At 72.0% G+C, this 44490-nt stretch carries 46 protein-coding genes and 2 pseudogenes; 37 read left to right on the plus strand and 11 right to left on the minus strand.

What is annotated here, in order from left to right; translation table 11 throughout:
• Positions 1-99: 99 nt before the first annotated feature.
• The 3 genes from BAW75_RS22745 (at position 100) to BAW75_RS22755 (ending at position 3057) form a co-directional block, all read left to right on the plus strand.
• Positions 100-1266 (plus strand): acyl-CoA dehydrogenase family protein, encoded by a 1167-nt coding sequence (locus BAW75_RS22745; RefSeq protein WP_104114850.1) that lies wholly within the window; start codon positions 100-102, stop codon positions 1264-1266.
• Positions 1267-1371: 105 nt separating this feature from the next.
• Positions 1372-2418 (plus strand): type III polyketide synthase, encoded by a 1047-nt coding sequence (locus BAW75_RS22750; protein WP_205798899.1) that lies wholly within the window; start codon positions 1372-1374, stop codon positions 2416-2418.
• Between the two features lie 39 nt (positions 2419-2457).
• Positions 2458-3057, plus strand: coding sequence for a hypothetical protein (locus BAW75_RS22755; protein WP_104114851.1), 600 nt, complete (start codon positions 2458-2460; stop codon positions 3055-3057).
• A gap of 7 nt (positions 3058-3064) precedes the next feature.
• Here the strand turns inward: BAW75_RS22755 and BAW75_RS22760 are convergent, their stop codons facing one another.
• Positions 3065-3760 (minus strand): hypothetical protein, encoded by a 696-nt coding sequence (locus BAW75_RS22760; protein ID WP_043327922.1) that lies wholly within the window; start codon positions 3758-3760, stop codon positions 3065-3067.
• Between the two features lie 328 nt (positions 3761-4088).
• Here BAW75_RS22760 and BAW75_RS22765 point away from each other — a divergent pair, with 328 nt between their 5' ends.
• Positions 4089-4574: a CarD family transcriptional regulator gene (locus tag BAW75_RS22765; RefSeq protein ID WP_007073334.1), complete on the plus strand. Its 486-nt coding sequence runs from the start codon at positions 4089-4091 to the stop codon at positions 4572-4574.
• A gap of 53 nt (positions 4575-4627) precedes the next feature.
• Positions 4628-5323, plus strand: a complete 696-nt coding sequence (ispD, locus tag BAW75_RS22770) for a 2-C-methyl-D-erythritol 4-phosphate cytidylyltransferase (RefSeq protein WP_104114852.1) — start codon at positions 4628-4630, stop codon at positions 5321-5323.
• An 8-nt stretch (positions 5324-5331) separates the two neighbouring features.
• Here the strand turns inward: ispD and BAW75_RS22775 are convergent, their stop codons facing one another.
• Positions 5332-6438 (minus strand): hypothetical protein, encoded by a 1107-nt coding sequence (locus BAW75_RS22775; RefSeq protein WP_208635295.1) that lies wholly within the window; start codon positions 6436-6438, stop codon positions 5332-5334.
• Between the two features lie 163 nt (positions 6439-6601).
• Here BAW75_RS22775 and ispF point away from each other — a divergent pair, with 163 nt between their 5' ends.
• Genes ispF through BAW75_RS22790 form a run of 3 tightly spaced genes read left to right on the plus strand, consistent with a single transcriptional unit; the run spans position 6602 to position 9315 of the window.
• Complete coding sequence (gene ispF, locus BAW75_RS22780; RefSeq protein ID WP_104114853.1) at positions 6602-7084, plus strand: 2-C-methyl-D-erythritol 2,4-cyclodiphosphate synthase; 483 nt, start codon at positions 6602-6604, stop codon at positions 7082-7084.
• A gap of 55 nt (positions 7085-7139) precedes the next feature.
• The gene (locus BAW75_RS22785) at positions 7140-8228 is read left to right on the plus strand and encodes a tetratricopeptide repeat protein (protein ID WP_104114854.1); all 1089 of its coding nucleotides are present in this window, start codon (positions 7140-7142) and stop codon (positions 8226-8228) included.
• Positions 8229-8274: 46 nt separating this feature from the next.
• A complete protein-coding gene (locus BAW75_RS22790; RefSeq protein ID WP_104114855.1) occupies positions 8275-9315 on the plus strand; it encodes an NAD(P)-dependent alcohol dehydrogenase in 1041 nt (346 codons plus the stop codon).
• Positions 9316-9370: 55 nt separating this feature from the next.
• On the opposite strand, the gene BAW75_RS22795 is transcribed toward BAW75_RS22790, so the two are convergent.
• Complete coding sequence (locus BAW75_RS22795) at positions 9371-10537, minus strand: homogentisate 1,2-dioxygenase (RefSeq protein ID WP_043327929.1); 1167 nt, start codon at positions 10535-10537, stop codon at positions 9371-9373.
• Positions 10538-10631: 94 nt separating this feature from the next.
• Between BAW75_RS22795 and BAW75_RS22800 the strand changes: the two genes are divergently transcribed.
• The 5 genes from BAW75_RS22800 to BAW75_RS22820 all read left to right on the plus strand — a co-directional run bounded on the left by BAW75_RS22800 (position 10632) and on the right by BAW75_RS22820 (position 15085).
• Positions 10632-11498, plus strand: coding sequence for a hypothetical protein (locus BAW75_RS22800; protein ID WP_069089189.1), 867 nt, complete (start codon positions 10632-10634; stop codon positions 11496-11498).
• Positions 11499-11586: 88 nt separating this feature from the next.
• Positions 11587-12786, plus strand: a complete 1200-nt coding sequence (fahA, locus tag BAW75_RS22805; protein WP_104114856.1) for a fumarylacetoacetase — start codon at positions 11587-11589, stop codon at positions 12784-12786.
• Positions 12787-12960: 174 nt separating this feature from the next.
• Positions 12961-13170, plus strand: coding sequence for a DUF397 domain-containing protein (locus BAW75_RS22810; RefSeq protein WP_104114857.1), 210 nt, complete (start codon positions 12961-12963; stop codon positions 13168-13170).
• Between the two features lie 114 nt (positions 13171-13284).
• Complete coding sequence (locus tag BAW75_RS22815) at positions 13285-13767, plus strand: SRPBCC family protein (protein ID WP_104114858.1); 483 nt, start codon at positions 13285-13287, stop codon at positions 13765-13767.
• A 67-nt stretch (positions 13768-13834) separates the two neighbouring features.
• A complete protein-coding gene (locus tag BAW75_RS22820; protein ID WP_104114859.1) occupies positions 13835-15085 on the plus strand; it encodes an outer membrane protein assembly factor BamB family protein in 1251 nt (416 codons plus the stop codon).
• Positions 15086-15191: 106 nt separating this feature from the next.
• Here the strand turns inward: BAW75_RS22820 and hisC are convergent, their stop codons facing one another.
• From hisC to hppD, 4 genes are read right to left on the minus strand one after another with little or no spacing between them, the layout of a single operon-like run.
• Positions 15192-16295, minus strand: a complete 1104-nt coding sequence (gene hisC, locus BAW75_RS22825; RefSeq protein WP_043327934.1) for a histidinol-phosphate transaminase — start codon at positions 16293-16295, stop codon at positions 15192-15194.
• Complete coding sequence (locus BAW75_RS22830; RefSeq protein WP_104114860.1) at positions 16292-17332, minus strand: RDD family protein; 1041 nt, start codon at positions 17330-17332, stop codon at positions 16292-16294. Before BAW75_RS22830 ends, hisC begins: the two co-directional genes overlap by 4 nt.
• A 55-nt stretch (positions 17333-17387) precedes the next feature.
• Positions 17388-18092 carry an RDD family protein gene (locus BAW75_RS22835; RefSeq protein ID WP_104114861.1) on the minus strand — a complete coding sequence of 235 codons (705 nt, stop codon included), beginning with the start codon at positions 18090-18092 and terminating at the stop codon, positions 17388-17390.
• Positions 18093-18102: 10 nt separating this feature from the next.
• Positions 18103-19308, minus strand: a complete 1206-nt coding sequence (gene hppD / locus BAW75_RS22840) for a 4-hydroxyphenylpyruvate dioxygenase (RefSeq protein ID WP_043327937.1) — start codon at positions 19306-19308, stop codon at positions 18103-18105.
• Positions 19309-19448: 140 nt separating this feature from the next.
• On the opposite strand from hppD, the gene BAW75_RS22845 reads away from it, so the two are divergent.
• From BAW75_RS22845 to BAW75_RS22880, 8 genes and pseudogenes are all read left to right on the plus strand, one after another.
• The gene (locus BAW75_RS22845; protein ID WP_013288920.1) at positions 19449-19937 is read left to right on the plus strand and encodes an Lrp/AsnC family transcriptional regulator; all 489 of its coding nucleotides are present in this window, start codon (positions 19449-19451) and stop codon (positions 19935-19937) included.
• A 156-nt stretch (positions 19938-20093) separates the two neighbouring features.
• Complete coding sequence (locus BAW75_RS22850) at positions 20094-21494, plus strand: outer membrane protein assembly factor BamB family protein (RefSeq protein ID WP_420915044.1); 1401 nt, start codon at positions 20094-20096, stop codon at positions 21492-21494.
• A gap of 76 nt (positions 21495-21570) precedes the next feature.
• Entirely contained in the window at positions 21571-23238 is a 1668-nt protein-coding gene (locus tag BAW75_RS22855) for a fumarate hydratase (RefSeq protein WP_030502831.1), read from the plus strand.
• Between the two features lie 196 nt (positions 23239-23434).
• A pseudogene (locus BAW75_RS22860) lies at positions 23435-24331 on the plus strand (AfsR/SARP family transcriptional regulator); the annotation flags it as partial.
• Positions 24332-24736: 405 nt separating this feature from the next.
• A complete protein-coding gene (locus BAW75_RS22865) occupies positions 24737-25117 on the plus strand; it encodes a hypothetical protein (protein WP_244206228.1) in 381 nt (126 codons plus the stop codon).
• Complete coding sequence (locus BAW75_RS22870; protein ID WP_104114862.1) at positions 25114-26013, plus strand: DUF2637 domain-containing protein; 900 nt, start codon at positions 25114-25116, stop codon at positions 26011-26013. Before BAW75_RS22865 ends, BAW75_RS22870 begins: the two co-directional genes overlap by 4 nt.
• Positions 26014-26198: 185 nt before the next feature.
• Positions 26199-26882, plus strand: coding sequence for an HAD family hydrolase (locus BAW75_RS22875; protein WP_104114863.1), 684 nt, complete (start codon positions 26199-26201; stop codon positions 26880-26882).
• Positions 26883-26915: 33 nt separating this feature from the next.
• Complete coding sequence (locus BAW75_RS22880; protein ID WP_104114864.1) at positions 26916-28472, plus strand: NAD(P)H-hydrate dehydratase; 1557 nt, start codon at positions 26916-26918, stop codon at positions 28470-28472.
• On the opposite strand, the gene BAW75_RS22885 is transcribed toward BAW75_RS22880, so the two are convergent.
• Entirely contained in the window at positions 28456-29685 is a 1230-nt protein-coding gene (locus BAW75_RS22885; RefSeq protein WP_146074887.1) for a helix-turn-helix domain-containing protein, read from the minus strand. The two genes, BAW75_RS22880 and BAW75_RS22885, sit on opposite strands and share 17 nt — an antisense overlap.
• Before the next feature lie 420 nt (positions 29686-30105).
• Between BAW75_RS22885 and BAW75_RS22890 the strand changes: the two genes are divergently transcribed.
• The 15 genes from BAW75_RS22890 (at position 30106) to BAW75_RS22955 (ending at position 40512) form a co-directional block, all read left to right on the plus strand.
• Positions 30106-30306: a hypothetical protein gene (locus tag BAW75_RS22890; RefSeq protein ID WP_104114866.1), complete on the plus strand. Its 201-nt coding sequence runs from the start codon at positions 30106-30108 to the stop codon at positions 30304-30306.
• 5 nt (positions 30307-30311) lie between these two features.
• Entirely contained in the window at positions 30312-30608 is a 297-nt protein-coding gene (locus BAW75_RS22895) for a hypothetical protein (protein ID WP_146074888.1), read from the plus strand.
• Positions 30608-30910 carry a hypothetical protein gene (locus tag BAW75_RS22900; RefSeq protein WP_104114879.1) on the plus strand — a complete coding sequence of 101 codons (303 nt, stop codon included), beginning with the start codon at positions 30608-30610 and terminating at the stop codon, positions 30908-30910. The genes BAW75_RS22895 and BAW75_RS22900 overlap by 1 nt, the downstream gene beginning before the upstream one ends.
• Before the next feature lie 134 nt (positions 30911-31044).
• Entirely contained in the window at positions 31045-31290 is a 246-nt protein-coding gene (locus BAW75_RS22905; protein ID WP_244206224.1) for a hypothetical protein, read from the plus strand.
• A gap of 18 nt (positions 31291-31308) precedes the next feature.
• Positions 31309-32286 carry an ATP-grasp ribosomal peptide maturase gene (gene tgmB / locus BAW75_RS22910; protein ID WP_244206225.1) on the plus strand — a complete coding sequence of 326 codons (978 nt, stop codon included), beginning with the start codon at positions 31309-31311 and terminating at the stop codon, positions 32284-32286.
• The gene (locus BAW75_RS22915; RefSeq protein ID WP_104114869.1) at positions 32283-33419 is read left to right on the plus strand and encodes a methyltransferase domain-containing protein; all 1137 of its coding nucleotides are present in this window, start codon (positions 32283-32285) and stop codon (positions 33417-33419) included. The genes tgmB and BAW75_RS22915 overlap by 4 nt, the downstream gene beginning before the upstream one ends.
• 204 nt (positions 33420-33623) lie before the next feature.
• Positions 33624-34283, plus strand: a complete 660-nt coding sequence (locus BAW75_RS32405; protein WP_167435605.1) for a helix-turn-helix domain-containing protein — start codon at positions 33624-33626, stop codon at positions 34281-34283.
• Positions 34284-34384: 101 nt separating this feature from the next.
• The gene (locus tag BAW75_RS22925; RefSeq protein WP_244206226.1) at positions 34385-35062 is read left to right on the plus strand and encodes a helix-turn-helix domain-containing protein; all 678 of its coding nucleotides are present in this window, start codon (positions 34385-34387) and stop codon (positions 35060-35062) included.
• Between the two features lie 97 nt (positions 35063-35159).
• Positions 35160-35474 (plus strand): hypothetical protein, encoded by a 315-nt coding sequence (locus tag BAW75_RS32130; RefSeq protein WP_146074889.1) that lies wholly within the window; start codon positions 35160-35162, stop codon positions 35472-35474.
• A 263-nt stretch (positions 35475-35737) separates the two neighbouring features.
• Positions 35738-36730: a radical SAM protein gene (locus tag BAW75_RS22930; protein WP_208635296.1), complete on the plus strand. Its 993-nt coding sequence runs from the start codon at positions 35738-35740 to the stop codon at positions 36728-36730.
• Positions 36723-37469 (plus strand): hypothetical protein, encoded by a 747-nt coding sequence (locus BAW75_RS22935; protein ID WP_104114871.1) that lies wholly within the window; start codon positions 36723-36725, stop codon positions 37467-37469. Before BAW75_RS22930 ends, BAW75_RS22935 begins: the two co-directional genes overlap by 8 nt.
• A gap of 135 nt (positions 37470-37604) precedes the next feature.
• On the plus strand, positions 37605-38360 hold the full coding sequence (locus tag BAW75_RS22940; protein WP_104114872.1) for a hypothetical protein: 756 nt from the start codon (positions 37605-37607) through the stop codon (positions 38358-38360).
• Positions 38357-39007 carry an ATP/GTP-binding protein gene (locus BAW75_RS22945; protein WP_104114873.1) on the plus strand — a complete coding sequence of 217 codons (651 nt, stop codon included), beginning with the start codon at positions 38357-38359 and terminating at the stop codon, positions 39005-39007. Before BAW75_RS22940 ends, BAW75_RS22945 begins: the two co-directional genes overlap by 4 nt.
• Complete coding sequence (locus tag BAW75_RS22950; protein ID WP_208635297.1) at positions 38979-39428, plus strand: NUDIX domain-containing protein; 450 nt, start codon at positions 38979-38981, stop codon at positions 39426-39428. Before BAW75_RS22945 ends, BAW75_RS22950 begins: the two co-directional genes overlap by 29 nt.
• A gap of 334 nt (positions 39429-39762) precedes the next feature.
• Positions 39763-40512, plus strand: a complete 750-nt coding sequence (locus BAW75_RS22955; protein ID WP_167435606.1) for a replication-relaxation family protein — start codon at positions 39763-39765, stop codon at positions 40510-40512.
• A 284-nt stretch (positions 40513-40796) separates the two neighbouring features.
• On the opposite strand, the gene BAW75_RS22960 is transcribed toward BAW75_RS22955, so the two are convergent.
• The 3 genes and pseudogenes from BAW75_RS22960 to BAW75_RS32410 form a co-directional block, all read right to left on the minus strand.
• Positions 40797-41291 (minus strand): DUF5956 family protein, encoded by a 495-nt coding sequence (locus tag BAW75_RS22960; protein ID WP_146074890.1) that lies wholly within the window; start codon positions 41289-41291, stop codon positions 40797-40799.
• A pseudogene (locus tag BAW75_RS22965) lies at positions 41284-41568 on the minus strand (STAS domain-containing protein); the annotation flags it as partial. The gene BAW75_RS22960 and the pseudogene BAW75_RS22965, both read right to left, overlap by 8 nt.
• A gap of 66 nt (positions 41569-41634) precedes the next feature.
• Positions 41635-41793: a hypothetical protein gene (locus BAW75_RS32410; protein ID WP_167435607.1), complete on the minus strand. Its 159-nt coding sequence runs from the start codon at positions 41791-41793 to the stop codon at positions 41635-41637.
• Positions 41794-42262: 469 nt separating this feature from the next.
• Here BAW75_RS32410 and BAW75_RS22970 point away from each other — a divergent pair, with 469 nt between their 5' ends.
• Positions 42263-43951 (plus strand): replication-relaxation family protein, encoded by a 1689-nt coding sequence (locus tag BAW75_RS22970; protein WP_275937808.1) that lies wholly within the window; start codon positions 42263-42265, stop codon positions 43949-43951.
• The last annotated feature ends 539 nt before the right edge of the window (positions 43952-44490 follow it).

The following is a 44490-nucleotide window of genomic DNA, read 5'->3' on the forward strand; positions in this document are numbered from 1 at the left end:
GTGCCGACCCGGTCGGCGGCGGTGCTGTACCAGGGCTGGGGGCGCCGGGGCGGGTAGCCGGGGCCGCCCGGGGTAAAGGGACGCCGAGAAGGGGGCGACATGACTGTGCACGCGCTGGAGGCGGCCCGCCGGTTGGCGCCGCGACTGGCCGCCCGCGCGGCCGGGCACGACCGCGACGGCTCGTTCCCCGTGGAAGACTTCGCGGACCTGCGGGCGGCCGGGCTGTTCGGGCTGATGGTGCCGCCCGAGCTGGGTGGCGCGGGCGCGAGCTTCGCCGAGTACGCGGCGGTCGCCACCGAACTGGCCCGGGGCAACGGCGCGACCGCGCTGGTGTTCAACATGCACGCCTCGGTCACCGGCGCGCTGGGCGCGGTCACCGAGGAACTGGCCGAGGCGCTCGGCGTACCGGATGAGGCGCTGGCGGCGCGGGACCGGCTGCTGCGCGCGGCGGCCGACGGCGCCTGGTACGCGGTGGCGATGAGCGAACGCGGCGCAGGCGCCCGGCTGTCGCAGCTCAGCACCGTCTACGAGCCGGTCGAGGGCGGCTGGCACATCAAGGGCAGCAAGACGTTCTGCTCCGGCGCCGGCCACCCGGACGGCTACCTGGTGGCCGCCCGCAGCGCCGCCGACCAGTCGGTGGTGTCGCAGTTCCTGGTCCCGGCCGGGGACGGGATCACCGTGGAGCCCACCTGGGACTCGCTCGGCATGCGGGCCACCTCGTCGCACGACGTGCACCTGGACGTGACGGTTCCGGCCGACCGGCTGCTCGGCGGCGTCGAGGGGCTGGCTCTGGTGGTCGCGCAGCTCATGCCGCACTGGCTGGTGGCGAGCTACGCGGCGGTCTACGTGGGCGTGGCCCGGGCCGCGATCGACGCGGCCGCCGAGCACCTCAACGCCCGCAACCTCGCCGGGCTGCCCGCGGTGCGGGCCCGCCTGGGCCGGGCGGACGCGGCCACCGCCGCCGCCGAACTGGTGGTCGCCGAGGCGGCCCGCCGGGTCGACGAGGCGCCCGGCGACGCCGAGACGAACCGCTGGGTGTGGCGGGCCAAGCTGCTGGCCGGCACCACCGCCGCCGAGGTCGCGGCCTCGATGCTGGAGGCGGCCGGCACCTCGGCGACCCGGCTCGGGCATCCGCTGGAGCGGCTCTACCGGGACGCCCGGTGCGGTTCGCTGCACCCGGCCACGTCCGACGTGTGCGCCGACTGGCTCGGCATCGCCGCGCTCGGCGGCGACCCGGACCGGGACAGCGCGCTCCCTCGTTGGTGAAGCGCGAGGAGCGAGCCGGTTTTGCGAGCCCCGCAGTCGCGAACGAAAGGCTGCCGGGTGACCAGGGTTGGTGCGAGAGATGAGGGAGGGGTGGGGGACGTGGGCATGCCGGTGATCGCGGGCCTGGGTACGGCGCATCCGCCGGGCGCGGACCAGGACGAGCTGTGGACGGGTTTCTTCGCGGGGCACTTCCAGGGGAACACCCGGGCGCTGGCGCAGCGGATCTTCGCGAACTCGGGCGTCACCCGGCGGCAGGCGGCGGTCAACCCGCTGCTGGAGGACGTCTCGGAGTGGCCGACCGAGCGCCGGATGCGCCGCTACCAGGTCGAGGCGCTGCCGCTGGGCAAGGAGGCGGTCAGCCGGGCGCTCACCGCCGCCGGCCTGGACGCCGCCGACATCGGGATGTTCATCGTCTGCTCCTGCACCGGGTACGCCACCCCGGGGCTGGACATCCTGCTCGCCCGGGACCTCGGCATGTCGCCGAGCACCCAGCGCATGTTCGTCGGGCACATGGGCTGCTACGCGGCCCTGCCCGGGCTGGGCGCGGCGAGCGACTTCGTCACCGCCCGGGGGCGTCCCGCGCTGCTGCTCTGCGCGGAGTTGACCAGCCTGCACATCCAGCCGCCGGGCGCCCGGGTGGACACCCAGCAGATCGTCTCCCACGCGCTGTTCTCGGACGCCGCGGTCGCCGCCGTGGTCGTCCCCGGGGGCCGGGGGTACGCGCTGCGCGAGGTCACCTCGGTCACCGACACCTCCACGGCCGACCACATGACGTGGGACGTCACCGACACCGGCTTCCGGATGGGGCTGTCGCCCAAGGTGCCGCAGGTCCTCTCCCGGCACGTCCGGACCCTGGTCGACGAGCTGCTGGCACGGCACGGGTGCGAACGCTCCGACGTGGACGGCTGGGCGGTGCACCCGGGCGGGCCGCGGATCCTCAACGTGGTGGAGCGTGAGCTGGCGCTGCCGCCGGACGGGCTCGCCGCCTCCCGGGGGACGCTCGCCGAGCACGGCAACTGTTCGTCCCCGACGACGCTGCTGATCCTGGACCGGCTGTGGCGTACGGAGCCGTCGCCGCCGCGCTGGGTGGTGATGCTCGCGTTCGGGCCGGGGCTGACGCTCTACGCGGCGCTGCTGGAACGCGTGGGCTGACGGGTCGCCCCGGTCGCGCCGCGCCGATACGCTGCCCGCATGGCCTCCGAGGAGCGGGACGGGCGGGCGTTGCTGGCCGGCCTGACCGTCCTGGCGCTGTTGCTCGGCTCGGCCTGGTGGCGGTCGGCGGCCCCGCAGGCCGGCCCGGCCACGTCGGCCGCGCCCGCGAGCGTGGATCTGGCCCCGCGCAACTGGCGGGTCGACCCGTCGACGGGCGAAGCGCGTCCGGTGCCACGCGCCGGGCGCGAAGCGGCGTTGGACAACCGCCGCGTGCCGCGTGCCGAGCCGGACCGCTCGGTGGTGATACGGGTGGAGGACGACGGCACGGCGCGTCTGCTCCAGGTGTCGCACGTCGTGTGGCGGGAGAGGTCCCGGCTGACGCCGGGCGGGCCGCCTGTCGTCCGGCAGGTACGGCCCACGCGGGGCGACAACTACCGGCTCTCGGTGAGCTGTGCCGGTGACGGCGTGGTCGTCGTACTCGTCTCCGGCCTCGGGGACGACGAGTTCCGGCGGGCGCTGCGCTGCGGCGGGCAGCTGGACGTGCCGGTGGTGGGCGGCAGTGGCGAGCTGGTGCAGATGCGGTTCGTCGCGATAAGGGGCCGGGCCGACCTGGACGCCCGGCTCGAGGCGCTCTACTGACCGTCGTTCAGCCGGCCAGCCGGGCCAGGTCGGCCCGGTAGTCCGACAGCGGGCCCAGCTCCGGCACCACCCGCACCAGCGCGCCCTGCCGGTCCACCAGCAGCGCCGGGGCGATGCCGGGCTGGGCGGACAGGTGCAGGTAGGAGCGCAGCCCGCCGGCCGGGTCGCCGAGTGGGCGTACCCCCGGGACGCTCGCCGAGCCGGCCCGCCGGCCCGCTGTCACGGTGACCACCGTGACGCCGGGCGGGGCGGCTCCGGCCGCCGCGGTGACCTGCTCGGCGCAGGCGCAGGCGTCGGTCAGGATGATCATGGCGGGCAGCATGCTGCGCAGCGGCACCGGCACGTCGTCGGCGCCGACCAGGTCCAGCGCGGGAAGCGGGCCGACCGGTTGCGGCGCTGCGCCGCCGCCGTGGGGGAGCACTGTCGGTGCGCCGGACCGGGTGGCGCGTGGCCAGGTGACCGCCGCGAGGCCGGCGAGTGTGATCAGCACCGATACGAGCAGGATCAGCGCCGGTAGTCCGAGGCGGAGCGAGCCGGTGCGCCGGCCGGCGGCCGTTCGTGCCCGCCGTAGCTCCCGGCGGACCTGCCGGGCCTCGTCGGCGAGCGCCGAGGCGTCGTCCGGGACGACCACGCGGCCCCACTCCGGGGGCAGGCCGGGGAGCCCGTCCGGCGGCCCCTGGCCGTCAGCGTCAGGCACGCCCATCGGACCCCCAGGAACGTCTCGGTGAGCGGACGTCGCGTCCTCTCCCAGCGTCCCGCACCGGCCGCCGTAACGCCACACCTGGGCGCGGACGGACTTGCGGAGCTACCATGGAAGGAGCGCATTGCCCTAGATCTGGACGCTCCCGTCACCCCTTACCGGGTTGTCACGTGATCCTCACGGAGCGTGTCGAAACCATCGGTTTGGCCGCCTGTCAAGCTGAAGAAATACCTCTCACAGGGCCCCTGAGCTGCGCCAACGGTCAGGACAGCGGTGAGACATCGGTGCCTGAGCGTGTTACCCTAGACACAGCGAAAGGGGTTTCGAACCTATGGTTTTCAGTGTCGGCGAGACCGTTGTTTACCCCCACCACGGGGCCGCACTCATCGAGGCAATCGAGACTCGGGTCATCAAGGGCGAGCCCAAGCAATACCTCGTCCTGAGGGTCGCACAGGGTGACCTGACGGTCCGGGTTCCCGCCGAGAACGCCGAGATCGTGGGTGTGCGCGAGGTGGTTGGCGAAGAGGGCCTGGGCAAGGTCTTCGACGTGCTCCGTGCACCACACACCGAGGAGCCGACCAACTGGTCGCGGCGTTACAAGGCGAATCTGGAGAAGCTGGCCTCCGGTAACCCGCTGAAGGTGGCCGAGGTCGTCCGCGACCTGTGGCGCCGGGAGCGGGAGCGGGGCCTGTCGGCGGGCGAGAAGCGGATGCTCGCCAAGGCTCGTGACATTCTCGTCGGCGAGGTCGCGCTGGCCGAGAAGAGCACCAAGGACGAGGCCGAGACGCTGCTCGACAAGGTGCTGACCGAGGCCTGATCCACACCTCTGCCTCTACCCACCCCGCAGCGAACGAATCCGAGGACCGCGACGTGACCGCGCAGCTCAATCCGCGCGGTGACGTCGCGGTCCTCGTTCCTGCGGCCGGTGCCGGCGTACGCCTCGGACCCGGCGCCCCCAAGGCGCTCCGCCCGCTCGCCGGTGAACCACTGCTCGTGCACGCCGTCCGCCGGGTCGCCGCCGCGCCCTCTGTGCACACGATCGTGGTGGCCGCACCGGCCACCGAGGTCGAGGCGGTACGCGCGATGCTGGCGCCCGTGGCGCCGGTGACAGTGGTGCCCGGTGGCGCCGAGCGTCAGGCGTCGGTGGCGGCGGCTCTCGCAGCGGTGCCCGCCGGTCCGGAGATCGTCCTGGTGCACGACGCCGCCCGTGCGCTCACCCCGCCGGGCCTGGTCGAGTCGGTGGCGGCGGCGGTCCGCGACGGGCACGACGCGGTGATCCCGGTGCTGCCGGTGGTCGACACGATCAAGGAGGTCGACGCGGCCGAGCGGGTGCTCGGCACCGTCGACCGGTCCGCGTTGCGGGCGGTCCAGACGCCGCAGGGCTTCCGCCGCTCGGTACTGCTCGCGGCCCACCGGTCGGCGGGTGACGCGCTCACCGACGACGCCGGGCTGGTCGAGAAGCAGGGGATCGCGGTCACCTGCGTACCCGGCTCCGAGCTGGCCCTGAAGATCACCCGCCCGTTCGACCTGTCCCTGGCCGAACACCTGCTGTCCACCGGCGTCTGACGTACTCCTCACAGGTCGGCGGTGGATCGAGCCCGGCGCAGGCGGTCTCGGACGACATACCGCTGACCCTGGGTGAAGGCGCTACCTCTGCCTCGGCTGTGATGCGGGATGGGCGTCGGTAGCGTCAGGTGGCCAGCCGAACCTGGCGCGGTGAGGCCGAATACCTGATAGCGCCCTTCGGTCCACCCCTGCTTGCGGCTGACCTCGATGATGTCGGCGAGGAGGGCGTCGCGCCGTTCGCCCGTCGCTCGGAGCCGGTTCACCTCACCGACTGTCCAATCGACGTTGTCGAGCCGAAAGAGAATCTTGGGCACCTCTGGAAGGATCTGGCGCTGAGAGTAGAAGGCCAGATGATCCACAGGTTGAAATGATCTGCCCGCCTGGCAGACGTACGCTCGCGTCGACTGATAGAGCCCCCATGCGTTTCTGGCGGGGACCACCACGGTGTCGTTGCGGGCGGCTGGGCGCAGTCGGTGCACCTCGGTCACCCGCTCGATCCTCCTGAGCCAGCGGGCGGCGTCCGGGTCCGCCCACGCGACGACATCGATCATCTGGCTGAGGCGGAACGGCACGTCGGTGGCGAGAAGCGAATCATGATGAGCCAGCCGATTGCGGAACACCCGGAGGGCATTCATCGCGCTGGCGACATCGTGGCGCTTGCCGGACGAGTAAGGGAAGGCGCGGTGCAGGGCCTCCCGCCAGAGTTGCTCGTGCTCCGAACCCAACATCGAGACCCAGAAGCCGAAACTCAAGCCCGCGATGATTTGGTCGCGGGTTTCCTTCTGGGAGTGCTCTCGACGCAAGCGCGCGCGGACCTCGGAGACGTTTCGATCAATTCCATCCTGCACCTGGCGCTTAGCGCTGACCGTCAGAAGGAACCATGGGATACCGCGGCCCGGCTCGTTGAGGTGCACCCTCATCTCCCGATCTATCGCGTTGCGGGTGACGACCTCGACGTAGTGAAACGCCTCGAACGACGCGCCCGTCAGGGCGACGCTCCACTCGTAAAGCTCACAGGCCTTGCTCTCGTCGCCGCCGGCGGCAGCCAGACAGGGATGGAACCTGCCGAGGGAGATCCAGTGATGCACGGTTCGCGCATGGGGGTGTGGCGTCACGGACTGGATGCTAAGCGTGACGATCGCGGCGGATTGTCCGGCGCGCCGACGGCAAGAAAGAGCCCCAGGCGCATGCGCGAGGCAGAGGCGACACTGGGGCGTACAGAAACCAAGCTAACCACAGCCCGGGCGGCCGTCAAGGCGCAGCGCGTACCCTCTGGTCATGATCGTTCCTCGGGTGGCCGTCGGCACCGACGTGCACGCGTTCGCGGCCGGGCGGCCCTGCTGGGTCGCGGGCCTGCACTGGCCGGACCAGGACGGCCTGGCCGGTCACTCCGACGCCGACGTGGCGGCGCACGCCGCCTGCAACGCGCTGCTCTCCGCCGCCGGCCTCGGTGACCTGGGCGCGAACTTCGGGGTGGACCAGCCGGAGTGGGCCGGTGCCTCCGGGGTGGCGCTGCTGACCGAGAGCGCGCGCCGGGTACGGGCGGCGGGCTTCCAGATCGGCAACGTGTCGGTGCAGGTCGTCGGCAACCGCCCCAAGATCGGGCCGCGCCGGGAGGAAGCGCAGCGGGTGCTCTCCGAGGCGGTCGGCGCGCCGGTGACCGTGTCCGCTGCGACCACCGACGGCCTCGGCTTCACCGGGCGTGGGGAAGGGCTGGCCGGGATCGCGGTGGCCCTGGTCTACGAGGCCCCGGCCGGCTGACGCGGCGACGGGGACGGGGACGGTCCGGTTTGGCGGGGCGGATACGCTCGCCGGGATGCCGAGTGACGCCGCACCCGACCAGTCCGCCGCCGACGGCTACCTGCAACGCGCCCATCTCCTCGCCGAGCTGGGCCGCTACGACGAGGGCGTCGGCGAACTCACCGCGCTGCTCGCGGACGAGCCCGGGCACCTGCCCGCGTTGACCATGCTGGCCCGGATGCACCTGGCCGCCGGGCGTCCGGCGGAGGCGCTGGCCGTCGCCGAGACGGCCGTGACCCCAGTTCCGGACGCCGTGACAGCCGACGGCGAAACGTCCGCCGTCGAGCCGCCCACTGCCGCTGAGACGTCCGGGACGCGTGCCGCCGACACGGCTGGGGGTGTCCTGCCGGTGCTCGTGGCCCGTGGCTTCGCGCTGCTCGACCTCGAACGCTGGAAGCCCGCAGCGGCCACCGCCGACGAGATCCTGGCGCGCGGTCCGGGCGACGCGTACGCGCAGCGCAGCGCCGCCGCCATTCTCTCCGCGTCGCGCAACGGGCAGGCGGCGCTGGACGCGGCGTGGCGGGGTGTCGAGCTGGCCCCGGATGAGCCGGAGGCGCACCTGGTGCTGGGCCTGGTCGCGGTGCGGCTGCAACTGTTCGACCTGGCCGAGCGGGCCTACCGGGAGGCGCTGCGGCTGGACCCGGAGCTGGGCGAGGCGGGGCAGGACGTGGGCGTGGCCCGGCTGGAGCGACGCCGCTACGCCGAGACGCTGGAGCACCTGACCGCGCTGGCGGACCTGCCGGTGGCCCGGCCCGACCCGGTCCGGACCGTGGACGACGGCATCCGGCGGCTCCTGCTGTCGGTGGCCGGCTGGTCGCTGCTCGCGAGCCTGCTGGCCGGCGTCCTGGCCCCGGCCTCGTCCGGCGCGTCCCGGCTGTTCGCGGCGCTGTCGGTGGCCGGCGTGGCGGTGCTGCTGCGGCGTCCGGCGACGTGGCGGCCCGGCCTGCGGGAGGCGATGTCGCGCGGCCTGGCCGTGCCGGTCTGGGCGGCCGCCGCCGCGGTGCTGCTGCTTCTCGTGTACGCGCTGGTCGGCAGCCCGTGGCCGCTGGCCGGGGTGGTGACCGCGTCGGTGGTGGCCGGACTCACCGCGTTCGCTCGCCGGTGAGAGGGTAGGAGGACCGGAAACACCGGCTCAAGGAATGCGGGGACCCGTGCTCACCGTCAATGCCTACGCGGCGACGTCCGCGACCGAACCGCTCGTCCCGACCACCATCGAGCGGCGGGATCTCGGCCCGGACGACGTTCTCATCGACATCAAGTTCTCCGGCATCTGTCACTCCGACATCCACACCGCGCGCAGCGAGTGGGGCCCGACCCGCTACCCGATCGTGGTCGGCCACGAGATCGCGGGCGTGGTGCGTGAGGTCGGCTCGGCGGTCACGAAGTTCGCCGTCGGCGACCGGGTCGGCGTCGGCTGCCTGGTCGACTCCTGCCGGGAGTGCGACAACTGCCGCAAGGGGCTGGAGCAGTACTGCCTGAAGGGCAGCACCGGCACGTACGGCGGGGTGGGGCGGGACGGCAAGCCGACCCAGGGCGGCTACTCGCAGGCCATCGTGGTCACCGAGGACTTCGTGCTGCGCATCCCGGACGGCATCGAGCTGGACGCCGCCGCGCCGCTGCTCTGCGCCGGCATCACCACGTACTCGCCGCTGCGGCACTGGAACGCCGGGCCGGGCACCCGGGTTGCGGTGATCGGCATGGGCGGTCTCGGCCACATGGCCGTGAAGCTGGCGCACGCGATGGGCGCCGAGGTGACTGTGCTGTCGCAGTCGCTGAAGAAGCGGGAGGACGGGCTGCGGCTCGGTGCCGACCACTACTACGCCACCTCGGACGAGGAGACGTTCCGTGAGCTGGCCAACTCGTTCGACCTGATCATCAACACGGTCAGCGCGACCCTCGACATGGACGCGTACCTGCGGCTGCTCGCGGTGGACGGGACGCTGGTCAACGTGGGCGCGCCCGAGGATTCGCTGTCGGTGCACGCGTTCTCGCTGATCCCGGCCCGCCGTTCGTTCGCCGGGTCGAACATCGGCGGCATCGCGGAGACCCAGGAGATGCTCGACTTCTGCGCCGAGCACGGGCTGGGCGCCGAGATCGAGGTCATTGGAGCCGAGAAGATCAACGAGGCGTACGAGCGGGTGCTCGCCTCCGACGTGCGCTACCGCTTCGTCATCGACGCGTCCACGTTCTGACGACCGCGTGCGAAGGGGCCGCGTCCGTGCCGGGCGCGGCCCCTTCTCGCGTACGTCAGGGCTTGCGTGCCCAGGTCCAGGCGTAGCCGTCGTCCTCGCAGTCGGCGGCCGCGTCGCAGAGGTCGAGCGGGCGGAACGTGTCGACCATGACCGCCAGCTCGTCGAAGAACTCCGCGCCGATCGAGCGTTCGGCCGCGCCCGGCTGGGGGCCGTGGGTGAAGCCGGACGGGTGCAGCGAGATCGAGCCCTGCTCGATGCCGGAGCCGCGCCGGGCCTCGTAGTTGCCACCGGTGTAGAACAGCATCTCGTCGGAGTCGACGTTGTGGTGGTTGTACGGCACCGGGATGGCGGCCGGGTGGTAGTCCACCTTGCGCGGCACGAACGAGCAGATCACGAAGTTCGGGCCCTGGAACGTCTGGTGCACGGGCGGCGGCTGGTGGATCCGCCCGGTGATCGGCTCGAAGTCGTGGATGGAGAACGCCCACGGGTACATGTGCCCGTCCCAGCCGACCACGTCGAACGGGTGGTTGGCGTAGACGTACCTCGTCCACCCGCGGCGGTGCTTGACGAGCACCTCCACCTCCTCGCCGTCGACGAGCAGCGGCGTGTCCGGTCCGCGGACGTCGCGCTCGCAGTAGGGCGCGTGCTCCAGGAACTGTCCGCGTACGGAGAGGTAGCGCTTGGGCGGGCCGATGTGGCCGGACGCCTCCACGGCGAGCAGCCGGGTCGGTTCGTCGCCGGTGGGCACCAGGCGGTGGATGGTCGAGGTGGGGATGACGACGTAGTCGCCCGCGACCGCGTCGAGCACGCCGAACGGCGACTCCACCCGCATCGACCCGGCCTCCAGGTAGAGGCAGTGGTCGCCGGTGGCGTCGCGGAACAGCGGCGACGGGCGGTCGGCGAGCACGTACGCGATGCGTACGTCGTCGTTGGCGAGCAGGTACTGCCGGCCGAGCACCGGGTCGGCGCCGGTGCCGTCGAGCTTGTGGGTGCGCAGGTGGCGCGGCTTGAGCGGCAGGTTCGGCACCCGCGTGACCGTGGGCGGGGCGAACTCCTCGGCGGCGAGGATCGCGGTCGGCGCGTGGCGGTGGTAGAGCAGTGACGAGTCGGAGGAGAAGCCCTCCTGGCCGACCAGTTCCTCCGCGTAGAGCGTGCCGTCGGGCTGGCGGAACTGGGTGTGGCGCTTGCGCGGCACGTCGCCGACGCTGCGGTAGTACGGCATCTCGCCTCCCGATATGTCCCGTTCTCCGGCCGGTGGCGTCCGATAATCGGACGCTGTTGTCCGTTCCTCGTAGCGTCCCGTACATTCTTGTCTCGTGTCAACGCAGGTGCCCCGCCTCCTCTCCGGCCTGGTGGACGACGCCGCGGTCTTTCCGCCCGGAAACGCCGCGCTGCCCGACGCGGTGACCGCGCACCGCACCCACCGCGCCGCCTGGTACGCCGACATGGTCGGCCCGCTGCTGCTGCCCGCCTCGGAGATCCAGCGCGGGTCGCTGTCCGGGCTGGTGGACCCGGCCGAAGGGCTGGTCATCGGGCTGATCGGCGACACCGGCCTGGACCAGCTCCCGCAGGCGCTGGACGCGCTCGCGCCCGACGGGGTGACCGCCCGGCAGATCGAGGCGCCGGTGGCCAAACGCGGTGAGGACCCGCAACCCGGGCTGTCCGAACTGGTCGCGCTCGCCGACCGGCTCGACGGCACCGCCGTCTACGCGGAGATCCCGCTGACCTTCGGGCTGATGGGCGCGCTCGACACGCTCGCCGAGGCGCGCGCGGGCGGGCTGCCGGTGGCCGCCAAGTTCCGTACCGGCGGGCTCGCCGCCGAGCTGTTCCCCACCCCGGTCGAGCTGGCCGCGGTGATCTGCGCCTGCCGGGACCGTAAGCTGCCGTTCAAGCTCACCGCCGGGCTGCACCACGCGATCCGGCACCGCGACCCGGAGACCGGCTTCAACCACCACGGTTTCGTCAACGTGCTGGGCGCCACGCTCGCCGCCGTCGGGGGCGCCGAGGTGGACGGCGTGGCCGAGCTGCTCGCCGCCACCGACCCGGTCCGTGTGGTCGAGCCGGCGCGGGCGCACCGCGACGCCGAGCGCCCGCTCTGGGTCGGGTACGGCTCGTGCAGCATCTCCGAACCACTTACCGATCTGATCCGGCTGGGGCTGGTGAACGGAGGCTTCGAGGCATGACCGAACGCACCGAGCGGAGCGAGGGCCGTGAGGGCGTGCCCAGTCTGCACGGCATGACTGAACGCACCGAGCGGAGCGGAGTGCTGGCATGACCTGGGTACCAGGGGCGGCGGGGTCGCCGTACGGGGTGACGAACCTGCCGTACGGCGTGTTCCGGCACGGCGAGGGCGAGCCGCGTATCGGCGTCCGCATCGGTGACTTCGCGCTGGACCTGGCCGGCGCGGAGGCCGCCGGTCTGGTGCTGGCCGGCGGGGCGCTGGGCCGGCCGACGCTCAACGCCTTCATGGCGCTCGGCCGCCCGCAGTGGACGGCGGTCCGGCAGCGGGTCGTCGAGCTGCTCGCCGAACCGGAGCACCGGGCGGCGGTCGAGCCGCTGCTGGTGCCGCTGCGCGAGGTCGAGATGCTGCTGCCGTTCGAGGTGGCCGACTACGTCGACTTCTACTCCTCGGAGCACCACGCCTCGAACGTCGGGCAGATCTTCCGGCCCGGCCAGCCGCCGCTGCTGCCGAACTGGAAGCACGTGCCGATCGGCTACCACGGCCGGGCCGGCACCGTGGTCGTCTCCGGCACCCCGGTGATCCGCCCGACCGGGCAGCGCGCCAGCGCGCAGGGCCCGACCACCGGCGCGTCGGTACGGCTGGACATCGAGGCCGAGGTGGGCTTCGTGGTGGGCGTACCGAGCCGGCTGGGCGAGCGGGTGCCGGTGGCCGACTTCGCCGACCACGTCTTCGGCGTGGTGCTCGTCAACGACTGGTCGGCCCGGGACATCCAGGCCTGGGAGTACCAGCCGCTCGGGCCGTTCCTCGGCAAGTCGTTCGCCACGTCCGTCTCGGCCTGGGTGACGCCGCTGGAGGCGCTCGCCGACGCGTTCGTACCCGCGCCGGACCAGGACCCGCCGGTGCAGGACTACCTGCGCGACACGCCGCACCTCGGGCTGGACCTGACGCTGTCGGTGCAGTGGAACGGCGAGCGGGTCGCCGAGCCGCCGTTCGCCGGCATGTACTGGACCCCGGCGCAGCAGCTCGCCCACCTCACCGTCAACGGCGCGTCGCTGCGTACCGGCGACCTCTACGCCTCCGGCACCGTCTCCGGGCCGGAGCGCGGCCAGGTCGGGTCGTTCCTGGAGCTGACCTGGGGCGGGTCCGAGCCGGTCAAGTTCGCCGACGGCAGCGAGCGGACGTTTCTGGAGGACGGCGACACGGTGACGATCACCGCAACCGCGCCCGGCCCGGACGGCACCACTGTCGCGTTGGGCGAGGTCACCGGGACGATCCTCCCGGCCCGCTGAGTTCTGCCTTCCCGAACGGCCCCGGTCGCACCCGATGTGCGACCGGGGCCGTTTCCTTCCGCGTTTATCGCTCCGGATCACGTACGCCCCGGACGGCGGCTCCCGGCCGGAACGGAGCCGCCGATGGTGCCGGGTCGGGGGGCGTACCCGGGTAGCCGAACAGGAAGGACGAGCATGACCGAGTTGACCGGCGCCGTCTGGCGCACCAGCAGCCGCTCGAACGATCAGGGCCTCTGCGTCGAGGTGGCGACGAACGTGGTCGCCGCGCACGGCGTGGTGGGCGTACGCGACTCCAAGGACCCGGACGGCCCGGCGCTCGCGGTGAGCCCGCCGGGCTGGGCCGCGTTCGTCACCGCGCTGCGGGGCGGCTCGTTGCGCGGCTGACCGTCAGTGCCACACCCCGGTGCCCCGACGATCGGGGCACCGGCGGTGGAAATGTCACAGCGAGGCTCCCCGTTTCCGGTCACGGCCCGTACCGTGTACGACACGGGAGGTGCCATGTCGACGGTCACGGTGTCCGCATTCATCGAAGCGCAGGCCGCCGACCTGTGGCGCCTGCTGACCGACCTCCCGGCCCGCGCCGACTGGCTCTCGGCGGTGAGCGCGGTCGAGGTCCTCGGCGGCGGCGGGTTCGGGCCCGGCTCGACCTGGCGGGAGACCCGCGTCCGGCCGGACGGCGGCGCCGAACCGGAGGAGTTCGAGGTGATCGAGGCGGTCGCCCCGAGCCGGCTGGTGCTCGGCTCGCGCGGCGCCGGCGCGGACTACCGCATCACCTGGACGCTGCGCACCGTCGAGCGGCGACGCCGCGGCTGCACCGAGGTCACGGTCGAGCAGGAGGCGGCGCCGACCCGCCCGTACGGCCGGGTGCTGGCCCTGATCCTCGGCGGCCTGGCCGCCCGCGCGGTGGAGGGCGCGCTCCGGCGCGACCTGGCCGACCTGGCGTCGGCCGCCGGACCGGCCCGGTCCTCCGAGGCCGCCTGAGCCGACCCGGCCGCTCGCCGCGCCCGGCCCGGACCTGGCCGGTAGGGTGCCGGGTCGGAGGTGACGGATGGCGAAGGCCGCGAGGCGGCGGGCCGTGGTGGCGCTGGTGGCGGTACTCGCCGTCGCGGCGACGGTCGCCGTGGTGGTCCGGGTGCTGGCGCCGGCCGAGGTCGAGACCGTCGCCCGGGAGCCGTACCCGGCGGCGCCCGCGCCGACCGCCGGGGTGATCGGGCGGCTGCCGGTGGCGCCGCTCGTCGTCGACGGCCGGCTGCGCGTCTACGCGGGCGCCCGTCAGCTGTACGCGGACCAGCCGGTCAGCGGGCGGCACCGGGTCACCCCGTTCTGGTCGTACCGTCGCTGGCCGGCCATGTTGACCGCGGTGCTCGCCCAGGACACCACGGTGGTCAGCCGCTGGTCCGACGGGAAGCTGGTGGCGCTGGACGCGCGTACCGGACGGGTCGCCTGGCGGGCCGACGGCCCGGAGCCGGGGCCGGTGCCGGAGCCGAGGCGGACCTACGCCGGCACGGTCTGGGACCCGGCCGGGCTGCACGTCGCGCGTGCCGCCGGCCGATCCGTGCTGGTCTCGGCCGGTCCCGGCGGGGTCGGCGGGTACGACCTCGCCGACGGGCGCCGGCTCTGGCGCGCCGACCTGCCCCGCGACTGCCGGGCCGACGTGGGTACGACAGCCAGCGGCGATGTGGTCGGGGTGGACAGCTGCGAGGGGCCGCCCGTGGTCGAGCTGCGGGACGCGGCGACCGGCACGGTGCGGACCCGCTGGCGTCCCCCGGACGCGCCGGATCAGCTCGTGGTCACGCCGGTCGGCTGCCCGCACGGGCACTCCGGCTGCCGCGGGTTGCGTACCGCCGGGCCGGGCGGTGCGGGCGGCAAGGGCTGGCTGGTGACCGACCCGGGCGAGCCGAGCGCCGCGCCGGGCCTGGACGCGATGGACACGGTGCTGGACGGCGAGCGGGTGGTGGACACGTCCGGCCCGGTGGTGGTCGGGCGTTCGGCGCGTACCGGCGCGGAGCTGTGGCGAAGGGCGGACATCCACCCGGCCCGGGTGCTCGCGACCGAGCCGGGGCGGGTGCACCTGCTGACCGACCGGCGGGAGCTGGTCACTGTCGACCCGCTCACCGGCGCGACCCGGTCCAGTTTCGTGCTCGACGTCGGGCGGGACGGGATCGGCTGGCGGCCGGGCCGGGCGTACGCGGTGGACGGCTACGTCGCCGTGGAACGGCTGCGGGAGAGCGCCACGCCGGAGGACGACGACCAGGGCTACTTCCTGATGGCCGAGCCGGTGCTGCTCGCCGCCACCTGACCGGCGGTTCGGCCTGCAAAACGGACAAAAGCCACTATTGTTGTCGGATGAGACGCCCAGGGCCGGTCCGTAGGGGGTTGACGGACCGGCCCCGGGCGCGCCCCGGTCAGGCCAGGGCGGACTCGGCCACCGCCAGGAACGCGTCGTTCTCGGCCGGGGTGCCGATGGTGACCCGGACGCCGTCGCCCGGGAACGGGCGGACGATCACGCCGCGCGCCTCGCACGCCCGGCCGAACTCCACCGCCCGCTCGCCGAGCGGCAGCCAGACGAAGTTGGCCTGGCTCTCCGGCACGTCCGGGACGAACTTGCGCAGCGCCTCGGTGACCCGGTCCCGCTCGGCCACTACCAGCGCGCAGCGCCGCTCCACCTCGTCGGCCTGCGCCAGCGCGGCCAGCGCACCGGCCTGGGCGGCCATGCTGGTGGAGAACGGCGTGACCACCTTGCGCACGGCGGCGGCCACCTCCGGCGCCGCGACCAGCCAGCCGATCCGCAGGCCGGCCAGGCCCCACGCCTTGGACAGCGTGCGCAGCACCGCCACGTTCGGCCGGTCCAGGTAGGTCAGGCCGTCCGGCACCTCCGGGTCGGTGACGAACTCCCGGTACGCCTCGTCGATCACCACCAGCACGTCGTCCGGCACCGCGTCGAGGAAGCGGTCCAGCTCTGCCCGGCGTACCGCCGTACCGGTCGGGTTGTTCGGGTTGCAGACCAGGATCATCCGGGTCCGGTCGGTCACCGCCGCCGCCATCGCGGTGAGGTCGTGACCGTGGCCGGCGTCGTTCGGCACCCGCACGCTGGTCGCGCCGCTGGTCGCCGCGATGATCGGGTACGCCTCGAAGGAGCGCCACGAGTAGAGCAGCTCGTCACCGGGCAGGCAGGTGGCGCGGACCAGGTGCTCGGCCAGCGCCACCGAGCCGCAGCCGGTGGCGATCCGGTCGGCGTCCACGCCGTACCGCTCGGCGAGCGCCTGACGCAGCGCCACCACGCCCATGTCCGGATAGCGGTGCGAACCCGCCACCGCCTCGGCGACCGCCTCCACCACGCCGGGCAGCGGGCCGTAGGGCACCTCGTTGCTGGCCAGCTTGATCGCCTCGGGCAAACCCAGCTCCCGGGCCAGGTCGGCCGGGCTGCGGCCGGGCACGTAGTTGGGCAACGCGTCCAGGTCGGCGCGGGTGAGCCGCAGCGGAGGCTGGTGGCGTCCGGTCTCGGTCATGGGGTGTCTCCCGGGGTGTCGGCGCGGTCGCGCGGGGTGGTACGGGGGTCGGGCCGCTTACGGGGAAGCTGGACCACCACCGTCTGCGCCCGCTTGTCGTGCAGGGCCTGGCGCAGCGGCTGGTCGAACAGGGGCGAGACCGCGTCGATGAGCTGCAGCAGCAGACCGAGCCCGCAGCAGTACCAGAGCAGCGTGGGCAGGCCGAGCGTGCTCCAGCGCCGGGTGGCCCGGCCGAAGCCGAGCGGCTGGTCCGCCGCCACCGCGAGCGCGCGTACGCCCATCAGCCGCTTGCCGAACGTCTGCCCGCGCGCCGCCATCGACGGCACCTCGTAGGCGTACCAGAGCGCGGTGGCGATCACCAGGATGGCGATCTGGAGGCCGCCGGCCTGGTCGTCGATCTGGGGCAGCCCCTCGGTGGAGGTGTCACCGTTCATCGCGCGGCGCACCGACTCACGCAGGTACGGCGCGACGGCCTCGAAGTAGCGCCAGACGAACCAGCCGTTCACCACCGCATTGAGCAGGAACACCACGCCGAAGTCGATCAGGCGGGCGACCAGCCGCGCGCCGTACGAGGCGAGCGGCAGCCCGTGCGGGCGCGGAATCGGCTGTGCGCCCGGCCAGTGCGGGTACGGCCAGCCCGGCGGCGGTCCCTGCGGCGCCGGCCCGGCCTGACCGGGCTGCCGCGGCCACGGGCCGCCCGGCCCCGGCTGTCCGGGCTGTCCCGGCTGCCCCGGCTGTCCGGGCCAGGGACCGGGCTGTCCGGGCCAGGGGCCGGCCTGACCCGGTTGGCCCGGCTGGCCCGGTTGGCCCGGTTGGCCCGGCGGGGCGGGCGCGCCAGACGACGGGGCGACCTCGGACCCGCTACCCGTCCCGGCACCGGGCGTCGCGGCGGCGGCCGGCTCGGGTTCGGCGGGCGGTGGACCGTCGGGCGGGGTGACGTCGACCGGGATCGGCGCGCCGATCCAGCCCTCGCCGTCCCACCAGCGGCGGGTCTCCGGGTCGGCGGGGTCGACGTACCATCCAGGTTCCAAGCTCACAGCGCCGTCCTTGTTCCCGACTGCGGGGCTCGCAGGCCCGGCTCACTCCTCGCGCTCACGGGCCAACCTTAACGACGACCGTTCCGGCGAACTTGTCGTGGAGGCACTGCTGCCAGGGCTTGTCCCACAGTTGCCAGAAACCGTCGAGGTAGTTGAGGAACGGCACGAACATCCCGCCGGCGAACTCGACGGCCCAGCGCTTGCCGAGCATGCCCCGGCTCAGCGCGGCGTCCGGCTGCACCGGCACGATCCGCAGCTTCATCACCTTCTTGCCCAGCGTCTGGCCGGTCCGGCGGGCGTACTCGACGTGGTAGACCCAGTAGAAGACGAGCATCAGCAGCAGGACCCCGAGCTCGGCGGCGAGCAGCGGCAGGAACACGCCGGTCCAGAGTTCGGCCGGGTCGGGACCGTTCGGGCCCGCCTGCTCGATCTCGTCGATCATCCGGACGAAGACGAGGGCGAAGACCGGCAGGAACAGCACCATCGTCACCGCCATCGCGACGGCGGTGTCGATCAGGTAGGCGATCAGCCGGTCACCGAAGCTCGCCAGCGGCTGCCCGTTCGGCGCCACCGGGGGCGGGACGGGCCTCGGGGCGTACCCCGGTGGGGGGTAACCGGGCGGCGGGTAGCCGGGCCGCCCGGCGTACCCCGGAGGAGCGTGCTGCGCGGGCACCGCGGGCCCCGCGGGCGGCGCGAAGCCGCCGCCCGCGGGTGCAGGCCCGGCAGGCGGCGGCGTCGGGTTCGGGGGAGGCTGGGTCACGCCGACAGTGTTACAGGTTGCCGCGCTTCTCCTGCTCCCGCTCGATCGCCTCGAACAGGGCCTTGAAGTTGCCCTTGCCGAAGCCGAGGGAGCCGTGCCGCTCGATCAGCTCGAAGAAGACGGTGGGACGGTCCTGCACCGGCTTGGTGAAGATCTGGAGCAGGTAGCCGTCCTCGTCCCGGTCGACCAGGATCTTGCGGGACTGCAGCTCCTCGATCGGCACCCGGACGTTGCCGATGCGGGCGCGCAGCTCCGGGTCCTCGTAGTACGAGTCCGGGGTGTCCAGGAACTCGACGCCCGCCGCGCGCATGGCGTCCACGCTGGCCAGGATGTCGTTGGTGGCCACCGCGATGTGCTGGGCGCCGGGGCCCTGGTAGAACTCCAGGTACTCGTCGATCTGCGACTTCTTGCGGGCCACGGCCGGCTCGTTGAGCGGGAACTTCACCTTGCGGGTGCCGTTGGCGACGACCTTGCTCATCAGCGCCGAGTAGTCGGTGGCGATGTCGTCGCCGATGAACTCGGCCATGTTCGAGAAGCCCATGACGCGCTTGTAGAACTCGACCCACTCGTCCATCCGGCCCAGCTCCACGTTGCCGACCACGTGGTCGACGGCCTGGAAGAAGCGCTTCGGCTGGAGGCCGGCGTCGATCATCGGCTGCCGGTCCACGATCGGGCCGCGGGCCACGAATCCGGGCAGGAACGGGCCGGTGTAGCGGGACCTGTCGATCAGGCTGTGCCGGGTGTCGCCGTACGCGGCGATGGACGCCATCCGCACGGTGCCGTGCTCGTCGCTGACGTCGTGCGGCTCGACCAGGCCGGTGGCGCCCTGCGCGACGGCGTGCGCGTACGCGGCGTCCACGTCCGGCACCTCCAGCGCGATGTCGGAGACGCCGTCGCTGTGCTTCGCCACGTGCTCGGCGCCGTCGGCGTCCGGCCGGACCGCGCCGGTCAGCACGAAGCGGGCCGAACCGCTGGTCAGGACGTACTGCGCGTGGTCGCGGTAGCCCTGCTCCGGCCCCCGGTACGCCACGCAGGTCATGCCGAACGCGGTCGAGTAGTAGTGCGCGGCCTGCTTGGCGTTGCCGACCAGGAAGTGGACGTGGTCCATGCCCTTGACCGGGAACGGGTCGCGGCTGATGTCGTGGTCGACGGCGCCGACGAGAGCGTCGACGTCGACCTCCTCGGTCGACTGGGGTCGGTCGATCGCCTGGGTCATGGTGGCCTCCCTCGCGTACCGGCCGGCCTCGTGGGCCGCCGTGGATGTGCTCTTCCGGGGAGGATCTACGGCGCACGGTGAGTTGGGCAACAGTTGGCGTTATTCCTGGTCAGGTTGTGCATTCGGTACCGTCGGACACCATGAACACTGGTCAGGATGTACAGCTGGACGAGCTGGACGCGCGCTTGATCGAACTGCTGGCGGAGGAACCGCGGATCGGGGTGCTGGAGTGCTCCCGGCGGCTCGGCGTGGCCCGCGGCACGGTTCAGGCCCGGCTGGACAAGCTGGTCGGCCGCGGCGTGGTGACCGGGTTCGGGCCGGACATCACGCCCGCCGCGATCGGCTTCGGGGTGACCAGCTTCGTCACGCTGGAGATCAGCCAGCGGCACGGCCACGACCAGGTCACCGCGCACCTGGCCGCGATTCCCGAGGTGCTGGAGGCGCACACCATCACCGGCTCCAGCGACCTGCTCTGCCGCATCGTCGCCCGGTCGAACACCGACCTCCAGCGGGTCATCGACCAGATCGTCGCCTCCGAGGGCATCCGGCGCGCGTCCACCATCATCGCGCTGGCCGAGCAGATCCCGTACCGCACGCTGCCGCTGGTCCGCTCCGCCGCCCGGGGGTAAGGAAGGGCCCCCTGTTAACGCATTCGGAGGTGGAAGGGCCCCTTATTAACACCTCCCCCCGGCAAGAAGCGCTGCGACACGCCCCGCGCGCGACCCGGGGGACCGGTGATCGTCGCTACCGTGTGCGGTGTGAAGGGCCTAGGGGTGCGCGGCTGGTTGCTGCTCGGGCTCGTCACCGTGGTCGTACTCGCCGCGACAGGCGTCTGGAACCCGTTCCCGGGGCTGTGGGACTGGGTCGACCGCAGCAAGCCGATCTCCGAGCCGGACGTGGTCTGGCAGCAGCGCGTCGGCGGCACGCCGCGCAGCGTCACCATCGCCGGTGACACCGTGATCGTCGAGCAGCGCACCCGCGTCGAGGCGCGCAGCCTCGCCGACGGCCGCCAGCTCTGGGAGCGCAAGGCCGACTGGTCGGCGGTCGCGGGCGGCGACCGGGACCCGGTCGTCGCCGTGGGCAAGCTGCTGGACAAGGGGTACGAGGTGCTCGACCCGGTCAGCGGCGTGACCCGGCGTCGCGACGATCGGGCGATCGCCGTCTGGACGTACCGGAACCTGCTGCTGGACGCCTACTGCGTGCGGGCCACGGACTGCACGTTGCGGGCCTGGGAGCCGCGCGGCACCGCTCCGCTGTGGAGCGCGTTCCTGCCCGGCGTGCACAGCGGCGTGCTCGCCGACAACCCGGAGCTGCTCGGTACGCGGCGGCTGGGCGCCACCCGGATCGACGGCGGGGTGGCCGGGCCGGAGGCGGTACCGCCGCTGCTCGGCTTCCCGGTCGACGGCCGGGTACACGTGGTGGACACCGCGACCGGCCGGGTGCTGCAGAACGTCGAGCCGGGCCGGGAGGAGCGGCTGGCGGTGGTCGGCGGCCGGCTGCTCCGGATCGCGGCCACCTCCCGCGACGGGAGCTGCTACTACACCGTCACGGCAGTCGACCCGGCGACGGGTCAGCAGGTGTGGCGTCGGACCGGGATCAACCTGCGTACGGCCGACTACGCCGGCTGCGTACAGCGGGAGGACCCGCAGGGCGCGCGCAACGTCCTGATCGGTGTCGCCCCGGACGGGCGTGAGGCGGTGCTCGACGGGTACGACGGCCGTCTGCTCCAGGTCGGCGCGGACGGTGAGAAGCTGCTCGCCGTGGACGACCGCTACGCCGTGGTGCGCAGCGCCGACAAGGAGTCGCTGCTGGGGCGGGAGCTGTCGGCGGACCGGACCCGGTGGACCCGGCCGGCGGGCGGTAAGAGCGGCGCCGCGCTCACCCCGTACGCGGCGCTGATCAGCGAGGAGAAGCCGTCTCGGCTGATCGCGGTCGAACCGCGCGAGGGCCGCGTCCTGGTCGAGCTGCGGACCGCGGCGAACGCGCTGGCGGTCGGCCCCAACGGCATGATCATCGGGGAGGGCCGGGAGATCGGGTACGTCCGCTGGGGCGCCGGCACGACCGGCGCGCCCGGGCCGGGGCAGGGCGACGCGCCGGTGGCGCCGAACCCCGGGGGCAGCTGGCGGCCGCCCGGCGACCAGGGCAGTTGCGGCCCGAAGCGGGAACTCTGCGTCGACGGCAAGTGACAGCGGGTGAGAGGTCGGGTCACGACCCCACCTGCGGGTGTCACCGATCGACGGCTCTGCCCTAGGCTTTTCGGTCATGAGCAGTGCCGCCGCCTTCTCGTACGCACCCCTGCTGCCGACCGGCCCCGACCTGACGGAATACCGCCTGGTCACCGATGAGGGCGTGGACGTCGTCAACGGCCCGGGTGGCCGCCGGTTCCTGACCGTCGATCCGGGCGCGCTCACCGCGCTGACGGCCGAGGCGATGCACGACATCGCCCACTTCCTGCGCCCGGCCCACCTGGCCCAGCTCCGCTCGATCATCGACGACCCGGCGGCCTCGCCGAACGACCGGTTCGTCGCGCTCGACCTGCTGCGCAACGCCAACATCGCGGCCGGCGGCGTGCTGCCGATGTGTCAGGACACCGGCACCGCGATCGTGATGGGCAAGCGCGGGCGGCACGTGCTCACCGACGGCACCGACGCGGAGGCGATCTCGCGCGGCGTCTACCAGGCGTACACCCGGCTGAACCTGCGCTACTCGCAGCTCGCCCCGCTGACCATGTGGGACGAGCGGAACACCGGCAGCAACCTGCCCGCCCAGGTGGAGCTGTACGCCGAGGACCCGGACGGCCACGCCGACGCGTACAAGTTCCTCTTCATGGCCAAGGGCGGCGGCTCGGCCAACAAGTCCTACCTCTACCAGGAGACCAAGGCCCTGCTGAACCCGACGCGGATGATGCAGTTCCTGGAGGAGAAGCTCCGGCTCATCGGCACCGCGGCCTGCCCGCCGTACCACCTGGCCATCGTCATCGGCGGCACCTCGGCCGAGTACGCGCTGAAGACCGCCAAGTACGCCTCCGCGAAGTACCTCGACGCGCTGCCCACCGAGGGCTCGATGAGCGCGCACGGCTTCCGCGACCTGGAGCTGGAGGCCGAGGTGCTGGAGCTGACCCGCAACTTCGGCATCGGCGCGCAGTTCGGTGGCCGCTACTTCTGCCACGACGTACGGGTGGTCCGGCTGCCCCGGCACGGCGCCTCCTGCCCGGTGGCGATCGCGGTGTCCTGCTCCGCGGACCGGCAGGCGGTGGCGAAGATCACCCCGTCCGGCGTCTGGCTGGAGCGCCTGGAGACCGACCCGGCGCGCTACCTGCCCGACGTGACCGACGAGACGCTGGAGACCGAGGAGGTCGTCCGCGTCGACCTGAACCGGCCGATGGACGAGATCCGGGCCGAGCTGTCGAAGTACCCGGTGAAGACCCGGCTGTCGCTCACCGGGCCGCTGGTCGTCGCGCGGGACATCGCACACGCGAAGATCGCCGAGCGGCTGGACGCGGGCGAGCCGATGCCGCAGTACCTGCGCGACCACGCGGTCTACTACGCCGGCCCGGCCAAGACCCCCGAGGGCTACGCCTCCGGCTCGTTCGGCCCCACCACGGCCGGCCGGATGGACGCGTACGTGGAGAAGTTCCAGGCGGCCGGCGGCTCGATGGTGATGCTCGCCAAGGGCAACCGGTCCGCCCAGGTCACCCGCTCCTGCCAGGCCCACGGCGGTTTCTACCTCGGCTCGATCGGCGGCCCGGCCGCCCGCCTCGCCCAGGACTGCATCAAGCACGTCGAGGTGCTCGAATACGCCGAGCTGGGCATGGAGGCGGTCTGGAAGATCGAGGTGGAGGACTTCCCCGCCTTCATCGTCGTCGACGACAAGGGCAACGACTTCTTCGCCGAGGTCACCAAGCCGGTGCTCACCGTCGGCCGCCGCTGAGTTCAGACGCACAGACATCGGTGCGCCTGCCCGGTCGGACCACCGGACAGGCGCACCGCCCCCGTCGGATGCCGTCATCGGCAACCCGCACCGAGTCTGTGCGCCGCCGCTATCGGATCGCTATCGCCTCGGCGCGGCGCTCGGTGACCGCCGGGCTACGCTGCTGCAGGGTTGATACGGCGGTCGGGGGAGCGCGGTGCGGTTCGGAATCTTGGGGCCCCTGCGGGTCGGCGGCGGTGAAGCCACCGTCACCGCGGGTCGAGATCGAATCGTCCTCGCCATGTTTCTGCTGCGTCCGGGCCTGGTGGTGCCGACCGAGGACCTGATCGACGCCGTGTGGGAGGACCGTCCCCCGGCGACCGCGCGGACCCAGCTCCAGATCTGCGTGTCTCGACTGCGGCAGCGGTTCGCGGCGCTCGGCCTGCCCACCGTGACCATCGTCACCGACCCGGCCGGATACGGCATCCGGATCGAGCCGGGCGATCTCGACGCAGAGGTGTTCGCCAACGGCGTGGAGGCGGCCCGCCGGAACGCCGAAGCGGGCCGGCTGATCGAGGCGTGTCAGAACTACCGGGACGCGCTGGCGTTGTGGCGTGGGCCGGTGCTGGCCGGCATCCCCGCCCGTAGCGTGCGGCGGCGGGCGCAGGCGCTCGACGAACAGCGGCTCGCCGCGCTGGAGGACTGCGTCGACATCGAGTTGCGGCTGCGCCGGGCGCCCGAGCTGGTCGACGAGCTCACCGAGGCGGTCGAGCGCGAGCCGCTGCGGGAACGGTTGCGGGGGCAGTTGATGCTGGCCCTGTCGGCGGTCGGCCGCCACGCGGACGCGCTGGCTGTCTACCGGAACGGCCGGCGGATCTACGCCGAGGAGCTGGGCATCGAGCCGGGTGCCGCGTTGCAGGAGCTGCACCAGCGGATACTCGCCGGCGACCTGGCGCTGAGCAGCCCGGAGAGCCGGGTTGCCGCGCCGGTGCGGGCGCTGCCGCGCGCGATCAGCGACTTCACCGGGCGGCAGCAGACAGTGGCCCGGCTGGTGCGGGAGGTCGAGGAGGGTAGCCGGGTCCAGCTCGTCGACGGCATGGCGGGCAGCGGCAAGCCCGAACCCGGAAACTAACCCACAAATTTCCGCCCGAATCGAACCGGTTGGTCCGATAGGCGAATCCTAGTCCACCCGCACGGCGGGGACCGGCACCGACTTCCCGGGCCTCATGGCGCACCGCTAGCGTACGGCGCCGGGGCTGATCGACACCCGTGCATTGGCGACCGACCCGGCCGCGCCGTGACCGATCCGGCGCCCCGGGCGGTCCGCGCACTCCGTGACTCCGTGACGGCCCCGGCGGCATCGACCGTGCGCAGGTCCCCGCAACCCCTTGACCTTCCTGGCCCGCCGTGCGGGCCGGGCCGATGGTGCGCGCCTCGCGTCCGCCAAGCCTCTCGATGCCCCGGCGCACCGCGCCCGGTGGGCGACCCCGAACCGCTTGCCAGCAAAGGACTTCACGCCATGACCGGCATTCACGAAAACACCGAACCCCAACCACAACCGACCCCAACCGGCCGCGCCAGCCGGCACCCGGCGTGGTGTGACCGGTCCCGTTGCATCGCCGACCCAGCCAGCCAAGCGAACGGCTATCGGCCCGGCGTCGGCGGCGAGCACCGTTCCGCCCTCGTCCCCTTCGACCTGACGTGTGCCATGTGGCTGCCCGGCCGCGCCGGTGAGGCGTGGCTGACCGAGGCGGTAACGCCGTGGCCGTGCTCGACGTACCTGCGTATCCGGGTCGGCGATGCCGAGATGGCCATGGCCGTCGAAGACGCTCGGCCCTTGCTGTCGGCGCTGGCCATGCTCACCGCGGCCGGCGAGGAAGCGAAGGAGGTGATCAGATGAGGACCCGTACGGACAAGCTGTTGTTGATCCTGACTGCGTTGTTCGTCGGCGGGCTCGCCTTTGTCGCGGGTGCCATCAGTTTCGCGCACATGCGGGAGTTGGCCCTTGAACATGGTCAACTCGGCTGGAAGTCGCTGGCGTTCCCGATCAGCGTGGACGGCCTGGAGATCGTCGCCAGCCTTTACCTCGTCGCGCAGCGTCGCGCCGGGCAGCCTACCGGCTGGATTCCGTGGATCGCGCTGATCGTCGGCACCGCCGCAAGCCTCGCCGCGAACGTCGCGGTAGGCGGCGCGGACCCGATCGGCAAGGCTCTAGCCGGGTGGCCGGCGGTCTCCATGTTGGTCTCGATCAAGCTTCTGTTCGCCATGATCGACCACACGAAAGACGATCAGCGGACGATCGTCCGGGACGATCAGCGGACGGCCGGGAGCGTCCCGGACGTCCCCGGGACCGTCCAGCAGGCCGGACGGGACGGGACGACACCGTCCGGGACCGCCCCCGGCGAGCGGACGAGCAGCCCGGTGCCGTCCGCGATCGCCCCGGCCGACCGGGCCGCCGGGACAAACGGGGGCACCCGGGTCGGCGCGGGCCAGCCTGCTCCGGGCGGGATCGGCGACCCGGGCGGGCGGGCGGCGGCGTCGGTCGGCATCCGCGCCGTGGCGCACCTGATACCGGCGGCGCGGGCGGCCCGCGCGAGCCTCGCCACCAAGGGCCGGTCGCTGTCGCGGGACAACCTCGCGGACGCCATGCGCGACGACGGGCACGGCGTGTCCAATGCACGCGCGTCACTCCTACTCAAGATCCTCAAGGCAGAGCACGACGTGACTACCATCGGCCCGGCGTCCGTCCGGCCCCGTCTGCAAGAGCCGGAACCGCTGTCGGAGGTGGTGGCGTAGCGTCGGCCGTGAGGCGTCGATAGCGAGAGGCGCCCCAGTGGCCGTCAACGGGTCCGCCCGCCAACGCGGAGAATCGCGCATAGGAACCGAACGACAACGGGGGTGCCACCGAGATCCGGTGGCACCCCCGTTGTCGTGTTGCCCATCATCGCGGAAGCCTTTGTGCCGCCAGGTACGTTGGTTCGGTGACCGCGCGCACTGCCGTTCCAGACGGCAAGACCTACGAGGCCCTGATCTTCGACTGGGATGGCACCCTGGTCGACTCCCGCGACGTTTGCTTCGATGCCCTCGCTCGTGCGATGGGTGATGCGGGGGTCAAGCTCGACCCGGATTGGTACTGGCCGCGCCAGGCGATTGCCTCGCCGGACATGCTGATCGTGTGGGAGCAGGAGTTCGGGCCGCTGCCCGAGCCGATTGACGAGATCATCGGCAGGTGTCGCTTTTACGTGCAGGCTGCTGCTCCTGACCTGAAAGTAGCTGAGGAGATCGCGCGGGTGGCTCGTGCTGCGCGGCGTCGCGGTCAGCGGCTTGGCATCGGCTCGAACGCGTCCACGAATACCGTATGGGCAGGGCTGGAAGCCACGGGTCTTGATGCCCTGTTCGATGTCGTCGTGACGTGGAGCGATGTTCCGCAGGGCAGAGGTAAACCTGAGCCGGACATCTTCCTACTGGTGGCACAGCGACTCGGTGCCGATCCGGCCCGCTGCTTGGTGTACGAAGACGCCGAAGTGGGAGTCACGGCGGCCCTCTCGGCTGGCATGACGGCCTACAACGTGCAGACCGGTGTTCTCCACAGGCCGGTTGGCAGTCCGATCAGTGCCGCTCCGGTACATCGGCCTGCGTTCGCGGCACCAAGCTTGGCCGATTGATGAGCCTCGCTCGCTGTATGGAACCCTTGCGAAATGCGTTCTGTGGACGAGGTTCTGGCGGCTTTTTGCGCTGACGACATCCGGGCCGCTGAGCTGCCGGTCCTGGCTCGCCTGCCCGAGGGCGGCTTGATGGACAGGGCCGCTGCGGCACTCAACTCGGTGTGTGCCCGGATACTGCGGGAGAGCAGCGGTGGAGTCTACGGCCGCCGTGTCGTGATGTTGGTTGGTAGCGGTAACAACGGAGGCGACGCGCTTCTTGCCGGTGCTCATCTTCAGCGTGGCGGTGCGCAGGTCACCGCCGCAATGGTCGGAGGCCACGCCTATGAGCGTGGTCTCCGAGCGTTCGTCGGTGCTGGCGGCCGAGTCATAGATGCACGGGAACCCGCAGGTGAAGACCGGATAAGCCGCCTGCTCGAACGAGCAGAACTCGTGCTCGATGGGATTGTCGGCATCAGTGGTCGACCTGGCCTGAGCGGGGTGTCGAAGCGACTGGCAGCGGCGGTTCCACGCGCAGCTACGGTCGTCGCAGTTGACATGCCCAGCGGTCTTGACCCGGACACCGGCGAGATCCATGGGGAGTGTCTGGCCGCCGATGTGACCGTGTCCTTCGGCACGTTGAAGCCTTGTCTCCTCCTGCCACCAGCGGCCCACGTCGCTGGACGGCTCGTGCACGTGCCGGTCGGCATTGACGAGGGTCTGCCGGCTCGGCCGTACGTGCGCCGGTTGACCGACGCCGGTGTGGCGGCGCGGTGGCCGGTGCCGAACCACGCCGGTCACAAGTACACGCGGGGCGTCCTCGGCGTGGTGGCGGGCTCGGACGCCTACCCCGGCGCGGCTGTGCTCGCCGTGCTGGGCGCGCAGCGGGCGGGCGTCGGGATCGTGAGGTTCATCGGCCCGCGCCACGTGACGGATCACGTGCTTCGCGCCGTGCCGGAGGCGGTGCCTGGCAAGGGCCGCGTTCAGGCATGGCTGTTGGGCTCGGGTGTCGAATCGGACACCGACCAGGACGAGGCGATCGATCAAGCGCTGGCATCTGGCCTTCCCTGCGTCGTGGACGCGGGGGCACTCACGGCGTGTGTCAGGCAGCGGTCCGGTGGAGTTCGAGCCGCCGAGGCGGACACCGTACTGCTGACTCCGCACGCTGGCGAGGTCTCGCGGATGCTCGGGCAGTTGGGCACGCCGGTCCCGCGCAGCGAGGTTGAGGCTCGGCCAGCCTTCTACGCAACGCTGCTGGCCAAGCAGGTGGACGCGACGGTCCTGCTGAAGGGACCGACCACGCTGGTTGCCAGTCCAGAGGGCTGGCTATCGAGTCAGAATGACGGGCCGTCGTGGCTGGCGACGGCGGGAACGGGCGACGTGCTGGCCGGGATCGCTGGCGCGCTCATGGCACAAGGCGTCGACGCGATGGATGCCGGTGCGATGGCGGCCTTCGTCCATGGGCGGGCCGGTGCTCGGGCGTCGGCGGGCGGCCCCATCGCTGCGGGCGACGTCGCGGCGGCGACTCCGGCGGTTATCGCTGGCCTCCTGACCGGCCGCTCGTCCGGCACCGATGGCTGGATGCGAGGTCATCGTTTCATTTCGCTGGGATGAGGCCAACTCGTTGGGCGAGTGCGCGCACATGTGTCCGTGCTCTCGCCCTGTCCCGGAAGATCAGTTCACGCAGGAGTTCGCGCACCAGTGTCGAGTCCCGTACCTCCTCCTGCGAGATCTTCTCCGCGTCGAGCAGAACGAGGATTGCTGACTCGTCCTCGCCTCGGCGGACGAAGCCGCGAGCGGTGTTGATCAGCGCGGCGGCCCGACGCTCGACACTTGGTATGTCATCGATGTGTAGACGCGCGGAGTACTCGACGACGTCATCCGCCCGACCAAGTTCGGCGCTGATGGCCAGGCCATGGATGTCGACGTTGGCGGGACCGAAGGCGGTCCATGGATCGTAGTGACGGCCGATCGCGCGGGCGGCTTCCTCGGCGACTCGGTGGAATGCCCACGCGCGCCCGTCGTCGTCGGATTGGGCGGCGCTGATGGACGCGGCTAGGTGAAGCATCCCGTAGTCGGCGAGCAGCTGCGGATCGGGCTCAGATTGATCAATGTGCGCCCTCAGTTCGTCGGCGGCGGCGAGGCACAGGCGGGTTGCCTCGTCTTGTTGCCCGGCCCGGCGATAGGACGCCGACAGCGCCCACGCCCCGATCGCGATCAAGTGGGGATCGTCGGCTTCGCGTGCGGCGTTCATGGCTCGGTCGGCGGCGATCCAGGCGAGGTCTCCGTCTGGGATGTGGTGTAGCCACTGCCGGGCGACCTGGTACGTGCCAGCGAGGTTGCGGGCGGCCGAGCGGCGGTCCTCGGCGGCGCGGTAGGCGGCGACAGCGTCGACGATCAGGCCGGGCAGCACGCCGCCCAGGATGGTGTGCGCGGTCGGCGAGCTGTGCCAGATCGTCCACGCCGCGGTTACCCGTTCGCCGATGTTTTGCACGGGCTCGGCAACTCGGGGGAAGGCGGCGGGTACCGCTGCCCGCATGATCGCTTCTCGGACGGCGGCTACCGCCTCGCCCGCGGGGCGAGGTCCGGGCACGAGGTTGTCCACGGAGCGGCCGATCAGATCCTCGATCGTGCACTGCACGACCTGCGCGATCCGAAGCAGGTCGGTAAGCCGCTCCGCGTGTCTGCGGCCCTGCTCCACAGCCGACACCCATTGGACCGACTTGCCGATCCGTGACGCGAGTTCCTGCTGCGTGACCCCGGCGGCACGTCGGTGAGCAGCGATGTTCGCCCCGATGCCGCGAATGAGGCTCGGCTCAATATCCATATCCACCACCTTCCATGACCATCACGATACGGACACTGCTACCGATGTAGTAGTTCCGGTGCGCGACGGCTCCATAACGTCAGGTCACATAGATCGACGCCGTGAATCGGCGGCAACCAATGTGGTCGCCCTGGCCGGGCGTGACAAGAGCCTCCGTCCGGCTAGGTGCCCGCACGGTGAGAGGGGGGAACAAGAGATGACAGAGATCACCGGGAATGGAGCGGGCGCGGTCGACGCCAACGTTCGGTGGGCGACGCAGGCAGTGCGAACCATTGCCCGATCGAGTGGCCGGAATGCAGCCGCTGCTTGAACTGTCACGCGCGGTTCCCCTGCGCTACCTACGGGTGGGCCTTCGACGTGGCTGGTCAACGTCGGATGGAACGCCAGCCAGATTGACGCTCTGGATGCGAGGACAGGCCCATGGTCGTGATCATCGAAGCTGATAAGGCGCACGCCGACGAGATCGCCGACGCGCGGTCGATCCTGCTGGTGCATCGGGCGGAGCCCGATGGGCTGTGCTGGGGATGCCATGAGGTGTCGTGCAGGTTCGCCTGGTTCCCGTGCCCGCAGGCTCGCTGGGCGCAACGGGTGCTCGCAGCGGACGGGGGTGATGGGCGGTGAAAGCCTTGAGCGCCAACGTGTTGACCGTCGCGAGCGTTCCGCGTCAGCGCATCTATGACGCGCTGCTCGCTGAGCCGGGGCGGGACTGGACGGTCAGCCAGCTCGCCGCGCTGCTGCACGACGTATCGGTGGAGGCGGTGCGCACGACGGTGCACCTGCTGCTCGGCGACCACCTGATGGAGATCGTGCCTCGCACCCGAGCCCTGACGGTGCGGTTGACCGGCGAGGGCCGGGCCACCGTCGCCGAGATCCGGTCCCGGTGGGCATCAACCCAGACACCGCCTGGCGAAGGAGGATCGTGATGGCGACGGCGACCGTGCGGGCGTCGGTGAACGGCAGCGCCTTGCATGGAGTGGAAGCGGCCCACAGCGTGATCGCTGCGCATCTGCGCTCCGATCGCGGCGGCCGGTGCCTTGCCTGCGGCGAGTTGGAGCCGTGCAGCCAGCGCAACACCGCGCACGTCGCGCTGTTCGGCCACGACCGGCAACTTCCCCGCAGGCAGCCCCTGCAACTGATCGGCCCCAACGGTGACTTCACAGCCGCCGACCGCACACCGTTTCACGCGTTCGGCGCTCCCGCCGATCGAGAGGCTTCCGGCCGTTGACGCCTCGCCAAGGCGGCCGGATGGTTGCCCGCGCGGAGCTGCGTACCGCGCGGGCAACCCACAACCCCTAGTTCGATGCCGCCGACGTGGCGGCAGGAAGGACCACCGCGATGAGAACCCCAACCCTGCCCAGGGTGGTCGCTCCGCTGTTCTCGCCCCCGGCGCTGTTGCCGATGGGTGAGCCCGGCGGCGTGGCCTACCCGATGGCCCACATCCCGGGCGAGCTTCGGCCGTATGCGGCGAGTCTGGCTGTGCCGATGCCGCTACAGGGCAAGCACAACACCACCTCCACCTCGCCACGGACTTCCATGGCGACCGAGACGTCTTCGGACGGCAAGGTGTCCCGCGACAGCCAGACCGACACCGGCTCGGACAGCTAGGAAGCGGGGGCGACGGCCGTGAACACCAAAGACACGATCCTGATCCTGACCAGCGCCGACGACCCGACAGCCGACGCTGTGGCGGCTGCGTTGGCCCACGCCGGAGGCAAGGTCGTGCGACTCGACACCGGCGACTTTCCGATGGAGCTGCGGTTGTCCGCGACGACCACGGCGGAGGGCGGCTGGGCCGGCATGTTGAGCACCGCCGCGGACACGCTCGATCTGGAGCGGGTGCGCTCGGTGTTCTACTGGCGGCCAACCAGCTTTCGGCTGCCTGCCGGGATGTCACCGGCCGATGAGGTGTTCGCGGCCGTCGAGGCCCGTCACGGCCTCGGCGGGCTTTTGGCCAGCCTGGATGCGCTGTGGGTCAACGACCCGGTCAAGTCCGCCGCTGCCGAGTACAAGCCGCTGCAACTGACGCTGGCCGCCCGGTGCGGGCTGGCGGTGCCGCGCACGCTGCTCAGCAACGTGGCCGCCGATGTGGCCGCGTTCGCCAAGCGGGTCGGCGGGCAGGTCGTGTGCAAGCCGCTGTCGTCCCTGGTGTTCACCGAGGACGGCCACCAGGCGACCAAGCCCTACACCACGATCATCGACCCCGCCGACATCTCCGCTGAGGCGTTCGCGGCGACCGCGCACCTGGTGCAGGAGTATCTGCCGAAGGCGTTCGAGGCCCGGGTGACCGTGGTCGGCGCGCTGCCGATCGCGGTCGCGATCCGCTCGCGCTCGCAGGCCGGACGGGTGGACTGGCGGGCCGACTACGACTCGCTCACCTACGAGCACATCGACGTGCCGGAATCAGTCGCAACGGGCGTGCGCCGCTTCCTGGACCGGCTGGGGTTGAGCTACGGCGCGTTCGACTTCGTTATCACCCCCGAAGGCCGCTGGGTCATGCTCGAATGCAACCCGGCAGGTCAGTGGCTGTGGCTGGAACATGAGACCGGTGCGCCGATCGCTGCGGCACTGGCCGATCTGCTGGTGAAGGGACCTCGCGCATGAGCATGTGGCAGGACCACGCGAACGCACTGGTTGCCGAGCTGACCCGGCGGGGTGTGCTGGCTCCAGGCTGGCGGGAGGCGTTCGCCGCGACGCCCCGGCACGTGTTCGTGCCACACTTTTACGACGACGACAACGAGCGGGTCAGCGCCGACACGCCCGAAGGGTTGGCCGCGGTATACGCCGATGAGTCGCTGGTCACCCAGATCGCCGAACACCCGGGCGGCGGCTTCTGCTGGCCGACCAGTTCCTCGACCCGCCCAAGCCTGATGGCGCAGATGCTCACCCTGCTCGACGTCGATAGCGGAATGCGCGTGCTGGAGATCGGCACCGGAACCGGCTTCAACGCCGCCCTGCTGTGCCACCGCCTCGGCGACGCGAACGTGACCAGCATCGACATCGACACGATGCTCGTGGAGACCGCCCGAGCGCGGCTGGCTGGCCTCGGCCACCGGCCGTTCCTGGCCACAGGGGACGGGGCGCTCGGGGTGCCGGTCCGCGCGCCGTACAGCCGGATCATCGCCACCGCCGCCGTCGCCACGATCCCACCGGCCTGGATCAGCCAGCTCGTGCACGGCGGGCGCATCGTCGCCGACGTGCGAGGCGAACTCGCGTCCGCGCTCCTGGTCGCCGACAAGACCACGCCCAGCTCGGTGCGGGGCCGCTTCCACGACACCCCCGGCCACTTCATGTGGCTGCGCTCCCGCGCCGACCACCCGCTCCGCGACGGCACCGACCCGGACACCAGCTTCGACTTCACCCAGCCGACGCAGACCACCAGCGACATTCCCACCGACGCGTTCGACGAGCGCGAGCTGCGGTTCCTGCTGCAACTGGCCGTGCCCGGTCTCGGCCCGATCAGCAAGAACCTGCCAGATGGCGGCGAGGGCATCTTCCTGCACACCGAGACCGACTGCTCGTGGGTGCAGTACCGGCCCGGAACCGACAAGGCCACCGTCACCTACGGCGGACCCCGCGCCCTGTGGCCCGCCATCGAGGACGCCTGGCAGCGCTGGAACCGCTGGCAGCTTCCTAGCATCCGCCGCTTCGGAATGACCGCCTACGACGACGGACGCCACCACATCTGGCTCGACCACGACCAATCGGTGATCCTCACCGGCGAGCCGGTCGCCTAACAACCTAACCCGGCCTAGAGAACACACGACGCCCCGGCGGGCGACACCCAGCAGGCCCGCCGGGTGCCTCACCCTGGCACACCCACGCACTCCGCGCCGGGCGGGGCTAGGAGAGGGGTCCGCGCACCGCTGCGGAGTGCGTGTACCGCTCGCCTGGCCCGTGCCTGCCACGACAACTACGCATTTCAGGGACGGATGTACACAGTGGCGTATCAACCGGGGCCGAACGAACTGCTGCGTAACGCGCGGCGGGCGCGGCGGTCCCCATCGGGGTCGGGTCGGCCGATGTCGCGGCAAGAGTTGGCGGAGGCGGTTGCCGCCTACCTGTTCGAGCACGCCGGACGCGTGTTCAACATCAGCGCGGGCTATATCGGCAAACTTGAACGTGGCGAGCATCGATGGCCGGCGGCGCACACCCGCACCGCGTTGCGGGCGGTGCTCGGCCGGGACACCGATGCCGAACTTGGCTTCTACATCATCCAGGGGCACGCCAGCGACGCGCCGACGGTCGAACCGGACGCGTCCGGCGAGGCTGGCCCGGCCGAGCCTGGCGCGAAGATGACGGGCGTGGGCATCGCACCGCCCGCCGCGCCGGCGGCCGAGGCGCTTGTCGGATTCACCGGGGCGGACGCGGACGCCGGGGCGGCGGTGCAGGTGGACGTGAGCGCGGAGGCGGGAACGGCGGTCACGGTGGTGTGCCAGGACGGCGCGGCGGGCCGGGTGGCGGTGCTGGCCGGTGGGGTGTGGGTGCTGATCGACGCGTCCGGCGCCGGTCCGGCGAGCCTCACCGCGGCCGTGGTCGACTTCCCAGCGGTTGCGGGTGGTGCGCAGGTGTACTCGCTGGCTGAGCGGCGGGCGCGGTAGCGGTGGCGGGTACTCAGCTCACGCGGCCGGGCAGGATGGCCCGGCAGGTACCGGGCAAGCCGCGCCGCCTCGTCGCGGCGGGTGGAATCACCCCGGGTCAGGTGGCCGAGGCACGCAAGGATCTCGGCCGGCACTTGGCCGCCTGGCGTGGCATCGCGGGTATGACGCAGGTCGAGCTTGCCAAGCTCATCTGCTACTCCCGCAGCCAGATCGGCAACGTCGAGATCGGCCGGGAGAGCACCACCCGCCGGTTCTGGCAGGGCGCCGACGCAGCGGTCGGCGCGGACGGAGCCCTGTTGGCCGCGTTCGATCAGGTGGACGCGCTCGTGCGGGACTTCCATGCCCAGGAAGTACAAGCCCGCGAACGGCAACGCCGGCACCACGCGGCGCCGCCGGCCGTGCCCACTGCGGAAGCGGAGTGTCCGGGTGAGTGCGGGTGCACGCCGATGGTCGTCGGCCGGTGGACCGGGCGGGAGGTCCGCGCGTTGCGCGAGGCGCTGCGGATGAGCGTCCGCGCGTTCGCCGAACACCTCGGCGTGACCACGGCGACCGTCTCTCGCTGGGAGCACCGGAGGGCGCCCGCACCGCCGAGGCCCGCGGCGCAGTCGGCGCTGGATCAGGCACTCACGCGCGTCGACACCGGCTCCAAGGCCCGGTTCCGGCTGCTCCTCACCAGTCCTGACGACTCCGCAACTCGCGCGCACGGTGGCCGAGCCACGAGAGGCAGGTCCACCGTCACCCCGATCCACCAAGCGGACCGGACACGCCCCGCCTCCTGACACCCCAGCGAGACGGCGGCCGCGACGAGAGAAACGGGGGCCTGCGGTGCATCGATCGATTCCGACCTTGGGCGGCACTCTGACCCATGCAACAGCTGTGGAGCTGTACCAGCGTCACGACGGCATCGCGGCTGAGGCGTGCGCGAGGTGTGGCAGACCGACGCCGTGCGCGGTGCGGGCGTTCGCCGCAACGGTCATCGCGGCGGCCGGGGAAGACCCCCGCTGGTATGGCAGCGGACGCGCTCTCCCCGCACCTGCCGGACCGGTAGCCGGTCAGGCTCGGCAACCCGATCCCATTCCGGCGACCGAGCAGGACCGGGGGCGGGCGCAACCGGAGTACGGCGGCTATGCGGTCGGCGGGCGTAGTGCGCCGTTGGACGCCGAGGACTTGCTGTACGAGCGGGAGCACTGATGATCCGCCACGGCAGACACCCGGATGCGATGCATGAGCGCGCCTGGGCACTGGCCGGGGCGGCGCGAGGTGGCGCTGGGTCGGCGATGAGCCGGGAGCTGGGACGCCCGGTGCCCCGGGAGCGCGGCCCTCCGGGAGTCGGGATGTCTGGTGGCGGCAACGGATGTGACTGACTCGTCGATCGACTCACGCCATTTGCGGTCCGGTTGGGCGCGGTCCCGACCACCCGTGCAAGGGAGACATTGACCATGACCATGCTGGGTATGCCAACCGTCCCTCCCGCGTCGCCTCCGCAGGCGGCCGGGCCGGTGACGTTCACCGCCGGGCACCATTTCGCCGTGACCGGCGCGGCGAGCATCGAGGAGGTTGCCGAGACGGCGACGGTGCCGCTGTCGGTCATCCTTCAGATCACCAAGCGGTGCAACTTCGACTGCTCGTTCTGCTCGGAGACGTTGCAGCTTCCCGACCCGACGTTGGCGGAGTTGGACACGATCCGCACCAATCTGGCCGGTGTGGGTCGGGTGTTCCTGTCCGGCGGGGAGCCGTTGCTGCGCAGGGACTTCGGCGAGATCGTGGACATGTACAGCCAGGACTTCATCCTCGGCATCCCGACCAACGCCACGCGCGGCTTGCAGTACGCGAAGTCGATGGTCGGCAAGGTCGCGTTCGTCAACGTCGGCCTGGAGGGGCCGCGCGCCACCACCAACCGGGTCCGGGGCGACTACGACGAGGTGATGTCCGGCATCCGGGCGTTCCTGGAGCACGGCCTGCCGCTGTCGCTGTCAGCGGTGGTGTACCGGTCCACGCTGCACGCGCTGCCGTTCACGTACCAGATCGCCGACGTGATCGGGGCGGGCAAGCTCAAGCTGATCCTGCCGCTGCGCAAGGGTAACGCGCTCGACCTGGAAGAACACGAGTTCATCAGCCTGGACGAGGCCGGGCAGACGTTCGACCGGCTGATCGAGGCGCGGGCGGTGCACGACTGGCGGCCAGCGCTGCGCATGACGACGTGGACGCCCGAGACCGAGGGCCACATGATCCTGGTGGAGGTGACCGGCAAGGCGTCGGCGTGGCCGGTATACGACGCGCCCGACCTGTTGGAACCGCTGGGCAACCTCCTGGAGGAGCCGGTGACGGAGATCTGGAAGCGGTACCGGTTCAAGCGCAACCACTTCGCCAAGTACCTCGGCAAGAGCATCCGCACCGTCGCCAACGCCAGCACGGCCGCCGGGACGGGCGGACACGCCCGTGCGTGACTACACCAACCTGCAATGGCCCGAAGCCCCGTTCGGGGCCGAGCAACGCCCGTTCGGCCGGCCCTGGGACATGCTCGCCGCGTTCGCCATCGACTGGGCCGACGGGGCATCCGGCCTGCGGGAGGTGCCGGTCGTGGCGGCGACGGTCTACCTGCGGGTGCGCCGGCACGGCTCGGCGTACGACATCAGCGGCGACACACTGCAGATCGGCTTCCGCGCCACGGTGCTCGATCACGTGGCCGAGACGCCGGACCTGCTCGCAGTGACCGACCGGGCTTTGACCCGCGCCCGCCGGCACGCCGTCATCCTCGCCGGACACGCGCTCGGTCAGGACCTGGCCCGCATGACGCTGCTGTCCACCGTGCCGCTGCGCGGCGCGGCAGGAGTGGCCGAGGCGTGGGCCAACCGGTCGATCAAGGGGCGCGGGCTGGCCCTGATGATCGACACCGCAGTCGAGGCGAACGAGGCGGCGGCGGCGCTGGACATGGCGACCGCGCCGCTGCCCGTCCCGATGCCGGACAGCCCCACGGGCAGCGCCACGGTGGCGCGCGCTGTGCTGGCACGCGCTCTGGCCATCGGCCTCACGGCGGCCGTCCACGCCGGCCGCTACCGCTGGGAGGGACTCTTTCGCGTCGCCGACGCGATCGACCAGGCCGCCTGGGACGTGCTCCGTCCCGCTAGCACGGCAACCGCACCGGACGACACCAACAGGCGACCGCCTGCCTCCGCTGAGGCGTAGACGGCGCTAACGTCGGTGGCCGCCGCCCGCACGCGCGGGCGGCGGTCACCGGCACCATCCGGCGCCGGAAGGACAACCACGACAGGCGGAGGACCGGTTGTGCATGTGATCAGCGATCTCGGCGGACCAGGTGGCGTGCCAGCCCGGCTGCCCGGAACCCGGCTCGTCGCCTCGATCGACGTGGAGTGGAGCAAGAACTACCGGATCAAGAACGGCAACCAGGCGTTCTGCTACTCGATCGTGTGGCTCACCGTGCCCACCGGCGACGGTTCTCCGCTGCTCCTCGCCACCGGCAGCCTGCCGGTGGCCTACACGAGCCTCTATCTCGACGGCGACGCCGAACGCGGCGACCTCGTCGCGGCAGCGGCGGCCGACATCGCCGCCGCCACCGAGGCCGCCGACCTGATCACCGGTCACCAACTGTGCAGCGACCTCGCCGTGCTGGCCGCCAACGCCGGCCCCCGCCCCCCAGCCGCGCTCCTCGCGGCACGGCAGGCGTGGCACGACCGGCGCACCGACACGGCGCGGCAGGTGCTCGACACCCGCTTCGACGCCGACCACGTGCTGTTCGGCCGCTCCCGCCGGCTGGTCGACGTGTGCGGCGAACTCGACCTCGACGTGACCCAACCCGAACTCGCCCGCAAGTCCATGACCGCGCTGCACCGCGACTGGCTCACCAACCGAGACGTCGAAGCACGGGAGCGGATCACCGTGCTCAACCTGCGCCACAGCCTGTCCACCGCACTGGTCGGCCTCCGCGCGGCCGGGGAGCTGACCTGGCCCAAGCCGGTCAACGTCAACACGATGGTCGCAACCGCGCTAGCCGGGCGACTCGGCTGGCTGGACCACCCCACCTTCCGGGCCCTACTTCCAGAAAGGCAGGCGTCGTGACGATCCGCACCTGCGTCGTGGTCGGCATCGAAGGCACCCACGCCGCCGGAAAAACCACCCTGGTCCACGCGCTGACAGCCCACTACCGGGCGCGCGGGGTGCTCGTCGCGTGCACCCCGGAACCGGCCCGCACCAGCCCGTTCATCGAGGAAACCGTGATCCATGGCAAGGGTGCCTTCGACCTCGCCACCGAAGTCGACCTGTTCGGGGCGCAACTGTCGACCACGCTGCGCGCCGCCCGCCACCACGACCTGCTGATTTGCGACAAGACAGCGATCAACGTCCTCGCCTACGCCCGCCTCGTGCTCGCCGCGCCGCCCGGCAGCCACGAGGCCGCCGTGCTGCAGGCGATGGCCGCGTTCTGCCGGGCATGGGCACCGCGCACCTACGACGCGGTGTTCTTCCTGCCCGACGCCTACACCGACCCGGCCGACCCGATGCGCCCCAAGGTCGCCCACCTCCAAGACGAAACCGCGACCGCGGTCCGCGCGGCGTGCGCCGAGACCGGAGTGCCGCTGTACGACGTGCCGCCCGGCCTGGACCTGGCCGAACGAGTCGCCCACCTCGCCCGGCGAGTCGACGCCCTGCTCAACCCCACCGGCGATAGCCTCGACCTCCGTGACCCTGGCACCCACGCACCCCGTTGACGTGCTGCTCATCCTCACCGACGGCGATCACGTCCTGCTCGCGCTACGGGACGGCACCGGATTCGCCGACGGCCAGTGGAACCTGCCCAGCGGCAAGCTGGAACTCGGCGAAGACGCGATCAGCGCGCTCGTCCGGGAAGCGGCCGAGGAGATCGGCGTGCGACTGGACCGAGACGAGCCACGCATGGTCGCCACCGTGCACCACCGCAACAGCGCCGGAGCCGGGCGGGTGGGCCTCGTCTTCGCCGCCCCGCACGACCCCGCCCGCCACGGCGAACCAGTCAACAACGAACCGCACAAGTGCGCCAAGATCGAATGGTTCCCGGCGGACATGCTGCCGTCCCACACCTACCCCTACACCGCCGCCTGCCTAGCCGCCTGGCGCGCCGGCGCACCGCTGCGCCTCAGTGGATGGCGATAGCCCGCTCGTCAGGGACGCCCTCTTGATGGGGCCCAACAGCTGCGGGCTCGATAAGTCGGTTTCGTTCTTTTCATGCATCAGCCGTTCGGTGGATCTGCCGAACAACGGAGGCCGGGAAAGCGCTTTCTGATCAGTATTAGGGAGTGCGTAGGAAGTTTCGGAAGTGGCAGCCCCGCTGGGCCGGCGACCATACTCGGAGGCCGGCCCTTCGGGAGGGGGTGGCGGGCAAGTGGCGCGGCGGTACGCGGTCGGGCCGCAGGAGAACTCGCTTCAGCCTCCGGCCCGGCGGTCCGGTGATGCTCAGCTGCATGGGTTGGGGCCGCGGCATTGGGCCGTGCTGTCGGTGTTGGCCGAGCACGGGGTGCTGCACACCGGTCAGGTCACGACGTTGCTGTTCGGCAGCCGTCCGGCCGCCGCGCGGCACCTGGGCGCGCTGGCGCGGGCCGGGCTGGTGTGGCGGTTCGTCCACGACGACGACCCGCGCCACGTGGCGTACTACGAGTTGAGCGCGGCGGGGGCGGAGGCGTTGACCGCGCGGCTGCGCAGGGCGGGCCGGACGGTGCCGGTGGCGTTGGGCCGGCCCGGTCGGGGCGAGTTCGTGGTCAACGAGTTCTTCGTCGGGCTGGCCGCCCATGCCAGCAAGGATCCGCGGTGTGAGTTGTTCCGGTGGCGCCGGGCGCTGGAGGCCGCCGTGTGGCTGCGGGAGCACGGCGTGGCGGAGGTGAGGCCGAGCGCGTACGGGGTGTGGATCGAGGGCGGGCGGGCCGTGCGGTTCGTGCTGCACGTCGAGCACACCGCCGGAGCGGGTGCGCTGTCCGGGCTTGCCGCGCCGCCTGAGGCGGACGTCCTCCTGGGGGGCTACCGGCGCGCCCCGCGAGGTGTCCCGGTTGCCGCGGTCCTGGTGCTGTGTGCGACCGTGGAGCGGGAGATCGAGGTGCGTCGTGGCGTGGCTGCCGCGCCGTTGCCGGTGACCGTCGGCACGGCGACCCTCGACCGGCTGTTCGACGCGTCCAGCGCCGCTGAGGCGATCTGGGCCGTGACCGGGGCCGAGGGTCTGTTTCGGTTGGCGGAGGTCGGCCGGTAGCTGGCAGCGGGTGAGCAGCCCACTCCTCACCCGGACTAGTGACCTGCTTTCACACCAGCGGCGTGACCAGCGGGAATCGATACAGTCACCTACGACGGAGCGGCGGGCACCCCGAAGGGTCGGGGGCTTCCTCAAAAGCGCCCGCCGCTCCCATCATCCGTCCCGAGGGGAGCCAGCTCGGCAGGTGGCGGTTCCTGCCGCCCGCTCGGGGTGTGGTGACGGGGCGACGTGCCTCCGGGACCCGCCGCCCACAGCAGCGGGTCAGCCGTCGCCCCGTCGCCAACTCACCGCCGGTACAGCCTCTCCATGGCCGCGCGGATGGCGGGCACCGCTTCGGCCGGGTGATGGTCGCGGGGCAGCTCCCGGATCGCCTCGTAGACCGCTTCATCGATGTCTTTGACGGTGAGGTCGCCGGGTAGGCGTTGGAACCAGCGGTAGCCGGTCGGCCGCTGCGGCAGCCCCACGTCCCGCAGATACGAGTTCGCTCCCTCGTCGATGATCTGTTGATCGTCCGCGGTGCGCGGCACGAAGAACGTGCGCTCGCCCGTGCTGTCGATGACCGTCACCTCGACCTGATGGTGCCGCGTCTCGACGCACCGGGCCAGGGTGGCGGGGTCGGCGAGGTAGCCGAGCATCGCGTCCCAGCCAGATTCGCTCAGCTCCCAGAACCGGCCATCAGCAGTGTCGATGGCGTCGCGGCGATCGGAAAAGCCCGGCGGTGGTCCGGGGAACGGCCTGGCAGTGTCCCAGGCGTTCGGTGCGGCGCTGGTATCACTCATGATGCGCTCCCTCGGCCCGCGTCTCGCAGTTGTCGGGGCCGAGCAGCGGCAGGATGCCGGTGACGGTGAGGACGCGCTTAACCTGGCCGGTGGGGTGCAGCAGGGTCAGGGCGCCGCCGGCGAGGGTGGCGGCGTGGTGAGCGGAGACGAGCACGCTGATGACGGTGGAGTCGATGAAGGTCACGGCGGCCAGGTCGACGTCGACGATCGGGGTGGCGGCGATGGTGGCGGTCAGCCGGTCGCTCAACTGCTCGACGCTGCTGAGGTCGAGTTCCCCGGCGAGGGTGACCGGTGCGGTCCGGCTGGGGTTGGCTGTGCCAGCGCCAGATGTCGGCGGGGCCGCTCATGGCGCGTCCGGTGGGCCGAGGGGAACGCTGACCGTGGCGGTCAGCCCGTGCGGGCTGGTGTCCAGCGTGAGGCCGCGGGTGAGGTGGTGGGCGAGCCAGAGGCCGCGCTGGCCGGGAACGTTGGCGTTGGGCAGCGCGGGCACATCGCTGGTCATGCCGCCGCCGCAGTCGCGGACCTGACAGCTCAGGCGTCCGGGCTGGTGGTGCAGGCGCAGCTCGCCGCTGCCGCCGCCGTGGCGGGCGGCTGTCCGTAATCAGCCTATCCGCTGATCATGCGCGGACCATACCGCACCCGAGGAGCCGCCGCCCCGTAACAGCCGTCCGAGTTTTTCCCGACCGCTGCTCTGCCTGCGCCTGACAGACGCGAGGCTCTGTCAGGCGGGGTTGACCAGCTCGGCGGTCAGGGTGGGTCAGGCGCTGACAGGTCCTCGTGCCTCTGCTGACAGAGGTCGCTGTGGGCCTGGGAGGTTTGCGGATTGGTCTGGACCCGATCCGCAACCTGACAGTCCGTGAAGAGGCGGGTCGATGCCGAGTTTCGCCTGGTGAGGAGACCGGCGACTGACTATGTCCTCTCTCCCCCGGGGAAGCGGATATCCGCGTAACTGCGCGGAAGGGAGTGTGTTGATGCCGTCCGAGACGACTGATCGGCTGCGGGCCTCCGGCGGTCCCAGTGAACACCTGTTACTGCTGCTGAATGATCACCGGGTGATGACCACCGACCAGCTCGCCCGTGCCACGGCGACTCCGGCGCGGACGGTGCTGTACCGGCTGGAGCAGTTGCGCACGGCCGCTCTGGTGGACTACGACCGGCCCGGCCGCCAGCGGGGCAGCGCGCCGCACCACTGGTGGCTGCGTCCCGCCGGAGCCCGCCTGGTCACCGGGACCTCCCCGGCGGACGGACGCCGCCCGTCGGCGCTGTTCAGCGCCCACGCGGCCACCATCACCGAGGTGTGGCTGGCCCTGCGCGAGCACGGCCCCTCCGCCGGTCTGACGTTGACGGGCTGGGCCACCGACCGGGCCGGGTGGCAGGAGTGGGAAGGCTCGGCCTCCCAGTGGGGCGGCACGAGCGTCAAGCGGCTCACCCCGGACGCCGTCTACGAGGCGGTCCTGGACGACGGGCAGGAGGTGGCGGCGTTCATCGAGGTCGACCTGGCCTCGATGACGCAGACCCAGCTTCGGGGCAAGCTGGACCGGTACCGGGCCTACGCCCGCGACGAGGCGTGGCGGGGCCGGTTCCCGTACTGCCCGCCGCTGCTGCTGCTCACCACGACCGCGCATCGGGCGGTCACCTTCACCCGCAACGCCGCCCGCCACCTCGGCGAGAAAAGCCTGCCCAGCTATGGGCGGCGGCTGGTCGACGACTTCGACCTGATCGCCGCGCACGGGCGGCTCGTCGTCGCCGCGGCCGGCCTCGTCCGCGATCCGGCCCGCGCGGTCACCGAGCACGCCTGGACGCTGACCGACCCGGAAGCCGCCGAGGTCACCCTGACCGCGATCTGCACCGAACGCGCCACCACCGCCGCCGCCGCGCGGCCGGCCTACCGGCGGCAAGAGGCCGAGTCCGACCGCCTGCAACGCGACGAGACGCTGCGGCGCCTCCGCGTCAACCCGCGGCCCCTGCTCCCGCTATTCGGCCCGGCCGCCGTCGACCTTGTCAGCTACCTGCTCGACACCCACCACGATCCGGCCGACGCGTTCACACCCCACCTCGACGCCGACCCGACCCTGGACGCCCTCGCCGAGTGGTGGCGGCGCACCCCCCGCTCCAGCGGCGACACGCCCGCCCTACGCGCCACTCTCACCCGCCTACACCAGCAGGCGTGGTCGCACCAGGTCCGCCAACTCGCACACCTCGCCGCCACCGGCGAGGACCGGCCCGCCTGGTACGCCGCCGCCGCGCACCTCGCCGGGCGGCGCCTACTCACCCCCGCCGAGCACCACCAGCTTGGCGACGCCCCCACCCGCGACGCCGCGCAGGCGCAGGTGTGGCGCTACTGGCAGCCACCAGGCCACCGTGACGAGGCCACGGCACCGACCTACCCGCAGTGGCGCGACCAGCAGGTCACCGCCGAGTGGACCCACCTGTCCTGGTGGCAACGCCAACGCACCGACCGCGCGATGCTCGCCGCCGCCTTCGACGTCGAGCACCTCACCGCCTGCGCCCGCTGCGCGCTCACCATCCCCGCCATCGACACCGGCGACTGCCCCGGCTGCCACCACACCATGCGCCTGCCCCACGACCAGCGCCACACCGTCACCCCGCTGACCGACCTCATCGCGGCGCTGCTCGCCGACACCACCAACAGCCGCTGACCGCCATGTACACCCGCCTCCGCGCCCCCAGGCCGGCCCGTGGGGGCGCAGCGCGGCAGCCTCGGTGGACGCCCGCCCCGCGTCTATGCGGCCGGCGTCCCGTCGTCCGCAACGCTGCTCGGCGCGGATGAGCCAGCACTCACACGCCGCCGCTGCATACCCGCCTGGCGGCCCCTCGCCGGGCCACATCGTTCCGTAGCCCCGCCGTGCCGACCGGCACCGAGAAGCGACGGGAGCACGGGCGGGCCGCCCGCAGACCAGCCACTACCCACGACAAGAGAGGACAAGGCGATGACCGCAGACGACCGCAACCGAGCGACCGTGACTGTGGAGGACGATGGCCACGAGCCAGCCGACGACACCTAACCCACGCCGTCGCCTACCAGGCGACCGGTCACCGGATCCTGGCGCACCCGCGTCGGGCCGGAACCTCACCCCCGCCCACCAGCCGCCCGGCCAGCCCAACGCACGGGAAACGTTACCGCCGGCCACCCACCCGCCCCGCATCCGGGCGACAGCCCGGATGCGGCGCGGGTGGG

This window comes from Micromonospora chalcea (assembly GCF_002926165.1).
Lineage (GTDB): Bacteria > Actinomycetota > Actinomycetes > Mycobacteriales > Micromonosporaceae > Micromonospora > Micromonospora chalcea.

Excerpts from the sequence above, each read along its gene's own strand:
- BAW75_RS22745 (WP_104114850.1), top strand. The coding sequence starts at position 100 with ATGACTGTGCACGCGCTGGAGGCGGCCCGCCGGTTGGCGCCGCGACTG.
- BAW75_RS22750 (WP_205798899.1), top strand. The coding sequence starts at position 1,372 with ATGCCGGTGATCGCGGGCCTGGGTACGGCGCATCCGCCGGGCGCGGAC.
- BAW75_RS22755 (WP_104114851.1), top strand. The coding sequence starts at position 2,458 with ATGGCCTCCGAGGAGCGGGACGGGCGGGCGTTGCTGGCCGGCCTGACC.
- BAW75_RS22760 (WP_043327922.1), bottom strand. The coding sequence starts at position 3,760 with ATGGGCGTGCCTGACGCTGACGGCCAGGGGCCGCCGGACGGGCTCCCC.
- BAW75_RS22765 (WP_007073334.1), top strand. The coding sequence starts at position 4,089 with ATGGTTTTCAGTGTCGGCGAGACCGTTGTTTACCCCCACCACGGGGCC.
- ispF (WP_104114853.1), top strand. The coding sequence starts at position 6,602 with ATGATCGTTCCTCGGGTGGCCGTCGGCACCGACGTGCACGCGTTCGCG.
- BAW75_RS22785 (WP_104114854.1), top strand. The coding sequence starts at position 7,140 with ATGCCGAGTGACGCCGCACCCGACCAGTCCGCCGCCGACGGCTACCTG.
- BAW75_RS22795 (WP_043327929.1), bottom strand. The coding sequence starts at position 10,537 with ATGCCGTACTACCGCAGCGTCGGCGACGTGCCGCGCAAGCGCCACACC.
- fahA (WP_104114856.1), top strand. The coding sequence starts at position 11,587 with ATGACCTGGGTACCAGGGGCGGCGGGGTCGCCGTACGGGGTGACGAAC.
- BAW75_RS22810 (WP_104114857.1), top strand. The coding sequence starts at position 12,961 with ATGACCGAGTTGACCGGCGCCGTCTGGCGCACCAGCAGCCGCTCGAAC.
- BAW75_RS22815 (WP_104114858.1), top strand. The coding sequence starts at position 13,285 with ATGTCGACGGTCACGGTGTCCGCATTCATCGAAGCGCAGGCCGCCGAC.
- BAW75_RS22820 (WP_104114859.1), top strand. The coding sequence starts at position 13,835 with ATGGCGAAGGCCGCGAGGCGGCGGGCCGTGGTGGCGCTGGTGGCGGTA.
- hisC (WP_043327934.1), bottom strand. The coding sequence starts at position 16,295 with ATGACCGAGACCGGACGCCACCAGCCTCCGCTGCGGCTCACCCGCGCC.
- hppD (WP_043327937.1), bottom strand. The coding sequence starts at position 19,308 with ATGACCCAGGCGATCGACCGACCCCAGTCGACCGAGGAGGTCGACGTC.
- BAW75_RS22845 (WP_013288920.1), top strand. The coding sequence starts at position 19,449 with ATGAACACTGGTCAGGATGTACAGCTGGACGAGCTGGACGCGCGCTTG.
- BAW75_RS22855 (WP_030502831.1), top strand. The coding sequence starts at position 21,571 with ATGAGCAGTGCCGCCGCCTTCTCGTACGCACCCCTGCTGCCGACCGGC.
- BAW75_RS22865 (WP_244206228.1), top strand. The coding sequence starts at position 24,737 with ATGACCGGCATTCACGAAAACACCGAACCCCAACCACAACCGACCCCA.
- BAW75_RS22870 (WP_104114862.1), top strand. The coding sequence starts at position 25,114 with ATGAGGACCCGTACGGACAAGCTGTTGTTGATCCTGACTGCGTTGTTC.
- BAW75_RS22880 (WP_104114864.1), top strand. The coding sequence starts at position 26,916 with ATGCGTTCTGTGGACGAGGTTCTGGCGGCTTTTTGCGCTGACGACATC.
- BAW75_RS22885 (WP_146074887.1), bottom strand. The coding sequence starts at position 29,685 with ATGGATATTGAGCCGAGCCTCATTCGCGGCATCGGGGCGAACATCGCT.
- BAW75_RS22890 (WP_104114866.1), top strand. The coding sequence starts at position 30,106 with ATGGTCGTGATCATCGAAGCTGATAAGGCGCACGCCGACGAGATCGCC.
- BAW75_RS22900 (WP_104114879.1), top strand. The coding sequence starts at position 30,608 with ATGGCGACGGCGACCGTGCGGGCGTCGGTGAACGGCAGCGCCTTGCAT.
- BAW75_RS22915 (WP_104114869.1), top strand. The coding sequence starts at position 32,283 with ATGAGCATGTGGCAGGACCACGCGAACGCACTGGTTGCCGAGCTGACC.
- BAW75_RS22930 (WP_208635296.1), top strand. The coding sequence starts at position 35,738 with ATGCCAACCGTCCCTCCCGCGTCGCCTCCGCAGGCGGCCGGGCCGGTG.
- BAW75_RS22960 (WP_146074890.1), bottom strand. The coding sequence starts at position 41,291 with ATGAGTGATACCAGCGCCGCACCGAACGCCTGGGACACTGCCAGGCCG.
- BAW75_RS32410 (WP_167435607.1), bottom strand. The coding sequence starts at position 41,793 with ATGACCAGCGATGTGCCCGCGCTGCCCAACGCCAACGTTCCCGGCCAG.
- BAW75_RS22970 (WP_275937808.1), top strand. The coding sequence starts at position 42,263 with ATGCCGTCCGAGACGACTGATCGGCTGCGGGCCTCCGGCGGTCCCAGT.